The following is a 57,671-nucleotide window of genomic DNA, read 5'->3' on the forward strand; positions in this document are numbered from 1 at the left end:
ATTTATCAGGATGGCGTATGGCATATTCAATCAAGCCAATCCCTCCCAGAAACGTTCTTGCTCTCTCGAAGAATAAAGGAGTGACGATACGAAATCATCTGCAGGATTTTTTACAATATTGCTTGGGGTATCAAATTGACATATTCGACCTTTGTTCATGATCATGACTCTGGTTCCGAGTTTAAATGCTTCGTTGATATCATGCGTGACCAAGAGAAAGGTTTTATTTAACCCGCCATGTATTCTCAAAAGCTCATCCTGCAAATTCAACCGGTTGATCGCATCGATTGCGCCAAAGGGCTCATCCAGCAGCATAATCTTGGGATCCGTCGCCAAAGCTCGAGCCAATCCGATTCTTTGCTGCTGGCCACCTGACAACTCGGACGGATAGCGATTTCTAAATTCCTGCGGCTCTAACCCTACAAGCGATAACAACTCATCTACTCTAGTATGAATTTGAGCTTTATTCCATTTCAAAAGCTTTGGCACTACCGCGATATTCTGAGCTATGGTCATGTGTGGAAATAACCCAACCTGTTGAATGACATAACCAATACGACGTCTAGCCACTACAGGGTCAACCATTGCAATATCTTCGCCAAATAGCTTTATCGTCCCCTCATTCGGTTCATAAAGACGATTTATCATTTTTAATAAGGTTGTTTTGCCAGATCCTGAAGAGCCTAAAATCGTGACAAACTCCCCCTCTTGGATCGACAAACTCACATGATCGACCACGTAATCTCCGGAATGCGAATATTTTTTACTCACCTTATTGAACTCAATTGCTGTAAGAGACATGTTCTCCTCCATGAAACCGCTTATTTAATCGATTCGTAAAAGGCTTTGGCAACGTCTTCATATTCCTCTTTATCCACATCGACTTTGGCGTTGAGCGCTGTAATGGTATTTGTATCTAATGCCGCACTTACCTTATTGATTATTTCTGCAAGGTTAGGATTAGCGGTCAATACCGTGTTCTGAATAACGGGAGCTAAATTATAAGGCGGCCATACACGCTTATCGTCTTCTAATAAGGTAAATTCATCCTTATTCACTAATTGGCCTTCCGTTGTATAAGCTGGCGCAACATCCGCTTCATTATTCCGGAGCACTGTATATTTCAAGCTATTGTCATACACTTTCGATGATTTCCAATTCATTTTTCCATATACTCTTTCTAATGCCGGGATGCCATCCTCTCGTTGGTCCACTTCTCCTTGTGAGGCAAATCGAAGCTCGGCTGCATGCTTTTGCAAATCTGAAATGGTGGTTATACCAAGCTTTTTGGATACATCGGTACGAATAACAAGTCCCGCCCCGTCGCTCGCTTGGGAGTAATTGAGCCAGGTGATTTGAAATTGTTTGTTATATTCTTCCTTCACCGTCTTATAAACTTCATCAGGATCGGTAATGAGATCCATCTTTAGTACAGCCAATAAACCGGTGCCCGTATATTCAGGATACATATCAATTTCATGATTCACGAGCGAGGTATGAATCACGGAACCTGCAATGCTAGGGACTCTTTCCACTTGAAACCCGGCATCTTCCAAAGCTAAGGCGTACAGTTCTCCAACAATTAAATTTTCCGTGAAATCCTTTGTTCCAATGCGAATCGTTGCGCTGTTGCTTGGGTTTGCGCTATTGCCTCCGCACGCCGCTATCATGAGTGCCAATACCAAAAAGGTTAGGATAACAGTGAATGGCTTCATTTTCTTCCTCATTCTCATTCCCTACTTTCTAACAAATTTATATTTGAACAAAAACCTGTCCGTGAGATCAAGGGACAATCCAGCTGCAACCGCCAGCATGGCAACCGAGATGCCGCCAACCAACAGCAAATCCATTCGATTAAGGCCTAAGCCTGTGAAAATAATTCCTCCAAGTCCGCCCGCACCGATTTTGGCAGCCAATGTCGCACTTGCAATGATTTCGATCGTTGCCGTCTTCATTCCGGCAAGAATGATGGGTGCGGCTAGAGGGAATTTGACTTTCCATAATACTTGCCGATCTGACATACCTGCTCCATAAGCTGCTTCCAATAAAAATGGAGGAACTTTCTCTAGTCCTGCAGCAGTGTTCATAAGAATGGGAGGAGTCGCTAATAAAACTAATGCGACCATTGCGGGCCCCGTCCCTGTCCCCATAATCGGGATTAATAGCAGGAGAACGGCCAAACTCGGAATAATTCGCAAAGCTTGAAACAGGGCTACCATCCATCTTTCGTATTGCTTATGCTTCACACAAAGGTGTCCGCAAGTTATCCCAATTAATGCAGACAGCAGTAGTGCCCAAAAACTAAGCTCCAAATGCGATTTTACAGAGAACCAATAGTCCTTAGAGTGATTGAAAAAATAATCAGATAGTTGCATCCATAAATTGACGCCCAATGTGACTCCCCCTCTATCCTCGAAAAGTCATCGTATAATAGCTGCGACGTTTTACGGGGATGCTAAGCGCCCATATTTAACATAAAAGTGCTCATAAACCTATTCACTCAAGCATTTAGTTTTATATAAAACTAAATCATCAAAAAAATTAGAACTCGATCTTTCGAAGAAGTTCTATGATTTGATTTTTTTCCTCAATAGCGAACTTGCTATATATTTTGTCTATTAGGGATTCAGATATTTCTTCAAAAACTTTTCTAAGATCGTATCCTTTCTCTGTAAGAGTAAGCCGATATATACGAGTATCCTTGAGATCCTTCTCTTTGCGGATGTATCCTTTCTTCACCATCTTATCAACCAAAACGGTTACCGTTGACTTGTCTCGGTCAATTAGCTTGGATAGCTCATGCATAGTAAGGCTTTCTTGCTGATACAGTCTAAACAAGATATCACCATGTGATGGCGCAATATCCTTAATATTTCTTTCTCTTAGCTCACTTTCTATAAACCGATTACCCTGACGATGGATGCGGCCAACTAAAGATAAAATGTATGTTTCATTCATGAGCTTCATTTTAGTTTTATATAAAACTTTTGTCAAGCACCGTGCTGTTGCTTAAATCAGTCAAGCTGCAGTCAAACAGCTGTCCTACCGAGTTGTTAGAATAACGCCAGAGCTTCTGTATTCAAAACAACTATCCGTTCCGGCTTATGCTGTGTGGATCGGGTAACCGAGTGCTACTTCCGCTGCTTCAAGCACGATCTCGCCAAGTGTAGGATGCGCATGGATCGTTAGCGCGATATCTTCAAGAGTTGCACCCATTTCGATAGCAAGAGCAAGCTCAGCAATCATATTAGAAGCTTCAAGACCGACGATGTGCGCACCCAATACAAGACCGGAATCCGCATCTGATACGATTTTGACGAAGCCTTCATTAGCATTAAGCGACATTGCCCGTGCGTTAATAGCGAATGGAAATTTGCCGACCTTAACGTTAAGACCTTTGTCCATGGCTTCCTTCTCACTCAAGCCTACGCTCGCGCATTCAGGATCGGAGAAGCAGACTGCTGGCACACATTTGTAGTCAATAACGCTTGGTTGACCGGAAATTGCTTCAGCTACGACACGTCCTTCGTACATGGCTTTGTGCGCAAGCGCAGGTCCAGCAATGATATCGCCAATCGCATAAATATGAGGAATGTTTGTACGGCATTGCTCATCAACTTCAACAAGGCCACGATCGGTCATTTTAACGTTTATAAGGTCAAGACCAAGCTTGTTATCGGTATTTGGACGACGTCCAACCGTTACGAGCAAGTAGTCAGCCGTTACTTTCTCTTCTTTGTCGTCAACTGTATAGGTTACAGTTACGTCTTTATCAGTTTGTTCAGCACCTTTTGCTTGTGCGCCTGTAATGATATCAACGTTCGTGCTTTTCAGTTTCTTAGCGACGATGGATGACATATCCTTGTCAAAACCCGGTAAAATAGCGTCGGAGCCTTCGATTACCGTTATTTTTGTACCGAATTTCGAATACATCTGTCCAAGCTCGATACCTATATAACCGCCGCCTATAACGACGAGGCTCTTCGGTATTTCAGGCAAGGACAAAGCGCCTTTCGACGACACGATACGGCCGCCGAAAGGGAAAGCCTTCAGCTCGATTGGGCGGGAACCTGTAGCAATGATGCAGTTACTGAAACGGTAACGCAGCGATTCCTGATCATTAAATACGCGCGCTTCATTTTCGCTAATGAACGTTACTTCGCCTTGTAAATATTGGACTTTGTTTGCTTTAAATAGAGAAGCAACGCCGCCTGTCAATTTCTTAACGACACTGTTCTTAAATTCTTGTACCTTGCTAAAATCAACCTTGGATTCGCCTACTTCGATTCCAAAAGCAGAAGCGTGGCTGTGCGATTCATATTGATGTGACGCGGAAATAAGCGCCTTCGACGGGATACAGCCTACGTTCAAGCAAACGCCACCTACGTATTCTTTATCTACAACAAGTACATTTTGTCCAAGCTGGGCAGCACGAATAGCTGCTACATAACCGCCGGGGCCTGCGCCAATGTAGAGTGTCAATATCTTGGTAAACATCATCTACGACCATTTCTCATACTCCATAATGAATAATTCCATTTAATAATCAAGTTAGCTACTATAAATAAAAACTAGAACGTTCATTCTATATATTCCGCAAAAATCCCTCTTACATGAAGTTGAATTTGCTATACTCATCACCTCATATTAAGCGTATAATTGGATGTTGAACGCTCATTCATCAACTATTCGTATCCGTTAGTTGAATAGCTGTGGACCAGGGGGAGACTCAAGAATTCAGAAACAAACGTTCTAATAAAATGAAAAAAATACATTACCCTCGTAATCAGAGGTGAATTCACCGTTCTGCTACCCCATAGAATAAAAAGAGTCTCATCGATTTATCCAATAATTGCTCGAAATTCCATCTCCCTGTATTATAAATACATCATATATAGAACTATTGGTAAAGAATTTTTCAATTTTTTTAACTTAAGTCAGATCAGTGACTTTTAAAATCATATTTTTACCCTTTCAACCTAAAATGCTCAGCGAAGTATGAATAATACCCGATAATTTCCCTTTATCAGTTGCTGTTTTTACCATCGTACGTAATCCTAACCAAACATTTATGAAGAAATGAGAAAGGGCTTCCGGGTCAAGATGAGCTTCAATTTCACCTGTTTGTTGACTAATAAGAATGAGATTATATAACAACTTCTCTGTTTTTGAATAGCTATCTTCAACAAGGGAAGAAACTTCTGGATCTAACAAGCCCAGTTCCACACCCGAATTAACGATGAAACACCCTTGGGGTTCTCCTTCTTTCTCTATAGAGGACTCCAAAAATTGTCGAATTAATTCCTTAACCGGTTCTTGCTTTTCAACCAATAATCTCAATTTTTTGTTTTGAATAGCTTCGTATCGTTGGAGTGCCTTCATAAATAAAGCATGCTTATCTCCAAAAGTATCATAAATGCTTCTTCTGTGAATTCCCATAAAATCGACTAATTCTTGCATCGAAGTTTTCTCGTACCCTTGCATCCAAAAGAGTTGTATAGCTTTATCTAATACTTCATTGACTTCAAATTCTTTATGTCTTGCCATTTTCATCACCTCATGCATTCATTATACATTTAAGTGAATGATCAGCAAAATCAAGGGTAAAACTTGAATAAAATCAAGTTAGATTTATCAATTTTATGTTGTTGTTTCTCCCTCTTGTATAGTCATAAGAATCTTTCCTTGAGCTGTCCCTTTTGCGATTTTGGCAATAGCTTCGTTCACTTGCGAAAACGCAAATATCGAATCAATGGTTGGTTTTATGCCCGCTTCATCAATCCACTGGGCGATGTTTTTTAGTTGATTGCCATTTGGCTGAACATATAAGAAATCATAAGTTTTTCGTTGAATATGTGCCGCCATATCAAACGGCATTCCGATTGCACCAAAAAGGACTCTCTGCATCGTTGAAAATCCGCCATGTTGAATTGCAAAACGTGTATTTGGCACAGCATTCAATGATAATAATTTTCCGCCAGGTTTTAAAATACGTAATTCTTTCCTGAACTCACTTACACCACGGGTATCAATCACGTAGTCGAAATCTTCCAGCACCTCAACATAATTTTGCTTCTGATAGTCGATGAATTGGTCAGCACCAATGGATAGCGCTAAATGCCGAGATGATTCACTACCACTGACAGCTACAAAAAGCTTTTTTGATCTCGCAAATGGAATGGCGATCTGTCCGAATCCGCCTGTTCCACCAGAAATGAACAGTTTTGCCCCCGGTTTTACGTTCAGTACATTAAGTGCCTGAACAACGGTCAGAGCCGCTAGTGGAACGGCAGCACCCTCTTCAAAAGTAAGATGTTTGGGCATTTTCGCGACAATACTTGCATCAGCCACAACATATTGTGCAAACGCACCCATTGTACCTAATGGCATCAGCGCATATACTCTATCGCCCTTTTTAAATGCTGTCACCGCTTCGCCAACCGATTCAATTTCACCTGAAAGTTCATTTCCGAGTGTCAAAGGAAAATCATATTTATCAAAAACGCGCACCTTTCCAGTGATCGCTAATATAAGATGCGGGTCAACGCCTGCCACCTTTGTTTTGATTAACACTTGATGTTTGTTTATTTTTGGAATGGGCACATCGTTGATGTGTGCTTCTAGCTTTTTTGTGTAGCCGTATATTTGGACTGCTTTCATCATCTTTTCCTTAAAAATGAATAATCACCTTCCCTTTTGGACGCCCATTTGCGACTAGTTCCAGCGCTTCATTAACGTTGCCTATTGTAAATAGTGTTGGATGAATCGGTGGAACAATATTGTTTTTTTCAATGATTTCGGTAATCTCTTTTAGCTGTGCGCCGTCAGAACGAACGAAGATAAAACGGTATTCCACATCGTGTTTTTTGGCTTTATTGTCATACTTTGCACCAGCAAGAGAAAATAGCTTTTGTTTCCACCATGGCAAGTTATTGTCTTGTGCGAAACGTTTATTGGGTCCTGTACGGAGAGAGAGCAATCTTCCGCCCGGTTTAATGATTTTTAATTCATTGTCAAAATGTTCGGGTCCCAAGGTATCAATCACGTAATCGACATTCGACAACAAGTCTACATAGTTTTCTTTTGTGTAATCCAAATATTGGTCTGCACCAATTTCCAAAGTGCGTTCGCGCGTGTGCGCGTTACCGCTGACAATGACATTTAAACCCATTGCCTTTGCGATTGGGACAGCCATTTGACCAAAGCTGCCCGATCCACCAGGAATGAAAACAGATTGACCAGATTGTGCCTCAAGTTCTTCATGTAGACCTTGATACGCTGTAAGTCCAGTCAGTGCAGCAGCAGCTGCTTCCACGTAAGATAAGTTCTTTGGCATAGGGGAAATTGCGGCAGCATCAATTGCGGCATATTCCGCAAAAGCACCAATTTTTTTGAGTGGGAGACGTGTATAGATATCGTCCCCTACGTAAAAGTTAGTTACATTTTTACCCACTCTTTCTATAACACCTGCCAATTCATTACCAAGCGTTAACGGGAAATCATAATCTTGAATCAGTTTCACGCTACCTGTGATAACCAACATTTCAAGCGGATTGACCGCTGCAGCTTTGACCTTTACCAAAACCTCGTTGTCAGAAATTTTTGGAATTGGAATGTCATTGACTTGGGCATAGATTTTTTTTGAATACTTGGTGATCTGCGCTGCCTTCATGAGTGTGTTCATATTAATCAGCATCCTTCCGTTTAGTTACCTTCATTGGGTTTCTTCACCTTATTATTTTCACTTTCTAAATACCTTAATCGAAATATCGTTTCATGAACGCTATCGCTAGCTTCAGGTGCAGATGGATCAAAACACAAAAACCAGTGCTTGACAAAAGATATGAATTTATACGAAAATCCATCTATTTCCATTGTTGTAAGACCTACCCACGACTCCAGAATCATCTGGACTTGACCGCTGTAGCTGGTGTTCCCACAAGTTTTACATCGGCCTATAACGTCCGAATGCAGTAAAAGCCTAGCAGTACAACGCAATCCATGCATCAAGCACTGATTTTTAGGTTGATCCAAGAAACTATACAAATATAATATTCATTGACCTAAAGCATTTTTCTCACAACATGGATGACTCTCGGATACATTTATGGCGTACAATTTTTTAGTTGTACGCCATGTTTAAACTACTGTCCATATTGTCGTTTACGTTTAAATCTATTTTGTTATTGCCTCTTTTTCGTTATAAAAATAGAGAGTCACTTCCAGCTTCAAACTGTTTGTGAAACCTTGATATTTAGCATATAAGCTATACTATATTTACCCCTTCTGAGATTCTAATTCTTTCATCGTAGGATAATCCGTATACCCCTTGCTTCCACCACCATAAAATGTTGCAGGATCTGCTTCATTTAATGGAGTACCTGCTTTAAGCCGTTCCACAAAATCCGGATTAGCTAATGACCATACCCCAACAGGTGCCAGATCAGCAAGATCACTATCGATATCAACGCTGATATTTTCTAGTGTCCGTCCAGCACGATTCACTAACAACGGATTTGTCCATAAGGAACGAATGTTTTGAAGCAATTCATCATTTCCGAGGTGCATAATATGAAGGTAGGCTAAATTCAATTTTGCTAATTCTTTCGTCAGGTAACGATAAAGATCTGGTCCCTGTTCACCATCTTGAATCCCGCCAAGAGGGGTCCCTGGCGAAATACGGAAGCCTGTTTTCTCGGCCCCAATCTCGTCAACGATCGCTTTTGCTACTTCAATGGCGAAACGAGCACGATTTTCGATAGAGCCGCCATATTCATCCGTCCGCATATTCGAATTTTCTCCGATAAATTGGTTAATCAGATAACCATTTGCTCCATGAATTTCAACACCGTCAGCACCTGCTGCAATAGCTGCAGCCGCAGCTTTACGATAATCTGCAATGGTCGTTTGAATCTCTTCCTTACTCAACTCGCGTGGTACAGGGATATCCTGCATGCCTGTAGCCGTAAACGTTTCTACTCCTGGTGCAATTGCAGATGGTGCAACGGGCTGCCGATGATGTGGTGTATTGTCAGGATGCGACACACGACCGGCATGCATTAATTGGATATAAATATACCCTCCTGCTTCATGCACGGCATCGGTAACCTTTTTCCAGCCTGCAATATGCTTTTCCGTATAGATCCCAGGTGTCATTAAGTAACCTTGACCATCATCTGAAGGTTGTGCACCTTCCGTAATAAGAAGTCCCAGGGATGCACGTTGAGCATAATAAAGTGCAGCCAACTCTCCAGGTGTACCATCTTCTTGCGCTCGACTACGTGTCATTGGTGCCATCGCTAGTCGATGGGGCAATTCCATGTTACCGATTTTCGTTTTGCTCCATAATTTCTCCACTTTTATTCCTCCTATTCAAATGAGTTGCACGGATGTACAACTGGATTTAAAATTCTGAAATGACCGGATAGATTTGCCCTCTCAAATTGAAATCATAGTTCTGATCTACAATTCCTACCACTTCGTTGCTCTCATAAAGATCCACCATGAAGCCCGCCATTTGCTTGGCAGTATGATACTTAGGCATGTTGGCTTTGTAGTCAAAATCTTCAGCATCTATTGATTTTTTCACAAATTCTGTTTCCGTGATGGCTGGTGCTAAAACCTTCGCCTTTAACTTTGCACCTTTCAGTTCCAGTTCTTTGGCAAGCCCTTCAGTGAAGGAACTAACATAATATTTCGATGCAGAATAAGCAACACTGCCTACAGCAATAACATAGCCAAGTGCTGAGGATACGTTAATTAATTGAGTACCTTCTACATCAGCGTAATCTCTCACATATAGCGTTGTAAGGATGGTCAAGGATTCGATGTTAACACGCAGCATAGACTCCACTTTTTCAAGATTCTGTTCAGCAACAAAGGAGCCTTCACCAAGCCCTGCATTATTAATCCATGTCTCGATTTGATATTCCTTTAAATCGTTATACAGAGTATAGGCCTGATCAGTGACCGACAGGTCGCTTGTAACAATAACAACGTCTAAATCAGAACTTATTTCCTTAACTTTTGATTTAAGTTCTTCTAATTTGTCAAGTCTTCTAGCTACAATAATCAAGTTTTTTCCCTTAGCCGCAAACGCCAATGCTGTCTCATAACCTATTCCTGAACTTGCTCCTGTAATAACTGTGTACTTCATACGATTCTCTCCCTTTTATGAATCATTATTTTTAATATTGAAGAATGATCATTCTAATTTGGTAATAAAAGAACGGTTAGATCTAACTTGGACTAAGCATATCATTTTTAGAACGATCAGTAAAGTATTTTTTTATTAAGCGGCACGCATCTCCTGCTTGTTAAACCTGCTGTCAGCAGACGATTTAGCATTGCTTTGCATGTTTATAAAAAATCAGATCAGTGTCCCGTTCTGTTTTGTGTGGATCTAACCATACGAGTCACCCATTTGCGTGGCAGCAACCGCGGAATGAATGCCATTAATCGGTTTCGCGCCCCTGGTATGATGATGGTATCGCCGCGTATGAAGCCTCGATAACCTTCCTCGGCTACTTGACCAGCCTCCATAATAGCGCCGCTCTGGAACATTTTCGACTCCCCCATACCCGAACGAGCTACGAAGCCGGTAGATGTAAGTCCCGGACATAGCGCCGTTACAGTCACGCCCGTGCCACTTAGTTCGTTTTCAAGAGCCTCGGTGAACGATAGCACATATGCCTTCGTCGCGTAATAAATCGACATCATAGGTCCGGGAAAAAAAGACACCAATGAAGCCACGTTCATCACGCCCCCTTGGCCCCGATTGACCATATCTGGCAAGAACAGCTTTGTCATAATCGTCAGAGCCTTTATATTGATATCAATCATATTCATTTCTTGTTCCAAGTTCGTTTCCAAAAACGTCCCGTACAAACCGAAGCCGGCATTATTGACAAGATAGTCAACGACGATCCCCTTCTCCTTGAGCTCCGCGAAAATCCCCTCCGGTACGCCGGGTAACGTGACATCTTTAGCGATGACCGTCGCATAGGTGTCATATTTTTTTTTGTATTCTTTACTAAGTTCCACAAGCTTACTTTCACTACGCGCCACCAGCACCAAATCATATCCACCCTTGGCGAAACGATCCGCCAACTCTTTACCAATTCCACCTGATACTCCCGTGATAAGTACAGTTTTCCCCATCTTATAAGTTCACCTCTTTTTTAGTATTAACCATTCTTCAGCATTTAATAAGATTATTAATTTGAATGTTGCTTCTCCATATAAAAGACCTTTTATGGAGAGACTGCACGTACGAGAACGATCATTCTAGTAGTGGCAACAAACATTCATTTCATCATTCCTCTAAAAGCTGCATTGATATGCTGGCTATACGTTGAAGTTTCTCTCTGGGAATCGAGGTTCTTGCCATACTTCTTAATCCAACTCCAACATTATGCAGATATTCTGACAATGCCCCTGCATCATATTCAGAGCTGAATTCACCGTCTCGCTGCCCCCAAAAAATGATTTCCTTGAGCATTTGCTCTGCTGTTGTAAACGCCTCAGTAGACTTTTTATTAACATCGGCATCACGCGCTGCCAACTCAACCGCCGAATTCACCATTAAGCAGCCGGAAGGCCCGTTCTCTTCCCCATAGATCAAGATGTCAACAGCAAATTGGAGTGCTTCCGTTGCGGTCTTGGAGCTTTTAACTCCTCCTGCAAGAGAGGAGTTTATTTTACTTTCATAATGCTCCATCGCCTTTAGAAAGAGCGTATGCTTATCGCCAAATGTGTCATACAAGCTTCTGCGGTGGATTCCCATATGCTCAACCAAATCGGACATGGATGTTTTCTCGTAGCCCTGTTTCCAAAAAAGCTGCATCGCCTTATCCAATACCTCGATCTCATCAAACTCCTTGTTTCTTGACATGTCAATTCCCTCCTGTTAATAATTTAACATATCGAGAACGATCAGTAAAGAATGAACACATTACATACAGTTTAATCCTCATCAGTAGTACATCATCAGATATGAAGCTGTAGATCAAGTGAACCCATTTAGCAGCTTGATTTTATGTTTTAAAAATTGCTATCTTATTTTTTTCCCCATTGATTCTACGCTTGTCTGCTCCTAACCAATCAGGAACCCAGCCTTTTTCCATCGCATCCAGAGTCACTCCTGGTGGAACAATCGCATCTATCGCATCAAGTACATCATTGCTCAATCGAACGTCACTGCCCTTTAAAGTTTCCCGGAGCTGTTCGATCGTTCTAGCCCCTATGATGGAAGCAGTTATGGAAGGATGAGATTGTGTAAAGGCCATGGCAAGATGCGGTAAAGTTAACCCTGCTTCTTCTGCAAGTATTTGAAGCTTTGCTATGGCTTCAAATTTCGTCCGATTTTCTTCCCGATTAGGGTCGACAACAGATTTTAGGCTTCCCGCAAAGGTGGCCGCTCTTGAATCGGAGGAGGACGCTTCCCCAAATTTATATTTTCCAGTTAATAGACCACCTGAAAGCGGGCTCCAAACCAAAACACCTATTCCATATTTTGCTGTGGCAGCAAGCAAATCGAATTCAATACTTCGGTTTAAAATAGAGTACGGCGATTGCTCAGAAACAAATCGTGCTACATTTTTACGATCGCTAGTCCACTGAGCTTCTGTTACTTGCCATGCTTGAAAGTTGGACGTGCCAACGTAGCGTATCTTCCCTTCTCTGACCAGATCCGTAAGCGCATCAAGAGTTTCATCAATATCAGTGTTAACATCAGGCACGTGTAGTTGATATAAATCGATATAATCGGTTTGAAGTCTTCGCAAACTATCTTCTACAGCTCGTTTGATCCAATATTTTGAACTTCCTGATTGATTGGGCCCACTGCCCATGGGAAAACCACCTTTAGTGGCCAGAAGGATATCCTCCCTGCGGCCTTTTAGGAGTTCACCTAATATTTCTTCTGCTTGACCACTTGAGTAGACATCTGCTGTATCGATCAGATTGACTCCTGCAGCCAGAGCTTCATCCAGAATAGGTTCACATTCTTTCTTTGTGTTGTTTCCCCAAAAACCAAATGTGCCTGTACCTAATACAAAACTGCTTACTTTAAGACCTGTACTGCCTAATACGCGATATTCCATATTCACTCATTCCCTTCTATACGTGCAATAATTTATAAAACGTGCATGATACCCTTAGGAAAAGTTTCTTCCACCGCGCCTCTTTGTTCATACAAGTTGTACCAGGCTTCCGCTACTTGATCTGGATCAAAGCCTGTACCTTTCTTAATCAAAGGACTAATGGATAAATGACCAACAAATACTCCGAGAGGAAGCAAGCGTTCGTGTAAATTAAGGATATAGTTTCGCAAGCCTGACATGGCGATACCTGAACTGCCGAACATGGGGCTTGGACTCATAGCGGAGAGATCGCTTGTAAATAAAAGTGTCCCCTCTCCTCGTTCAATCATATCTGGAATGATTTGTCTTGCCGTATTAATGGCTCCGATGACCACGTTGTTAAAAATGTGAAGAACGCTCTCATCAGTGGTATCAAGAACAGGTGTCACAGGAACATTTCCGCTATGCGGACTAAACTCCACAACATCAATGGTACCGAATGTATTCTTGATTTGTTGAAAAGCCCTGGTAAGCTGCATTTTGTTTGTAACATCAGCAGCAAAACCTTGCGCTTCAATCCCCATTCTATTTAGCTCCGCAGCATAATGATCCAACTTCTCCTGCGTTCTGGAAACCATAGCTATACGGAATCCGCGTCTTCCAAAAGTCTTAGCCAATGAGAAACCAAGACCAGGTCCAGCACCAATTATCGCAATTGTTTTCAACTACTAACCTCCTCCTTGTTTATATTCCTTTAAAAATTCAAGAACGATAATTCTAAAAAAGGTTCAAATAGCTATTCCAAACAGGGATGCAACTGCGTGCTCTTTCTACTATTCACTTCTTGCCGTTGTATTTCCCTTGCTTGCATCATCAGTATAACATATCTAGAACGATCGGTAAAGAATTGATTTTTACAATGTTTTTTCATCAGAAATGCTAACAATTAACGTTTGTCTCTAAGGAGTACTTGAACAAATCTTGTCAAATAACCGATTGAGATACTTTATGACCAAATTATCAACCGTTCAAATTTAGAGACTGGCAGTAGATGCCGTTAAAAGTGAAGCTAATCAACCATCAGTTACTAAAGCTAAAGGCTGCCGATTTTGCTGGCAGCCCTGGTTGAGCATATGAAAATTTAACCTTTAGTATATTTTCCTTGTCACGCTAAGAAATTATGAATTCCACACATTACGAAAGTGGATTTCATGCCTTACATCAAGTATTTTCCCGTAATCGACTGCTCCGCATTGATGATCTGCGGAGGTGTGCCCTCGAACACCACCTGGCCGCCCTTGCTGCCTCCGTCCGGTCCCATATCGATGATCCAATCCGCTTGGCTGATCACATCGAGGTTGTGTTCAATGACGATTACCGTATTGCCGGCATCCACGAGGCGGTTCATAATCTCCAGAAGAAGACCGATATCTGACATATGCAGACCTGTCGTCGGCTCGTCCAGTACGTAGATGCTGCCCTGCTTATGCAGCTCGCTTGCCAGCTTGATGCGCTGGCATTCCCCGCCCGAGAGCGTGCTGAGCGGTTGGCCAAGTGTTATATAGTTCAGCCCCACATCGCTCATCGCCTGCAGCTTGCGTACAACGACTTTTAGCTCGAAAAAATCCAATGCCTGCTCCACAGTCATTTCCAGCACTTCTGCAATGGACTTGCCGTTCAGCTTGTACGCGAGCACCTCTTCCTTGAACCGTCTGCCTCCACATACTTCGCACGGCAGCTTTACGCTGTCGAGAAATGCAAGGTCTGTATATACAACACCGAGCCCTTGGCAGTTCTCGCAGGCCCCCTTGGAGTTGAAGCTGAACAAACCTGGGCTTACCTTGTTCGCGGAAGCAAACGCCTTGCGCACATCATCCATAATACCCGTGTAGGTCGCGGGATTCGAGCGCGTTGACACGCCTACCGCCGATTGATCGATGACGATCGCATCCAGATGCTGGCTGAGGAACACTTCATTAATCAGCGTGCTTTTGCCCGAACCGGCGACACCTGTAACTACCGTCAGTACGCCGGTTGGAATATCTACACTCACGTTTCGCAAGTTGTGCAGTATGGCATTCTTGATAGACAGCTTGCCAGATGGCTGCCTGCAATCATGCTTCAGCTGGAGCGGCCGCTTCATATGGGTGCCTGTCAATGTACCTGCCTCCAGCAGACCTTGGAAGCTTCCTTCATATACGATGTTACCGCCGCGGCTGCCGGCGTGTGGCCCAACGTCGACAATATGATCTGCGAGCTTAATTACATCGGGATCATGCTCGACGACGATGACGCTATTGCCCTTGTCGCGGAGCTTTTGCAATAGCTCATTTAACTGGTGCACATCGCGGGGGTGCAAGCCAACACTCGGCTCATCAAAAATGTAAGTGACGTCCACCAGACTGCCGCTCAGATGCTTAACCATCTTTACGCGCTGCGACTCGCCACCGGACAAAGTATCCGTCTCACGGTCCAATGTCAAGTAGTCAAGTCCGATATCCACCAGATGCTGCAGCCGCTCTGTCAGCGACTTAATGACCGGCGCGGCAACAGGTTCGTCAATCTCCCGTATGACGCGGATGAGCTGTCCGACCTCCATCGAGGACAGTTCTGCAATATTGAGTCCATTGATCCTGCAATTGAGTGCAGCCTGACTAAGCCTCGCGCCGCGGCAGCTGGAGCAGGGGCCCTCGGAGATGTACGGCGCAACAGTCTGTTGTGTACGCTCGGACTTCGTCTTCACATCCTGCTTAATGTACTTGTTGGTGAACTTCTCAATGATGCCTTCCAGTGTAATGTTCATTGCCTTGCCGGCGAACTGCATTTCTACTTTTCCCGCCTTGGCGTACAGCAGCTGCTCCAGTTCCTCATCCGAATAATCGCTCAGCTTCTTGTCGGCATCGAAGAACCCCGTCTGCATGATCAAGTTCCAATCCCAGCCGTTCACCGAATAGCCCGGCAGCAAAATTGCCCCTTCATTCAACGACTTTGACATATCCACCGCCTTGCTCATGTCGACGCCCAGCCTGCGACCGAGCCCATTGCACTCCGGACACATGCCTTGCGGATCGTTAAATGAGAACATATTGGCTTGTCCAATATAAGGCTGACCCACTCGGGAGAAAAGTAGACGAAGAATGGGAGATATATCGGTAATCGTACCCATTGTGGAATGGGAACCGCCGCCAAGCCGCTTCTGATCCACAATTACAGCCATGCTCAGATTCTCGATTCCGTCCGTATCCGGCTGTGGAACACGGGGCAGAAAATTGCGCACGAACATGCTGAAGTTCTCATTCAGCAACCGGGTGGATTCTGCGGCGATTGTATCGAAGACGATCGATGATTTGCCAGATCCGGATACCCCGGTGAAAATCGTGATCTTCCGCTTGGGAATGCGCAAGGAAACGTTCTTGAGATTGTTTTCTCTCGCTCCCGAGATTACGATATACTCCTGATTAGATTCGCTCATGCTTTACATCCTTCCGATCGTGTTAATGGGGTGGGTCCATAATTTAATGTAAAACTCATTCTTCTTCCTCATCAAATAGTTCGTTCAAGCGCAACATATTCGTACTCCAAAACTTGCTGTAGAAACCTACCCAATCTTGAATTTCTCTGAGTGGAGAGGCGTTTAGCCTAAATCGTGTTTCTCTGCCGACTTTTCGATCAAGCACTAGCCCAGCCTCTTTAAGGATTGTCAAATGCTTGGATACGGCTGTTCGCCCCATTTGAAACTTTGCCGTTAACTCATGAAGCGGTACCTCGTCTGTTTCTGCTAACAGCTGAATCAGTCGGCGTCTAGTTGGATCTGCAATCGCGTCAAACACATCCCGCATCGGGTTGTTCTCGCTCACAACACCCTCTCCTAAAAATTATTACCAAGGGACAACCGATAATTTCACAACCTTCTTAAATGATACGGCTCTTCGGATGTAGCGCCCACGAGGCGAGAATTATTAATTCGACACCATTTAGTGTCACTTGGATAATAGGTCACCATTTGGTGTCGTGTTAACAACAATTTTTAACTCCATTTATGTTGAATGTCAGGATAATCCAGTCCCTCGAATAATGCTAAATAGTCAAGGGCAGACTTCTTTTAACTTGCTCTGCAAGATTATTAAACGGAGGCCATCTGCATGCTAATCGGCAGTCATGTATCTATGGGTGGCAAAACGATGCTGCTAAGAGCAAGTGAAGAGGCTGCATCCTATGGTGCTAATACATTTTTGATATATACAGGAGCTCCTCAAAATAGTAAAAGAAAGCCCATAGCAGCCTATAATATTTCAGCGGGCCATGCACATATGAAGGAACATGGCATTAGCCATATCGTTGTTCATGCCCCTTTCCTGGTCAATTTGGCTAATACGATTAACAGTAAAGTATTTGAACACAGCGTATCATTTATGTGTGACGAATTAGAACGGACAGAAGCTCTAGGCTCAGATCAGATTGTTATGCATCCGGGGAGCCATGTCGGGGCAGGAGTGGATTTGGGACTACAGATCAATCGCAAATAACTCATTACTGGACCAGCCCTGACTGCGCAAATAACTCTCAATGTAAGTGAAATTGCTATCCGAACCTCCCAATCCGTGCACGAATACGACAGCGTGCGTGCTGTGGCCGCAGAAGCCTTCGAACTTGGCTCTATACCAGATGGAATATAAATGAATCGTTAGTCTCATTTTTTTAACATCAGAATCGGGATAAATATAGTTAATATGACGTGAAAGGAATGAAATAGATGCAAAATTCATTCTCAGATTAGGGAAATATTTATATCATTGAAATAAAAAAAGCCACCCTTCAGGTGACTTCCTCTGTCCATCCTATTAACCGCTATTCTTATCTCTTCATCTGCTAGGCTTCCGCTTGCAGCCATTCGGATGCCAGACCTGCTGTCTGCTTCGAAGTGGCCGACTTAGTAGCGCCGTTCACAGGCTTCATGATTCTGGCAAGCATTTTCTGCTTAGGCTTATTCCATGTCTGCCAATCGTCTAACAACAGTCCGCCGGTATCTCCACTGTTCGGATTGAGGCTCCAGTAGGTCCAATACAGATCATTCTGCCCGATGTAGTCGACAAGAGCATTTTGCCACTTGCCCTCCTTCGATGTTGAATCGACATTGCGGCCGCCGAACTCCCCGAGCAGTATAGGTGCGATTTTTTCCTTATGAATATAGCCCCAATTAGCATCCCATACGCCAGACAGATTCGCGGGAAATGTCCGATCTGCGAACCACGGCTGCGACGAAACGCCTGGGCCATAATCGTGCGGTGAGTAAACGAGCTGGTTAGGCACTTTCAGCCGGACTGGATATTTGCGAACCCCCAACAGATTGCCGCCCCACCAATAGGAGCCGCTCTGACCTTTTACATTCGCGTCTACCCCTTCCACAATGATCAGCCAGTCCGGATTGACAGCGAGAATCGCATTGCCCGCCCGCTCCGCAGCCAACCGCCAATCGCTGTCTGAATCGCCGCAGCCCCAGCATACGGAACCGTGCGGCTCATTATGCAAATCGGCGCCGATTACCGTGTCGTTGGCCAGGTAACGCTTTGCCAGCATCGTCCAATCTTTTATCCATGTTTTTTCCGGTACCGCTTGTGTATACCATCGCTCCGCTTGCTCCGAGGCCTGTGGGCGGTGACGGTCAAGAATGATTTTCATACCGCGCTTTTCCGCCTTCTGAACAAGCTTATCCAGCAGCTGGAGCGGCGTCAGACCCTTTAGGTCGGGATTTTTCACATAGTCGATCCCGCTTGGTTTTTTACCAGGAAGCAGCATTTCGTTCGTATAAGGAATACGCAGCAAATTGTAGCCTTCTTTTGCAAGCTGGTCCAGCATGCTGTCCAATGATCGCGTCCACAAGCCATGGGGTGAAAAATTGCCTGTCTCGAATCCAAACCAGTTCACCCCGTTGAAACTAGCCGGTTTGCCCTCGGCATCGACGATTTGATTGCCTGACGTGTGGTAATAACTCAAGGACGTTGCGGGCTTGCCAGCAGCAGTAGCCCCGGTGCTCGAGATAAGCACAGCCACCAGCAACAGGCACGTTCCTATCCATTTCATCCAATCCTCCCTTTCTATTATCCAGAATTAACCTTAACGCGCAGCGTGCAGCCTCGCAGGTATATCGCACCTGACATGACCCACTCTTGGAATATATCGGATAAATAGTGTAGTTGCTGCAGCTTAATTGCATTAAACCCTCTTTTTCTTAGCGGTTCTCGGAAATCCCCCTCAATATCACCCTTCTCTACTTTATGTATATGACTTCTTTTAATTGGAACTATATAAAAATTTTGCTATACTAACAGATGCTAGATTTATGCTCTATGAATTGAAATTCTACTTTTTCTACTTTTACTAGTATCCAATGAGAAGGAGGAAAACAAGTTATGTTAATAAAAAAAGCAGGAAAAACAGTTGCCGCCACCCTTCTTGCCTTATCCTTGATCGGTACTGCTCCAAATATCGGTGATGTCTACGCAGCACCTGCAATATCGGTCACGCTGGATAATGTTCTACTGCCATTTGATGCAGCACCGCGGATAGACAAAGGGGTTACTTATGTCCCCTTCCGGACGGTTGGAGAGGCTCTTGGAATCCAAATCACTTGGAACAGCAAGACACAAACGGTCAAAGCGGCAGGCAGTCTTAAAGGGGAAATAACGGAGGTACTTCTTCAAGTGGGGAGCACTACGGCTACCGTCAACGAGAAAAAAGTGAAGCTGGCTGCAGCGCCGATTCAACTAGAAGGCCGTGTGCTTATCCCGCTCAGTTCGTTCAGCAGCCAATTCGGTGTCGCTGTGGCCTGGAATCAAACAACACGCACGGTTTCCCTTCTATCACCACAACGCGAAATGCATTTGAGAGCCTTCTATGCCCTGCAATCTTTTCAGGAAAGAGATCTGGTTTCATCCATGAATTCTGTAGCTTTTGGGTGGAGCCGCATCGATCGCGAAGGCCAGTTTACCCTGCAAGGTGACGAGTACCGACTGCCTGCTGCGGCAGGTGACGTTACGCCTCAATCCATTGTGGCGGATGCAGCGAATCAGGACATCAAACCGTACCTTATGGTTTATGCTTTAGACGGGAACGGTGAACTAACCAAGGTTTTGAGTGACAGCAGCTTGCGCCAGAAGTCTATACAGGGCATAACGGATTCCGTTGCGGAGAACGGTTTTGGCGGGATTGTTCTTGATTTTGAGGGGTTGGGATATAAGCTGGATGCTTTGCAACAGCAGAAGCTGCTAAACGATTACGTTAAGCAGTTGAAAAATTCCTTGCCTAAGGATATCTCCTTATCTTTAGCAGTGCCACCATTGAATAGCGCCTATAAAGGCTACGATTATAAGACTCTCGCTTCCATTGCAGATGATCTTATCATTATGGCTTATCAGTTTAATCCGATTGGGACCAAATCACAGGTACCCGAACCTAATAGTCTTGTAGATGAGGCGATTCAACTTGCACTGGATGCTGGTGCGCCTAAGGAAAAGCTCCTGCTTGGCATCAGCCTAAGCAGTGAAACGCCCTCTTCCATCAAAGATAAGCTAGGTCTTGCCAAGCGTTATGATTTGAAAGGAGCGGCCTTCTGGCGTCTAGGTTTATTCCGTGCCTATAACGACCAGATGGAAAGCGCTGTGAATACTTCGGTTTTAAAAGAGTAAACTTATCAAAATGCCCTAGTTCCTAAATTTCTATTTAATCATCTGCCATTCATTGAACCGAATCTCCTGACACGCTCATTTGCAACATTGGAATCAAATGATTCCCCAAAATGCTTGAGTGAACAAAGGAAATATCGGTTCAATTCCTTTAGGTGGAGACAGGCTAGCACAGCAGCAAGCGGCTGCGTTCCATGCATCAACATAATTTAACCGAATATAGGGGCTATATGAGATTAACCGGCTTGAGCACGAGATCTTTTTGAAACGCGAGTACCTCATCCCAATCCCCATGAAAAACCGGTATCCGGTAGTACCCTACTCTTTCATAAAGCGCCGCCGCTTCAGGCTGCTTGGGACCTGTCTGCAGCTTCAGATTGCTGTAGGCAAATTCGAGCGCAAGACGCTCCGCTTCAGCCATAATTGCCTGAGCAACACCCTTCCGGCGGAAATCTGAACGTGTGTATACGCGCTTGACCTCCACTGATGTTTCATCAAGGGGCCTGATTGCCCCGCAGCCTACAGGATACCCATCCAGACGGGCAACAATAAAGGCTGATCGCGGTGCCTCCACGTCGGATAGCTGGAATCCTGCTGTCCCATCACCGCCATATAACAATCCTAGTTCTTCGCTTAGCTCCTTAATTAATTGCTCGGAATCCTTGCTTCGTACATCTTCAGCAGCAGCAACCACAATCGATGGCATATTAAAAACCCCTTTATCTCATTGGATTTATTGGTTTTAAAGTGTTTTATATAAATTATCATGAACGATCCTAAGCGTCAATTACTCCATCGATTGAATTTTTCGATAAGTATTTCATGAAAAGCTATAATCATCTGCCAAATCAATCCCATTCATTTGAATGATACATTTTTTCAAGTTATAACACGCAACAGATTTGCGGAAAATACGGGAACTGTTTGCGGTGCTATATCCAAATAAAAGAATTATACTAAATAAAAATAGATCGTACTTGAGAGCAGTTCTATATCGAATACAAAAAAACAAAATTGGAATATAACGGAACTTAATTTCCGATTCATAATTGAAAATGATTTGTATGTATGTCATACATATTGCAGGAATATCGTCTATTGGTTTTCGTCAATCTAAGGCTTTTCCTACGCATAAAAATGAGGTGTTTACTTGACAAGCAAGCTATTATTGCTGATTTCTCCCGATTTTAGTAAACTAGGGTCAACGATCCAAGAAGAGGTTTTCAAAGATTTTTATCATTTAACTTACGGTCCAATCATGTATATGGTCAAGGATCACAGCGCGGCGGAGGATATTATTCAGGAGGTCTTTTATAAATCCATCTCCCATACGCCACAAGTTCTGGATGAAAGGCAGTTAGTAGCATGGATCAGAGTTTTAGTGAAAAATAAAACGCTAAATTATTTGCGAAAACACAAAAAAATTCGTAACGAAGTAGAGCTGGAAAGTGTTTTTATTGAGACGGGTGCTATGCAGTCCCCTTATTCTGCGACGGTGGAGTGCGAGGTCGAGGCGAAGCTGCTGGAAGAGGAATTAATAACGTGCATGCTGGAAATGAAACCGGAATACCGTCTCTTAATTGAGCTTAAGTGGAAGCGACAGTTCTCTTACCGGGAAATAGCTGAACATTTAAACTCGACAGAGGATATTATCCGCCAGAAGCTGTACCGGGCTCGTAAAGCACTGAAAGACAAATGGGATAAGAAACGAGGTGATGCTGATGGAGGACGAAGAAAATGATCCGTTATTTGAGAAGGCCTTCGAGAAGGCTATCCAGCAAATGCCGCCAGCCTTTCATTCTACCCATCACAACTCATGGCAAATAACGCAAAAAAAATTAAAAGCACTTAACCGCAGAAAGCGTCGAAATCGAGCTCTATCCTATGTCGCCCTAATAACGGCATCCATTATGATTGGATCCTTCCTGTTCGGGACTCCAGCAAAGACCAAGGCCTTTAGCCCTATATATCAATCGATCGTCGAGCTGCCTGGCCAAATGATTTCGTTCTTCTTCGGAAATCAGGATAAAAGCGATAAAGGAGCGAAGACTATCCCTCCTGAAGAACGGGATACCTCGCATGACGAAAGCAACAATGAATCATCTATACATCCCCTTTCAGGGCAAGAGTCTCATACGATATCGGTTATGGAGGATGAGGTCAATAATAAGCTTACCTTTACACCTCCCTCCTTTCCTCAACTGCCAGAGGGCTATCAATTAAGCCGGATAGATATTTCCGTACAGCCCAACGATGCTAAGTCCAATGAAGTGCTGTATGTATTTAAAAATGAAGAAGCAAAACTGCTTAGAGTCAACTTGCAGCAATTGGAGTCGGGCTCCGTAGTCGGCTCGCTTGCAAGTGCAGCTAGCTCCACCGTAGAGAACATTCCACTTCAGCGCGGTAAAGGTTATTTAACCAGCATGCCGAATGAAACAAAAAAGCTGGAATTCATGTTAGCTAATCTCTATATTCATATCGTTGGCAATCTCTCCAAAGCTGATTTAATCGCATTTGCTGAATCGATGAACCAAAAATAAAACAGGGGCTCCGCACAGCCGGCCCCTGTTTTATTTTTTTATGACACAAGAATATGTTCGCTTGTCACTTGGCCCTGCTCATAGTTGCCGTTTTCAATGACCCAATGGATGGTACGTACACGATAGTAGTAACCGCTATCTGCGCTCATCGTCACAGAACTGCTAAAAGTATCTTTATTCAAATCGCTTCTGTTCACGCCTGTTCCGTGGGTCACCCATTCCATCCCCGTCCATCTCTCCAAATAGAATGTAATTCCGAGGCTATCAAGCTGATAATAGCCATATGTATAACCTGAGAGCGTCACAGCTTGATTATTCACCTTAGTAATGCGGTTTGTTCCATCAAGCAAGTAAATATGACTTGGATTCATAAAACCCTTCAATGATAATGTTGAAGGTGGTGGTGCCGTAAGCGCAATGCCTTTGCTTATGGTCGGTGCCGCATAGGTGGTAGTCGAAAATAATAAACTGGCAATAATCATTATTCCCATAGCAGCTTTCGACAATCTATTTTTGAATAATATCAATTTAAATCACCTTTCTTTTTCTGGATATAGTGAGTTTCTTCTTTATTTGCTGCTTCAATAATGCTTCGGATGCTCGCGGCCACCTTCTCCGGCTCTGACAGCAGAAACATATGTCCTCCTTCAAAGCGATGCAGCCCGACATTATGGCCCCATTTCCTCCATCCGTCAGCTTCCTCCGCGCATTTATAGTCTTCAGCACCGTAAAACACGTGCATAGGCGCCTGAAGCAGCGTGTGATCGTTATGTTGAAAGGTTTCGAGTGCCTGAAAGTCCGCCCGGAAAGAGGGCAGGAAAAAGTCGAGCATTTCCCGCTGCTTTATTAGCTCCTCGGGTATGCCGCCTATGGGAATGACGTGATCGAGAAAGGCGTCATCATCAAGATGCGCTGTTCGCTCACGCTTGCTTTGTGGCGGCTGAATAGCTGAAATAATGACCGCTTTAGCGACTATTCCTTGCTGCTCCAGCTTCTGTGCCAAACGGTATACAACCATTCCACCCATGCTGTGTCCAAACAGGACGAATGGCTGTTGAAAATACGCAGCAAGCTCCCTCGCATACAGCTCCACCAATCCCTCCAAATTTGGAATCAAGGTCATGCTGTTCGTTCCATGTCCAGGAGGTTCAACCGCCAGCAGCTGGCAATCATTTTGAACAAAATGGTGCAACGGCCAGAATGCAGCAGAATATCCTCCTGCGAATGGAAAACAGATAAGTGGAATTTTTCCTGTTCCAGTGCTAAACGTTTTGAGCATTGGATTCATTTGTTCACGGGCCTCCATTCTAATAGAAAGCGGATGGTTTGAGCATTCAGTCTGGCGAAGCCCCCTTGCAGCATTTCCCCATGCTTTCCAAAGCCTTGATGCTCCACATATTCGCCCGTTCCCGCAGCCCTTTTCCAGGAAGAGAGCTCTGACGAATGTGTAAATGCGGTTTCGGATTGAATCAGATGAATAGAAGCATGAACTTGCCCCTCTGCAATCCACTCTACGTAATATTTATAATAGGCCGCTGTTTTACGAACGATTCCTTCACGAACTGCGTCTATTTGCAGCGCAATATTTTGCTTATTGGCTTCCATAAGCTCTGCAACGTCACCTTCCACTGTACGGCCCTTCAAATCACTCACGTTATTTTTCCAATAAGAATCAATCATGATTAGAACTTCTACTTGCCTGCCGCAGCGTTCCAATTGTTTGGCAACTTCAAATGCTAGAGCGCATCCAGCAGAATAACCGATCAAGATGAAGGAGCCATGCGGCTGAATGCTCTGCATTTGGCTGGCATAACGAGTGATGCGATCCTCCTCTTCAATAAAATCAAAAGCGTGAACGCGATAATTAGGCAGCTGGTCTGCAAGCTCCTTGAACACTATGCCATACCCAAGCACCGGAGGGAAAGCAAATAAATGGGGGCCACCCTTAGGGTTAAGCAGCGTCAGATGCGCTGAAGCTCTAGACACCGTTTGCCCACTTTCAGCCCATTCCTGCAAATAAGCTGCAATTTCGGCAATTGTCGGCGCCTCAAACAATAATTTTATGGGGATGTCGATCTGAAATTCCTTTAGCATGATAGAACAAAGCGTCATCGCTTTCAGCGAATGACCCCCTAGAGCAAAAAAATCATCATGAATACCGACTCGTGCTACCCCGAGTACCTGAGACCATACTACAGCGAGCCTGGCCTCCGTATCATTGCGAGGAGGTGCGTAGTGTTCGGATTCATTCATGAACTCCGTCATTGCAGGCAAGCTTCGCCGATCCACTTTTCCATTGACGGTCAACGGCAGTCGCTCAAGAAAAACAATGGTTGGCGGAACCATATAGTTTGGCAACATGCTTAGCAAATAATTGCGAAGCTGATTCTTGCTTAACTCCATTTGAGGCTTCAATACAACATAAGCGCAAAGCGATGCCTCGCCCGAAGCACGCCATGCAACAGACAGGAGCGCTTCTTTAACCTGCTCAAGTTTTACAATCTGTTTCTCGATCTCACCTAGCTCAATACGATGGCCGCGAATTTTCACTTGATCGTCGACGCGCCCTATAAACTCGATATTCCCGTCAGGCAGCCACCTTGCCAAATCACCACTGCGGTAAATACGCTCTCCTTGTACAAACGGATTTGGAGCAAATTTCTCTGCGGTTAAAGCTGTCCGATTCAAATACCCTAGCGCCAGCCCCTCACCGCCCAGGATAAGCTCCCCGACCGCTTCAATCGGCTGAAGCTGATCCGTCTCATTTACAATATAAGCTGAAGTCTGATTAAGCGGCTTGCCAATGGGGATGGAAGCCATATCCTCCGAAAGCGCATGAACCGGATAGAAGGTCGCAAACACCGTACTTTCCGTTGGGCCATATACATGAATGATTTTATCCGGTCCCATGCTATGCAGCGCTTTGCGTACATGATTCACCGATGAGCGTTCTCCGCCGAACAGCACCTTGCGGATGCTCTTCATCCACGAATCCTCCTCATCTACGAGCAGATTGAACAGCGCCGTCGTGACGAACATGACCGTAATTTTCTCTTCTTTAATGAACTGTACAAGCTTGCCAGCATGCATAATCGTATCGCTTGGAGCAAGCACCAGTGCAGCCCCATTTAACAATGCGCCGAATAAGTCAAAGGTGAAGCCGTCAAAAGCATAATTGGATAACGACAGTACTTTGTCATTCTTAGTTATTTCAATATAGTTCGTATTAATCGCAATCCGCGAAATATTGGCATGTGTGATCAGTGCCCCCTTAGGCTGGCCAGTCGTACCAGAGGTGTACATTACATAAGCAAGCCTGTCCAAGCCTCCGGGAGTCGTCGCTAATGTGTTTATTGGCGCATCCTCAGTGTCCAAATTGCTGGCGGCAGCTTCATTATACAGCTCTGGTTCATCGAGGTACAGAAGGGTTCCTTGATACTCTACTTTCTCGATAACGCTTGTCAACGAATACTGCGTGAGCAGCAGCTTCGCTCCGCTATCCTCCAGCATGTAGCTGATTCGCTGCTCTGGGTACGCAGGATCGATCGGGACGTACGCCGCCTCAGCCTTAAGAACGGCTAATATAGCTGCAATCATATCTGATGAGCGGTGAACGAGCAGACCAACGATAGTCCCGTCGTTAACTCCTCTGCCGCGAAGCACGTAAGCGAGCTTATTTGCACGAGCGTTCAGCTCAGCATAAGTAAATAATCCATCTGGAGCAGAAAGGGCAAGATGTTCCGGCGTATTCTCCACCTGCCATTCGAATCGCTGAGCAAGCGTCATATTGCTTGCTGCTGCCATTTCCCCGTCCCGGCCATCCAGACGGTTAAAAGCGAATAAGCGATGTGCTTCTTCCTCAGGCACAATTCCAAGCTCACCAAGCGGCTTATTGGACTCCCTCACGAGCTGGCGAATCATGTGGATGAGCTGCGCCTTCAAGCGATTGATGAAGGAGCTTTCATACACATTGGCATTGTATGCTAGCTTCATCACCATCTCCTTGCCAGGCCCAGCGAGTAAATGAAGATCATAATGGCTTTTTTCGAAAATATGAATGTCATCCATCGCAAATCCCAGATTCTGCTCTTCACTTTGTTTGCCAGCCTCTTGAAGCGGATAATTCTCGAACACAACAATATGATCAATTAACGTCTGCTGGCCTATTCGGCTCTGGATATTATAAAGCGGCACGTACTGATGCGCTTCGGTCTGCACCGAGAGTCTCTGCATTTCCGTTATTAATTGCTTGAAGGTCATATCCGGTACGATCTGAACACGAGTTGGGATTACGTTGATAAACAGGCCCACCATGCTCTCCACACCGCTAATCTCAGCGGGACGACCCGATACAACTGCTCCAAACAACACATCGCTGCTGCGCTGATAACGGCTAAGCAGAATAGCCCAAACGGCTTGAATCGCTGTGCTTAACGTAACCTGATGCTCTCTTGCCAGTCTAGAGAAAGCCTCACTGTCTTCCTCTCCAAGCTTAAAATGAAGCTCGCCTGACGAATAACCTTCCTCCCTGCGTCTGCTGCGCTGCTCGGCGAAAGACTCCTGCCCCTCAAATTCAGCTAAATAGCTCGACCAAAAGACAAGCGAAGCCTCCTTATCCTGCTTGCCAAGCCAGTTGATATATTCCTTATATGGTTTCGAGACGGGCAGCTCGTATGGCTTATGATTCAGCAAGGCGCTGTATATCTGAAACAGCTCCTTTACAATAATGCCAAAGCACCAGCCGTCCAGCATAATGTGGTGATAGCTCCATATCCATTCATACGTGTCCTCACCTGTCTTAAAAACGGTCGTCCGCATTAAAATATCTTTGGACAGATCAAATCCCAGCATTTTATCCTGCTGCTTGAAGGCAGCAAGCTGTCGCTGCTGCTCTTCTTGGGGCTGATCACATAAATCTATTTCCTGAACATGGAACGCTCGCTGCTTGAATACAACCTGAACCGGCCGGTTGATTTTCTCGTGGAGGAATACGGTACGAAAAATATCGTACCGATCCATCAACACGTTCATGCTTTGTTCCAGCAAATCTTTGCGAAATGAGCCTTTCACCGAAATGGCCAGTTGCTCCATATAATAGCTCTGTCCGGGGTGCAGAAGCGTGTGAAACAGCATGCCCTCTTGCATAGGCGATAAAAAATAAATATCTTGTACTTGATCCTTCTGAAAAGTAATCCCGTTCACCTGTGCTAGGCCTCCTTCTATCCATTCCGCAGCAAATTAAGCTGCGCGCAAATTCATTCTCTTAGCCAAACTTCTCTGCCAGCATGTCAAAAATATCTCCGACCTCTTCGAGCTGCAATTCACTCGCCGTAAAGTCGCTTGGTGTGAAATCTCTGTCCGTCTTGGCTGTGCAACACTGAATTAATACAAGCAAATGATGGTGGAAGCGATCCATCAGCTGATCTATCGTAGCTCGCAAATATTGCTTTTTATTGTAGGCGCAAGACACAACGAGGCGTTCGCCTCTTACCATACCGCTTAAGCTGAGCGCATACAGCGCTTCAGATTCCGGGCTTGTTTGCGCGCCCATATCGTATACGGATGGTGAAAACAAGTCTGTTTGCACCTCGCTGTCGAATTGCCCCAAATAGTTGAAGCTGATTTCCGGTTTGAATGAGAAGGTGAGCCCTGCTTTATGCTCATCAGCTGCCAAATATCGCAGCAGGCCATAACCGATTCCCTTATTGGGAATATGGCGCAAATCTTCTTTCACCCGTTTTATTTGATAGGCTAAATCGTCCGTATAGCTCATGTCGAGCACAACCGGATATTGGGAGGTAAACCAGCCTACCGTTCGTGATACGTTAATAGCTACAGCTACCGGCCTAATCACCTCCAGCTTGACTACTAAATCGGCTGGTTTGCCATTTTGCTGGACAACGGTTTTGTTCCCTTCCTGCTGCAATCCATTCCCTCATGCGATCTAAGCTTGAGAAAACCGCTCAAATTGGCAATACTCGTTCCGGGGTAAAACTGCTCGGTATACCAAATTCGTTTTTGCGCATGTGTTAATGGATAATAAAAACGTTTCATCAAATTACCCCCAATAACTTGTTTTGATAAATAAAAAACTGCCCGGATTTTGGACAGTCTGCTCCCATTTTCCAGCAACCTGTCAACCGTAGCATCGTCTGATGCCTTAGGCCATGGCTTTGCGTCCCTATGTTTCCATAGGTATGCCTTTATCCATTTTATGTTTGTTTTATTCCATTCCTAATCTATAAACAATCCGTTCATCAAATAGTTACGTTTTTTACATTTTTTTATATTTTCATTCGACAAAAAGTTTTTGGGAGAGGGGTCCTATTAATATGAAGAGAATGAAAGTCTATGGGAGGAGACGAAACTTGGATAGACTAGAACGAAATAATCCTGCGCAGATTTATCTTCCTTGATACGTAACGCTATGAAAATTTTAAAACAAAAAAGCCGCCATTTAGGCGGCATCAGGCTGTCGAGAAGGTCTCGACAGCCATCTTTATAAGCATTCAGTTTAACGCATCACCGCGTTTCTGTGGTATCGATTTTTCCTTTATTGTCTAAAAGGTTCGGCATATGTATTCACAAGATAATGGGCGTCCAGCCATTGATCCGCTTATTCTTTTCAAGATCATCTTTCTGGGCTATTTCTTCAGGTGTCAGCTTTATGGAAAGAGCAGCTGCAGCATCCTCAATATGCGATATTTTTGTAGCACCAACAATAGGTGAGGTTACAGGTTCTTTCTGAAGAGTTTCAGGCTTTTATCAATCTCGCTCATAATGGCCTTTCGAGAAAGTCCGGCACCGTTTGGACCTGCATGCGCCCATTCACCTTAGTAGCCAGCACGATTTCATCCCGATTTGCATATTCCTTTAAAGCAGGTCCAATAACCGCCTCACTTGATCCGGCTGAATATACATTAGCTGTATCAAAAAAATTGATACCAAGCTCTAGTGCTTTTTTAATAACGGGACGACTGTCTGCTTCATTAATAATCCATTGAAGCCCTCCTTGCACGGCTACTCCGAAGCCCATACAGCCCAGACAAATTCGGGATACATCCAAGCCCGTATTTCCGAGTTTCACATATTCCATTTGATTGTTCCTCCATTTATTCATTATTTTTCAACAAACGTTTCACAAATAAAGTGAACAGCAGCAAGGAAATCGCAACAGACAAAGCGCTGACCGTGAATAACGCCTGATAGCTCATATACTGGGAAACCCAGCCTAGCACGATCGCACCGAGCCCGATGCCAAGATCATTAGCAGTCGATATCGAGGCGTTGGCAACTCCGATTCGCTCTGGATGGGCCAGACGGATCGTTGCCGCTTGAAGGGCCGGCTGCGCGGAGCCAAACCCGATGCCATATAAAATCGCCGCAACAAGCACACCGCCTAAGCCGGTCGACATGCTGAGCACAATCAAGGCGCCAATCGTAATGACAAGGGCTGGTACGATAACAGAAATCTCTCCGTATCGATCCGAAAGTTTTCCCGAAATGGGACGGCTGAGTGCCAGTGATGCAGCAAAGGCCAGAAAGAATGCGCCGGAATTGACCTGAATCGACTTAGCGAACAGCGGAACAAATGTTGTAATGCCCCCATACGCGATAAACAGAAAAAAGACGGATGCCGCAATCGGCAAAACCGATTTTTCGAACAATTCTATTTTTCTTACGCCCGTTTTGGGCTGGAAGGGCATTTTTGCTCCTAACGTCAGGAGCAGCGCTATCGCAGAGAGGACGACGGCGATTAAAAACAAAGCGCTGTACGACTGGTTCTCTGTCACCCAGAGCCCGAACATCGGACCGACTGCCATAGCCAAGGTCATGGATGTGCTGAACCATCCCATTCCTTCGCCGCGGCGGCCCGCTGGAATCATGTCTGTAATCGCTGTCATTGAGGCGGTTGTAGAAACGGCCCAGCTCATACCATGCAAAATTCTGAGCCCCATCAGCACAACAATTCCTCCAACCCAGTTATACATATACATTGCCAGGATGAACAGAATAAGCCCCCAAATGAGAAACGGGCTCCTGCCGAATCGGTCCAGCATCCCGCCGACGATGGGGCGAAAAATAACGGCGGACAGCATAAACGCGCCCATCGCCAGCCCGACCTGCGATTCGCTGCCTCCCATCTGTGTGATGAATAGCGGCATCGTCGGATACAGCATATAAAAGGCATTAAACAAAAATAGGTTTCCTATCGTCATGAGCGTAAACGATTTCGTCCATAGACGTTCCATTGTTCTTTCCCCCCGTTTTTTACGTATAATCCCCGATGCGTTTTTCGGACATCAAAAACATTGAATTTCTACTATTCCTTGATTCATTAATGTACTCACGTCTATAATTATAAACAGACACCGAACATCTGCAATTGCTAAATGAGCTGGATTTGTTAAGTAATGAACAGTTGCATCATCATTGTCAATTATTAAAGAAAGATTGGTGATTCCCAGTTGGCTAAAGTGGATCGGAGAATACTCAAAACCCAGGAAGCGTTAAAAAAAGCGGTTATTGATTTGATGTCGGAGAAAAATTTTGATGATATTACGATCCAGGATCTTTCCGATAGGGCGAATGTGAGCCGCGGAACGATCTATCTTCATTATTTGGATAAATTTGATCTGCTGGACAAGCTTATCGAAGAACACATCAACGTCTTAAGAGAAATGTGTAAATCCGCAGCCGAATTGGAATTTACCGAAGCCACTTTGATGTGGACGGAATACTTTGAGCTTCATTATTCCTTTTTTTCCATGATGCTGGCGAGTAAAGGCGCCCCCTACTTTCGCGGCCGGTTTCTCGACTTGTTTATCGAAGAATTAACGAATGAGGTTGAGGTAACCAAAGGGAAGAATGAGAAGTTAAATGAAGATCTTCTAGTCAGGTTTATTGCCTCTGCTTACGTAGGGGTTGTGGAATGGTGGTTTACGAATGACAAGCCTGTCCCCCATCATGTCTTGGCAGAGCAACTGGGGACGTTGCTTGAGCGAAATGTGTAAGAAAAGGCCCCCATTATGCTGAGGGCCGGAGGCATCCCTTTTTACAGGCAGGCGCAGCTTCAACAAAAGTCCTCGCGTTAGCTGCATGCCTGCACTTCTTATCTAGAGTGCTGTTTGGTCGGACGATACATGTACATTCTCAGTAAAATAGCTAACAAACTAAATACCAAAAATATAATTCCTCCTAACACGATGTATCGTGTACCCATCCCTGATAAAAACAATCCTAATACGATGGGGTAAGTCACGACTGTTCTCATTGGATTTTTAGAGAGCAGCCTCCCTCCGATTAAGTTGCCCAGCAAACTGGCCAAGCCATATAAAAATAACGTCAAGCTTAACATTTTCCCCGAAATATGAGTAATGGTTTCAAGGTACTCTGCAATGTAACTGCTAACACTAGCCCCTGCTGAGCCTAAAAGTACAACAGCAGCACTATTTGGGGCAATATCCCAACGATCCCCATATCAATCGTTAAAATGCCGAAAACCCCGATAATTAAAATATACATAAATAAATGATTTTGCTTGGCCATGCCTAATGACTCCTTCACTTTCTGAAATTCCACAATATCATCTGAACTTATACATTGATGAATTATTGCTCGTAAAAAGCGGTTATTGCGTTGATGTCTGAAAAAAATTTCGATCAAATTACAATACAGGATATTTCCGACAGAGCAAATGTTAGCCGGAGAACGATATATCTTCACTACATGGATAAATGACGGAGGGGAAAAATCGTGGAATCAATGAAGATGTAACGGTACAATTTTTTGCACCAGCTTACGTAGGAATTGTGGAATGGTGGTTTCTAAATGGAATGCCCTATCCCCCACGTGTCATGGAAGAGCAAGTAGAAAAGCTGCTGGATATGAATCTTTCATAGTTCGATTTGCCGCAGGCAGACACCCGTAATGCCTATCTTAAACGCAATAATCCCCCAGACAAAGGCTGGGGGATTATTGCTATGAATGAAAATTAAACGATGAACTATTCATACTTTCCTATCCTTGTTCTCCTTTTGAGAAAGCTTCTTTCAGTTTGTCACTCATCAAGTGCCAGGCATCTTCCGCAACAGCTAGATCACCATAATGGGTGAATCCGTGCGCTGCTCCCTGATACTGTTTATGCAGCACCTTCACACCGTGTTGTTTCAGCTTTTCAGCATAGGCGCTGCCTTCTTCAGCCAACGAATCTTTCCCAGCGGTAATAACCAATGCTTCGGGCAGTTCTTGAAGGGCTTCTGCATAAACAGGCGAAGCTAGCGGACTATGGGCATCGTCTGCGGAAGCCAAATACATGGAGTTAAACATTTTTGCCATTTCCGCCGGGATCGCTTCCTCAAAGCTTGGTTTTAAAGCAGGATCCATTGCCAAATCCAATGGCGCATAATCAATAATTTGCAATACAATCGGAAGCTCTCTCCCACTCTGTTGATTTAACAAGCACACAGCAGCAGCCAAATTGCCACCTGCACTGTGTCCTCCGATCGCCATGAGCGCTGAGTTGATTGAAAATGACTCTGGATGCTCGTGAACCCACTTCGCAACGTCATAACATTCATGAACGGCTGTCGGGAACCTATGTTCAGGAGCGAGCCGATAATCGACATTAATGACGACACAGCCAGCCCGATGGGCAATCAATCGACACCAAGGATCATCCATTTCTGCCTTTCCCAAAATAAAGCCGCCTCCGTGCATATTGATGTATACAGGTAGAGAATCAGACAAAGCAGATTCCGGTGTATACACTAGGACACGGGTATCCCCAGCTCTGGTAGGGATAATGACCTCTTGCCTTTGTACAGCAAAGCTTGCGCTTGGCTGGAGCACAGCTCCCGTACCCACCACATTTTCACGAAATCTTCGCACCATTTCCAGTTGTTGCTTATGATCCATTTGCTGTCCATCCATTGTTAAACACTCCATTCTATTTTTTAAAATTTTATTTAGAGCTTTTCTCAATTAATTCCTGCAGCCGAATGCTGGAGTTGTTAATATTGCCGATAAAATTGTAGATGACATCGATATTTTTCTCCTGCTCTTGTGTCGTGGTCAGTACCCCTTCGGTTGCTGCTGCATGCTTTTGAGAAATACCCGAGATATGATCAACCTGCATCCGCACTTGAGAAAAGATTACACTCATTTGATCCGTCATGTCCAATTCCTGGGCTATGTATTGATCCATCTGTTGAAAAGTAGACCTGATGCTGTCAAAGCTCTCCAGCACTTGACCGGTGAGCGCCTCCCCTTCTTTAGCTGCCACGCTGCCGTTGCTAGCCTTTTCAACCACAAGCTGCGTTTTGCTTTTAATATTATGAATAATCGTGTTGATTTGTTTAACCGAGTTTAAGCATTCCTGAGCAAGCTTCTGAACTTCATTCGCCACGACCGCAAATCCCGCTCCCGCGTCCCCCGCCCTGGCGGCTTCAATATTAGCATTTAAAGCGAGAATGCTGGTCTGATCGGAAATTTGCTTAATGGCTAACAGGAAGGTATTCACATCATCCACGCTTTTGTTTAATTCCTGAACGGTAGTTAATGAATCCGATACGGCCGAGTTGATGATATTCATTTGTTTGCCCATTTGAACGATTCGCTCCGAGCTTTGGCGAACGGCCCTTCCGTTGCTGCCTGAGAGGTCGGCGAGATTGTGAGACAGCTGATTGATTTCCGACATCTTCCCATCCGCATGGTTCATCATTTCGCTTATATGAGCCATGCTTTCAGACTGATCTCGAATTCCCACCGTCACTTCCTGTATGCTGGACGTTATCGTATTGCTCATCTTCTTTAAAACGCCAATATCGTGATTACAGTTGGCAATATCGGCATTTAACGAGGAAGTGTTCTCGTGAACGACACCGACCATATTATCCCGCTCGTCCAACAGCTCCCGGGCTTCGGCTTCTTTATGCCGGCTTACATGAATGAGATCGTTTCCGCGTTTACAGACAAAATATAACGCTACAATCGTCAGTTCGATGAAACCGATCGTCATATAAAAGGTTGTATCGAATTGCTCGTGTTTGGAGTAATAAATGACAATATAGGATATATTGTACAAGCCTCCGAATCCGAATAGCAGCACTCTATTCAAATAAAGCGAAACGACACAAAGCACAACCATAATGAGCATGCCCGCACCAGCCGATTCGATATAGGCGGTTGTGCAGGTTAATATGGCAATCATCAAAGTAACCATCGTCTGAATCGGGTATTTTTTTCTAGACATTAGTACAGTCGCAACGACCAGCTCCAAAAACAGCGAGAAAACCACTTCAACTTTAACTTGGCCGCTAGCAAGAAAGAAACAGAAGGATAACAAAGCAAGCCATAAAATGCAGGCGATAATTGGGTTGACCTTTTCAGTGTTGCTTCTCAAAAAGCTGTTTTTCATTTGTCCTTTTCCCCCGAATGATAGTGTCTGATAATTTTTATAATGATTAAACAAATGTTAAGCACAATCAAACCAATTACATAGATGGGTCCACACCCTCTTCCTCTGTCAAAGACTCCTTCTTTTTTTTGCACAGCATATAAATGCCTATGAGAAAAAATAAAGCACTGCATGCCATCCCAAACAAAGCGCTGACGCTTATGGCATAAGGTGAAGCTTGCATCGTAAGCAAAGTCGTTTGAGTGACAACAATGGACACCATTGCATCAATAAAATTAAACATTTTTAGCGTTGAAATAATGGGATTTTTCAGATGCCGGTAAACGATATTCCCATAGATGGCTACTGCCAGCTTCGTAAAGGCGATGGTCGCTACCAGATAAACAATAAAACCGTCGAAGATAAAGACGTCTCTAGCCAGATACATGCGCAAACAGACCAGCATATAGGAGACACCTAGCAGGCAGAGAAAAACGCCACTGCGTTTATACACGCTGAATTCCAAGTCATGCTTTTGCTCAGGAGATTCGATCTTTTTGGCCACGGCATACATGTGAAGGGCCTGTCCTTTGGCGGCGCAAAGGATCAAATAATACAAGGCATTCGTAATGAACCAGCCGGAAAGGAGATAAAGGCCAAGGACTAGCTTGCCAATGCCAATAAAAATATTAAGGACAAGTGATGCGGTGTTTACGATGGCAGTTCGATCCTGAGCATTTCTGAGATAATGAGCTAGCATCTCCTAAATTTATAGCCTCCCTTCGGATCGTCATTCCTTTACTTTGCCAGCAAGTTATTTCCTTTCTGGCACACCTCATAAATTTCGTCATATTTTTGATCAATGAACGGAGCAACTTTGTCCGTTTTTTTCTTGCGAATGCTGCTGTAGCCATAATACGGAATGATCCACCCTGTGATACCGATGAGGGCCAAAATAACCGTGAGCAGCAGCATGCCTGCAGCATAGGCAAACGCCGAGCCAGCCATGAACCCCGTTCCGGCTACACCGACAACATAAGCAGTTGTAGAAGCAGCCCTCGTTATAGAACGTTCCAGTCTCTCGATATCCTTTACACAGGCTTCAAATTGTCGCTGCAAACGGGTCAGTTCAGCTTTATTGCGAATGTTGCGGTCCCGCTTATACTTCATCGTTACAGCACCGACGCTTTGGATTGGAGTCGCTTTTCCTTCCAGCGTCCAGCCAAAATGGGTATAGCCATCTGCATAAAGGGATTCTTTGCCGCGCTTTACCGTAATATCCTTGTATTCATAGCCTACAAAGTTATTTTCATTTTTAATAATCTCGCTCAAAATCTCTATCACTCCTTGCATAATCACCCTTCATTTGGTGTACCTATCGTATCGAACATTTGTTTATAAGTTGCTTATGAAATGTTTGAGAAATGTTAATACGTCATGATTTGCATAAAAAAAGCCTGAATTCGAGGTTTTCGAATTCAGACTGCTTGTAAGCGATAAAGACAGTTTCTCATTTTTCAACTTTTGTCACTTTGATAAGGCTGGTACAATTTCTTGAATGTCCTCGTTAAATGAAATAATAGTGCCTACTTTTTTTAAAAAATGATCTGGATCGCCTTTTTTCAATAAAACTAAAGGTTCATCCTTTACACCCAAACCTATAAACAGCCGCTCCTTGCCGATGGATTCGAGCACGAAGTTTTTGTATAACGCTTCTAATTCATAAAACTTCTCATCCTGCACAAAACATTTGTTGATTCTGATGTTTGGAGCCATTTCGTCGCCGCAGACAGGGCATTTAGGCACAAGCTCATGAGGGATTTTACACTCCACTGTGTTCTCGACCATATCTCTGATTAGTAATTCATTATTGTAGAGCCGGTCATGGCAGCCGACTGCACATTGCAGGTATCTGTAATTGCCATGAGTTTCAAATACTTTGTCGGGTGAAAAACCTGCGAGCTCAAACTGGCTGTCGAGCGTAGTGGTGAGAACGAAATATTTTTTGTCCTTAACCAAGCGGTATATGTCCTGGTAAAGCTTTGTCGGCCCCGTCTCAAAACGATTAAGGCGAATACGTTTTGCCCAATACCCCCATCTGTCCTCCTGTGTAGGAAACGGGTAAAAACCGGAAGAATACATATCTGTTAAATCGAATTTGCGAATAAATGGGCCGAAATTATCTGTAAATCTTTTTCCGCTGTAGGTTATACCAGCAGCAGCCGAGACGCCCGCTCCACCGCCTAACAAAATATATTCCGCCCCTTCTATTGCCTCTTTTGCCTTCTCGATACGCAATTGATAATCGTCCATAATCCTCATCCAATCCTTCTAAAGTTATATTATTCATTTCGAAAGCGGTTACAATACTAAAGCTGCTAGGTTAAAACTCGATTGCTTGCTTCCCCCTCTGCTATTCGATATTATCGCATTTGGAGTTAACTCCATGTCAAGAGCTTTTCGGAATGCCTTGACCATATTTCATGGAAAAACAAGCAGTGAAAGGGTTGGCAGAAGATGAAAAGTTGTTTGTCTTTCATTAAAATAAAAAAAGTCGCCCTATTGGCGACTTTCTCTGCACAGACGACTCTACTCTATCCTAATTTTCTCCAATCAGCTGCTTCAGCTTCGGAAATACCCGTAGCGCATTGTTATAAAAAACATCCTCCCAGTGAGCCTGTGGAATCAGATGCTTCACAAATCGGATATAAGCATCCAGCTGAACAAGCGGCCAATCGGTACCGAACACAAGCCGGTCATATTTCTCGGCAAACACAAGAGCACGGCGGAAATGATCCGTATACGTTTGCTCCAGCAGCAACCGTTCCACCTTTGCGGCATCGCCTACTATCCAGCCCGACAGATCTGCGTAGAGATTCGGATTTTTTTCCAGCAATGCGGCTGTTTCCATGACCCAAGGATCACCGAGATGACAAAGCATAAAGGTAAGATCACGGTGCTTCAAAAAGGTTTCTTCCATCGACAGCGGATGCGAATATTTCAGTAAGCCTTTATCCGAATAAGTCAGTCCTCCATGAATGACGATGGGCAGCTGGTACGCGGAAGCGAGCCTGTACACCGGGTCATAAATTTCATCACCGACATTGTAGTGGTAATAACCCGCATACAGCTTAATACCAACGACATCCTTCGAGCGCAACGATTGTTCCAGCGCTTCGAGCTGACCATCCAGATGCAGGGTTAATGGATTAATACCGACACAAGTGAATAGATTGTCAGGAAGCTGGCCGCTTAAATCAAGCAGCATGGGATTAAGGGCTGCCGAATCCGGGAAGGCCCCTTCAACCGTTTCCGTAACGCCCATCCCTACACCAGCGATAACACCAGCGTTTCTGAACTCCTCCAGCAAACCGCTTGCTGTGTAATCAATAGCGGCCAACGTTTGTGCCGTCTCTTTAAAAGCTGCAATATTGGAAAAATGGACATGTGCATCTATAATTTTCATCAAAGTATCCTTTCTTAAGTCAGCTGGTCAAAACGAATGTTGAGCAAATCCTGATAAGCTTCCTCTGGGGCAAACAGATCAGAAACGATATAGAACTGGGGCTTGGCGAACTGCTGCTTCCCGTCTTGCAAAAATAGTTTTTCTCTTGCTACGGATGCCGCTACATGGGTATTCATATGCAGCTCGCTTGAATCAAGCTCTGGGTGGGCCATGAAGGTCAGGCGCTGCTTCCGCTCACGGGAACTATACTGGAAAATCCCGTTTGGGCTGCTGGCGCTATACTGAACCCTGCCAGCCTTATAGGTAATATTTTCACCATTGCTATTTTTAACATGCCCCCTGCTATCCTTAATATCGCTGCTGGCCCGGTAGAAGGTCGAACTGGAAAGGGTTAGCGGATGCAAAGGCGCACCTGTATTTTGCTCCACCCGAATGACAGTTGCAAGTACAGGTACCCCTGGCAGCATTAAGAAATAGTGATGGAGCACAAGTCCTCTGAATTTTGCATGGTTGCTGATCGTCACACTCATTCGGATACCCGACCAGCTGTTTCCCAAATTATCTGTAATCGCTGCAAAGGCTGTCTCACGCGGCTCTTCCATGAAGCTCGCTGCGGACATGCCGGATACTTCTGCTGCAATGCCGCCGATCCAAGGATTCCACCAAGACTTAGGCCCTGGATGAGGAAAGGAAGAATCGAGCCATTCCACGCCGTGATGCTTTAATGAAAATAGGGCCGGGGCAAAGCTGCTGCTTGCCTGAATTTGCATAACCCCATTGCCCGCAGTAAGTACCTCGCCATATTCCGTCTGTTCCGTTTGTTGTGTTATTAGGTGATCCGATACTGGAAAAACAAGGCGACTTCTTCCTGTCCTATAGGATTCCATGTCGAGACGCATGGTTAGAATATCCGCCTCAAGGCTGGATTTCCAAGCAAGCGGCGTTACGAGTTCGGTGAGCTTCTGTTCGCTGGATATGAGGTGTTTTGCCGTATCTATGCTGTCTAGTGCAGATGAGATCTCAATTTCACCTTCCAAAAAGGCATTTTTCCGCTCCGCAATCCGGATCTCCAGCGATCCTTGCAAAAAAGGATTTCCCTGATTCACAATCGTCTCCAGCTGCTCGGTAGTCTCCAGCTCCTGTGAAGTTCCCCTGTTCAGGGCAAAAGAACGGAAATCACGCCAATTTCTCCACGTTCCTAAAGCAATGCGGATAGGCTCAGTCTGTGCCATACCTCCCGCGGGAATAACGCCCAAAGCATGCTCAATGCCATAATACCAGCCCTCTGATACGATCTCCAATTGTTCAGGCCAGGTAATTCCCCGTGACGATGCCCCGTTATGAGCAAAAATCCAGTTTTCCGTAAACCGATTTTTCTCCCAATAATCGGAATTGGAGGCGTCTGGCCCTTTGCTTAAATCCACATACCGGCCTTCATATGGAATAACGCTGTCTTCAAGGTTGAAGGTAAAGCCTTCTTTCAAAAATAGGGGTTCCTCCCGAACTGCTGCCGCCTTGTTCCGTACAACATGATGGCGGGTAATTATACCATTGCTGTACAATTTGACGACTAGCGTTAGCAGCAGGTTTGCGGAAGTCAAATCATACTGGGCTTCAAGCACCATAGCTTCGTCATGACGGCAAGTTACTTGAGATACACGATTTTTCTCAAATGCGCTGCTATAAGGCAACCCAAACTTAGGATAATAAAGATTTATGGTGCTATGAGTTCCCTCGTAAATGGAAAGTGTGTTGCTTGATTTGCTTAGGCGAGCGGAGTATTGTCCGTTAAAGATTACCCAATCCTGATCGGTTTCGCCTCCGAAAGCAGCATGTATTCCCGGAAACACAAGACTGACCTCCTGCTGCGATACGAGTAATTCGCCAGTGCCGACCACCTTGTGAATAGCCAGATGATGATGCCAAATGCCATAGGCCAGCAATCTAGCTTCAATGGTAATGGTCCTCCGGCCTTTAGCGGGTACCTTGATACGGACGGAGGGCTGGCTGAAGGAAAGAACAGCATCATCCGCCAGCTCGAAAGCAAACTCAGCCTCTGTCTCGTACTCATTTTCTACCGTCAAATCAAGCGCAATAGGTTTACCCGCATAAATGGGCCCAACTGGTGCTTGAAGCTTTAGCTTCGCTGGAAATTTTGGCTCAATGCCAATTTTGAAGGCAGCTGGCAGATCATTAATGAGCAGCTCGGCTTCAACAACCGGATGGGTCTGAAATAAGTTCTGATCCTCTTGAGTGGCATGGACAAAAAAGCTGCCTTCTATCCGTTCCTGTGACTCAACCACTCTGGATTCATGCAGCTCAAAGCTAATGGCAGCATTGCCGACGCTCTTGATTTCCAAAACTAGAGCCTTCCCGCTTTTATTGACGGCTTCATATACGATAGGATAACTAGCACCGAAAGGCAATTGATGGTGATCAGGAATCGTTGCCTTAATGAGGTAGTCATTCGTTTCAATTAGTCTTAACCCGCGTCCTGTCCGCTCATATTCCATCCTCAGATGTAAATTGCCTTTTCTCCACTCATAAGTAAAATAATCAAAACCTTGTTCCTGACGTCCATCGGGACTGACCGCAATTTCGCGTATGCTATCTGCGTACCAGTTGATTTCTTCAAAATAAGCCTGTACAGCACCGGTCTGCAATACGGATGGAATCAAGTTCATTAGATGTGTGGTGTCATCCCGTTTCTCCCAGAAAAACCCGCTCTTCTTATAGGCAGGGACTGCTTTCGTATTGCCTGGCCATGTATAGAGGTCAAGTCTAGGCCAGCCAAGCTTCAAGGTCTCCTCTATTGCGCGCAAAATAAGTCGCTTGCCGACTTTGTGTCCATGATAATCGGGCCGGACATTTAGTAAAGGGATGTACAGGGCACCAGCATCTTCCTTGTAATGGGAGAAGCTGCAATATCCCACAACCTCCCCACCAGCTATCGCCAAAAATACATGAAGAAAGGTACTGTTATGATGTTCTTTAAGAATGCTTTCCTCCGTCTGGAGCGAGTTGTCTCCACCCCAACTCTCATTGCTTGTATTCCACATTGCGGCGATGGAGGCTGCATATCGGGGTTCATATTCGATGATAGTCATTTCTTGATTTCTATTCATAAGAGCACTCACCTCCTAAATTCGTTACACAGGGCTGAAACAAATTTCGACATTTTACTGACTGAACGTTCAGTATATATTGTATCATGTGCGTTTTTGCTGGTCAATTTTGCTAAATCTCTCTTAATCAATGCAATGAACAAAACCGGTCTCCAAAGGATGGAAACCGGTTATCGACCTGTAAATGAAGCCACTAATCCTGTCAACATTCACTAACATATAGCAAGCACTATTTCATCATATCAGCAATAAGCACTTTCTGCCCTAGCCGTGCGCTCTCCAGCGATGCAAGCACCATGGCCATGCTGTAAATATTGTCGCTGCTGTCGGTTTCCGGCTTGCGCCCTTCATCAAGCGCTGCGAACATTTCGTCCAGACAGCCTTCGTGGAACTCATTATTCATCTGCACAAGTCCGCCATCTACACGCACATAATCGCGAATGAATTTGTCCGATTGATCGCCTGGAGCAACAACCTCGGCATAAGGTTCACCGATTCCATCCCAAATGGCTGTCCCATATTCTCCTGTAATACGCCACTGGGCTTCCCATGAGGTAATAGACCCTTCCGCACACCATGAGCCGCGATAATTAAAAACCGAGCCGTCGGACATTTCAAAAATACAGAGTGCTGCCGCATTCCCTTCATACCAGGAGCCCGGAGGATTAAATTCGTGGCAGTAGACCGATACCGGATTCGCTCCCGATAAATACCGTGCCTGGTCGAACGTATGAATCGCCATATCGAGCAGCAGCGGACTGCTCATCGCATCACGGAATCCGCCAAAGTGTGCGCCAATAAAAAAATCCGCACCGATAAAGCCGGTTCGCCCGATATGGCCCTCCGACATCAGCTTGCGCAAAGCCCGAATGCGCCCATCGTAACGGCGATTTTGCATAACGGCATGCGTACGGCCCGTACGCTGTGCCAGCTTCACAATAGACAAGCATTCTTCCATCGTTTCTGCCAAAGGCTTCTCGCCAAATACGTGACAGCCCTGCTCCAGCGCTGTAGTGCCGATCGAATAGTGGCTGGACGGGATGGTAATATCAAAAACAAGGTTCGCCCCCGTCTCCGCAAGCGCAGTCTGCAAGCTGGTAAAGGTCGGACAGCTCAATCCTTTACGCTCAGCCATCGCTTGGGCAAATTCCTGTTTTATATCGACCAGTCCGACGATTTCCGTATCCTTCCTGCCTTGTGCATAGTCCACCCATTTGTTAGCCATTCCGCCACAGCCCGCGACGACTACCTGATATTTTGCTGTCATTATGCTATTCCTCCCGCTTCTCTTCAGCTAGTATTTATACGCTTGGATTTGGAATAAAATCGCCACCGCGGCAGCGCTTCAAATAATTTAATGCGTGAACCTGACCCGTCATTTCCAGCTCGTCCTTGTACACAGGATCATGCCAGCCCTCGATGTCAATCGTGCCTTTATAGCCATTTTGACGCAAAATCGTTATAATATCGCTCCAGTTGCTGTCACCAAACCCCGGCGTCCGGTGCCACACAAATGGCTGAGGACCATGCACACCGTGCTCCTTCACAATATCCCAAGCGATTGTTGCATCTTTGCCATGAACATGGAATACTTTTCTTGCCCATTTGCGGAGCTGCGGGATCGGATCAATCAGGCTAACCATCTGGTGGCAAGGCTCCCACTCCAGGCCAATATTATCCTCTGGCACCGCGTTGAACATAAGCTCCCACGCTGCCGGGTTATGCGCGATATTCCAGTCTCCCTGCTTCCACGTGCCCCCCATATCGCAGTTTTCGAACGCGATCCGCACGCCTTTGTCCGCCGCACGCCTCGTTAGCTCCCCGAATACTTCCTTAAAACGCGGGATGGATTCATCAATCGGCTGATCCGTCAATCGGCCAGTAAATCCAGATACAATATTAGCGCCAAAAAGTGATGCATGGTCGATTAAGCGCTCCCAACTGGCTAAAGTATCCGCATTGTCGCCCGCTCCCGTAAGCGGATTGCCAAATACGCTAAGCGCCGACACCACAAACCCATGCTCATCGGATAGAGCGCTTACACGTTTGGCCAACTCCGGCAAATTGGTTTGGCCCGTCGTTTGCCAGAACGTTAAATTAAAAGATTCAAAACCATGTCCCACGATTTGCGGTATAATCCTATCGGCATTCCCGCCGCCTACCAACGTACCTATTCGCATTTGTTCACTCATCCTTGAATATCACTCCAATATTGGCTTATAGTATGCTTAGCACCTTCATTATAACGAGAGAATTACGAGATGACTCTACACAATCTTGAGCAAAAGTAGTCTAATCTTGTGGTGGTGAATTTACTATGACATATCCTAAAGAGCTGTGGGAAAATACGCGACTAGAGCATAAGGCGTATCCCATTCAATTATTTCATAACCAGGTGCTTGGAATTAAACCTGGTGACAGCATGCTGTATTTGCACTGGCATGAGCATTTCGAGATTATTCTGATGAGAGAAGGCCATGCGCTGCTGCATATCGACAGCAGACCTTATGAGATATCGCCGGGGGAGCTAATCATTATTCCTGGAGGCGGCCTGCATGTTGGCTATGCGCTGAGTGAAGGCGATATTCGTTACGATTGTATCGTCTTTAATGCCTCATTGTTCAATGAATGGGTTCATGATCCCGTGCATGCGCAGCTTGTTGCCCCTTACCTGGAGGGGACGCTAAGATTTCCCGTCAAACCGCTGGAGCATGAGCAGCATGCCGAAACTATTATAAAGCTTCTGGATGAGCTAGTGGGAGAGTTTGACGGTAAGCAGTCAGGCTATCAACTGCTCGTCAAAGCAAAGCTGTATAGCGCGCTAACGCTGCTTGCCCGCCGTTACGACAGCCAGCCGCCAAGCAATGGCAGAGGCCCAGCCGCCTCCCACCTCGCTAACCGTGACCGCTTCAAGCAGCTGATCAAACGGTTGGAATCCGATTTTCAAACTAAAATAACGGTAGAAGCAGCGGCACGGCAGGTTAATCTGAATCCATTCCATTTCTGCAAGCAGTTCAAAAAGCTGACTGGACGCACCTTCGTCGAGTATGTCAACGTTTGCCGCGTCAACGAGGCGCAGAGGCTGCTGTTGCAAACGACATCCACCATTGCTGAAATTGCAGCAGCGGTAGGCTGCGACAATCCAAATTATTTTACAAAGCTGTACAAACAATACAAGGGCATAACCCCGTCGGAAGCACGCAAACGTCCATTGTAGCGCAGCACAGCGGTTCCATCATCTGATTTATAGGTGGACTCCGCCTCTACCGGAAATTTTCGACATACTCATGCAGAAAAGCTTCTAGCGTGCGTGGCTCTCTGCCGAGCAAGCGCTTCACAGTGTCATTTGGATTTTCTGGCACCACCGTAGACATGGTTTGAATTTCCACAACGTGGTTCGCGAGCCAAGCTGGCATATGCCCGTGCTCAATAAGATTGCGGAGTAGTACTTGGGGTTCCATGTTGATGTAGCTTATCTGCCGATTAAGCAGGGCGGATAGTTGACTCGCGATCTGGGGATAACTGAAAATCTCCGAACCTGTAAGCGTATATACTTGGCCTGATACCTCGCTGTTGGTCAGAACTTCTGCGGCAACATCTGCGATATCGCGGCAGTCAATGAAGTTACAAGGTGAATCGCCCATGGAGCCAAAAAAAACATTTTGGGTTGTGATCGTTGGTGCAAGGCGCATTAAGTTTTGCATGAACGCATAAGGTCGCAACACGGTGTAGGTGAGACCCGATTCTCTCAGCGTTTTCTCGATTTCTTGATGCCAGCCCGCCACTGCCACGGGAGAGCTCTGCTCAAAGGCAGGGCTGGATATTTTTACGATGTGCTTGATTCCAGACTCGGCGGCAATCTGAATGATTGAAGTTTCCAATTCGATTTGTCTTGGACTATTGGACATGGCTAGAAAGAGCTGGCTAGCACCTGTAAACGCGCGGCGCAGCGATTCGGGGTCGGAAGCATCCGCCGATGAGACCTCGATAGTCGATCGGCCTTTTTCACCGATCTGATCACGCAACTTCTCTGGCTCTCTGCTCAGCGCCCTGACGGGTACGCCAAGATCAACCAAACGTTCCAAAAGCGCACTGCCTATCGTACCTGTTGCTCCCATAATAATTATCATTTTTTTGTTCTCCTTTTGGATGGAAAATGAGTTGTGACGGCAATACGCCACCGCCATGTCACTATCGTGCTTGCTATGAATCCAGACAACGGGAAATCGATCCAGACACGATCGACCCAAGCAAAGTGATTGCTTGGAATCATATTTTCTAGTAATACAGATGTCACCCATGCGGCGTATAGGCCAAACGAGGACCCGGCCAATGCGAACACCCCTACCACCACCAAGTGAGGTGCACCGATGACCCATCCTACATGGCCCACTCGGCTCCGCAACAAAAGGCCAATCATCAAGGCCATCAAGGCCGATGCACCACCGATTGTGGTCAATGCCCCGATTTGAAGACCCCTATCGGCAGTAACCAATCCCCCGATACCTGCCATGCTAGCAGGAGCAGCATAGGCCATTACAACTTCACGCCATAGTACAAAAATCTTTTTCTTGGAACCAGCAGCCTTGATGCCGTAAGCAGCATCTGTCTGATTCGGGTATTTCATCTTGTTCACTTAGTTGCTCCCTTCTTCTTTGAAATAGTTCAACGATTGCTTTCAGTGAGATATAATTAGCTTCCTAACTATATAAGAGTAAAAATAGGCTAGCTGCACTAGCCCATTCTACTCATTACTGATATTTACCTTTGGTTTCGGGCTTTGTTCCCCCGTAAGTGCTGAGATACCTTGCGTAACTCGGCCTAGCAGGTCGAGAAATACGCTGCGCTCATCCATATTGAGCAAGCTCACCATTGCTTCCAGCCGAGCGAAATGCTCAGGAGCCATGTCACGGAGCTTCTGCGCTCCTTTTTCCGTCAAAATGACCGATCTCTGACGGCCATCGTCTGAGCTTGAACGCCGAGATACTAGCCCATCTCGTTCAAGAACGTCGATAAGACCTGTCACTGTAGCACGTGTAACGCCTAGATGCTCCGCTAATTGCGAAGGCAACTCTTCTCCCTCGTTATCTTCAAGATCTGCCAATAAACGATATCGACTTGTTGATAAACCGAATCTAGAGAAATGAATCTCCGAGGCATGTCCAAGCTTGGCCCCCGCTGCCATTAGCCTAGACGCGACGAGTACAGCTTGTGCGTCTATGTCTAGGTTATAGCGATCAATCTGACGCTTGGATTGTACAAGCGAAGGAATAGCGTCAATGTCATTTATTATTTTATTATTGTTGTTCATATATATAGTATGGTTCCTAACTACTTTTATGTCAACATATTTTTATAACTCATCAACACCCCGCCTTTCTTCATATTTGGAACTGTTTTTTTACATTCTTAACTCTAGTAACTGCCTAACATTCAGCCGTTAACTCCACTGCATCCGGTTTACAAATTGTGCTAAATTATGTAATGTATATATTGTGAACCTTGCATTATTTTGTTGATTAGTCGCCCTTGAGCATTCGTTTTTATCATCACTTTTGTAATGCCCATTCATTTATCAAAGGAGATGGCAAAGTTGAGTGAACGTTACTTAATTAAAAACGGCTTCGTGTTAACGATGGACAAGTCTTTAGGAGATTTCAAGAAAGCGGATATTCTAATAGAAGATTCGCTCATTGTAGCAATAAAAGAAGAGCTCGATGCAATAGATTGCGAAATTGTCGATGCAACGGATATGATCGTCATGCCCGGCTTCGTCGATACCCATCGTCATGTTTGGGAATCTTTAGTCCGAACCATAGGTACGGATTGGTCGCTGCCTACCTATTTGCAAAATATTTATTACGGAGGGCTTGGCAGCAAATTGCGGCCAGTCGATAGTTATGCGGCTAATTTGCTGGGAGCGTTGGATGCGCTGAATGCCGGTGTAACTACCCTTTTGGATTGGTCGATGATTTATTCCCCTGAGCATGCAGACGGGTTCGTTCAAGGTTTGCAAAATGCCGGAATCCGCGCCGTATTCGCATATGGAGCATCCGGCGAAACCGAATATTGGGACCGTGCTAGCCAAAAAATCGTTTCAGATGACGTGTACCGTATCAAAAAACAGCATTTTTCTTCCGACAATCAATTATTAACGATGGGATTAGCGATTAGAGGACCAGAATTCAGCCACTGGGATGCAACGGTTCAGGAAATAAGGCTTGCAAGAGAACTGGATGCGATCTGTTCCATGCATGTCGGTTTTGGCAGCTGGGGTCCAGATGACCGCTCCATTGAAAAGCTATATAAGGCTGGCCTCCTTGGTCCCGATTTGAATATGGTGCATGCGAATACAATGGGTTATGACGAGTACAAAATGCTTGCAGATTCAGGAGCGTCGATATCGATTACGCCTGAGGTGGAAATGATGATGGGGCATGGGTATCCAGCCACTGGGGTGTTTATGGAGAATGGCGGAACACCTACCCTCGGTGTAGATGTCGTGACTTCAACCAGCGGGGACATGTTTGCGCAAATGAAATTTATGCTGCAGGCGGAGCGGGCAAGAACCAATCAGAATATTTTAGCATCCAAAAACATGCCGGGCGAGTTGAGTTTAAAGGCACAGCAAGTATTAAATTTTGCAACGATTGCTGGAGCTAAAGCTTTGAAATTAGACCATAAAATCGGCAGCTTAACGCCTGGAAAAGAAGCCGATCTCATTATGGTTCGAATGACAGATTTGAATATGTTTCCCGCTTCCGATCCCGTTGGAGCTGTCGTACAATTTGCGAATCCCTCAAACGTTGATTCCGTATTTGTGTCCGGACGTCCAGTAAAACGCCACGGACAGCTGCTTCACGTCGATTTAAACCATGTGCGTAAAATCGCGGGTGAAAGTAAACAATATTTGTTTTCTGCTCTTGCAGATACCGCAAGTGGGGCCGTTTAAAGCAGCTAGATGGCTTGAGAACTTTGCGCGATCCTTCCCATAAGCTTGGAAAAGGCAGCCGTTCCTTAGGGGATGGCTGCTTTCAATTCGATGACAGCCTTAGAAAGGTTCTCACAATATACACACTTCTACATACCTATACCCCGTATAGGTATGTTAAAATCATTTTGTGAAAATAAAATACCAGATTAAAGGAGAGATCATCGATCATCATGAAAATCGCAATTATGCTTTTTGATGGGATCACAGCATTAGATGCAATTGGTCCTTACGATGTGTTCGCCGCTACACTGAAATGTGAAGTGAAGTTTGTCGCTAAGAGAAAAGGTTTAATCAAACTGGACTCGAATATGGGGTATTTGCATGCCGATTACAGCTTTTCTGAAGTTACCTCAGCTGATATTCTTGTTGTTCCAGGCTGTAGTCCGCCAAATTATAAAACGCCAATGAATGATGAAGAAACGTTAAATTGGATTCGCCAAATACATGAAACTACGAAATGGACTACGTCGGTTTGCAACGGCTCATTGATATTGAGTGCAGCAGGCTTGCTAAATGGAATCGTAGCCACCACTCATTGGGGCTCCTTCGATCTGCTCCAATCCCTTGGAGCCATACCTACAGATGAGAGAGTCGTTCGTCAGGGTAAAATGGTTACTGCAGCTGGTGTTTCCTCTGGTATCGATATGGCGCTCCAATTAATAGCATGGGAATTGGGAGAGGATACAGGCAAAGCCGTACAGTTGATCTTAGAATACGATCCTCAACCTCCATTTGACACAGGTTCACCAAAGAAAGCGCCCGCTGTATTAGTCGCACAAATAAAAGGGATGTTACAAGAGTTTGCAGAACGGGAGCCTAATGTGTAAATCACAAACCATTCGACAGCCTTTTTTTAAAAAAGACAAAAGAGACTCAGCCATGTTCCTGGCTGGGTCTCTTTTATCTTTAGAGGATCTTCATCGGCAAATGGGTTAACGACTGTCCTACAGCGGAAGTTGTAAGGTGATGCTCCAGGTCAAAGGATTCAACAGCTTCAATACCAGAAACCTTCTCCACAAATGCCTTCAAGGCAATGTTCAGCTCCATCCTTGCCAAAGGCGCACCTAGACAAAAGTGAGGGCCATTGCCAAAGGTTAAATGCTTTTTGTTATTGGCACGATGAATATTGAGCTCAAACGGATTTTCAAACATGCGCTCGTCCATATTCGCCGCGCTCATCCACGAGATGACAACGTCGCCTTTTTTCAAATCGACCCCTAATAGATTGTTATCCTGCTTAACCGTACGATGTCGTTTGGAGCAGTGGAATCGATAACGCAGCATTTCCTCAACAGCTTGAGGAGCCAGATTCGGATCTTTTCTTAATTGCTCATACAACGGTTTTCCTTCATGCAAAAAAGAATAGAACATGCTGGAAATCGTATGGCTCGTAGTTTCTATCCCTGCTCCGAGCAAAAGCATCGATGTCCGTACCACTTCGTCTTCGGTGAATCTTTCCCCGTCTACCTCTACATTCAATAGATCCGAAATAATATCATCGCCAGGATGTGTCCGCTTATGAACGACCATAGGGTATAAAAATTGATAATATTCCTGTGCGGCTGCCTGTTTTTTCAATTCAATCTCTTCTGCGTTCTCCTCGCCGGCCGGCTGGAACAAAATGTCTACCCATCCTTTAAAAAGGGTGCTGTCCGTAAGAGGAATGCCCAGCAAATCAGCCATAACCATTGCGGGCAGCGGAGTTGCCAGTGCCTGAACGATATCAATCGTCGTATTTGGTTCAATGTCCTCTACCAGCCGCTTTGCGATGTTGTTAATGCGAGGCTCCCAGTTTTTTAAGCTGCGGGGTGTAAAAGCTGCGGATAACAAGGAGCGGCTCTTGAGATGGCGCGGAGGGTCTATGCTTGAAACATTCAGTTTATCCGGAGGCGTCCCCTCCTTGTTCTTCGCTCCAACTAAAACCGTAGTTCTAGACCCTTCGCTTGAGAAATACTCATGCTTGCTCAGTACCATCTTGACATCGTCATACCTGAAGACATTCCAAGTGTCAGTGCCTTCATGATAATATACAGGGTGTTCGGACAGCATTTTCCGATACCATTCGAGTGGAAAAAATTCTTCCGATCTTGACTGAAACCGCGAAATTTCATGAACCGCAATCACTTCTTTGTACATAAAGATGCCACCTCCAGATTAATTACATAAATTCACAAACTAGAGCATACTCATTATTCCATTTTTCAGACGCCTTGTTTAGCACTTCAATACATCACATAATAATTATACCACTCGTTCATTTTATTGGAATAATTCGTAAGAACTATTTGGGAATTCTCTGTATTTAGGCATCTATTTTATACGACTAGTTCAATTTTGTGTTTAATCCGTTTAGCTCATTTCGAATGTGGTCTGTTTTGCTCTATATACCACCAGCATTCATTGGCAATCTTTCTAGCTTCATTCTGATAGACGCTGGACTCAAATTCGATTTGAAAGGCTTTTAATACTACTTCCAACATCGATATATTGAGCTCAGCATCTATAACCAACGACAGAAGTCCTTTTGTAAGTTCTTGAGCTTTGGTGGTTGCTTCCACTTGATGAATGGAATGACTGAACGTTTGAAGTTCAGCCACTAGGCTGGCTTTATCCAGCACGATTGGTTTGGACAAGGGGTTGATCAATGCAAGGTTGTCAGAATCAATCATATGTTCATGCCTCTCTAGCATGGCTCTCAACAAAATTTCGACATAATTCAACAACTTGGGTACGAGATTTTTCCAATCCGGCTGTTCGAGGCGGAAGTTCCGCCATGTATTGGAAATTTGATGGATCATGCCTAAACAAAAAATGGCTCCTTCAAAGGTATAGGCTTTTAATTCTTCTCCATATATTTGGGTCAGCCGTCCCGATAGCCAGTCCAACTGGATTCGAGTCAGATGCTGCAAATCCAACTCCCCTGAATATAAGCCTGTCCAAAATAATTCAAGAACACGCTGCTTTTCCGGGATCGTAATCGGAACCACAAGTTGATCCACGAGCAAGTCGAAATCCGAGGCATAGCTCAAGGATTCCAGATCTTTTCGAAGTATCATATCTTCCTGTGTACGTTGTTCCAAAATCGCCAGGATACAATCGTCCTTGGAACCGAAAAATTTGTAAAAGGTGCCTTTGGATACGCCTGATTGGTCCAAAATCATTTGAATCGAAGTATTTGCTACACCATATTCCTCAAATAGCACAAGTGCTGTATCCAACAATCGTTTTTTACGTTTATTCATAAGCTCCCCCTGGATTCTTTTGCATTCAGATGTATAAAGTGATTGTATCACCCAAGTGGGGAAAGAAAACAGAGTTACAAAAGGCTCATTCGAGTCATTGGAAAACGGAGCCCCAATTACTCCCATCATACGGTTGTTCTTCTACCGTTGCTGCTGCATTATGTGAAATCTGGCTCTTTTATTGATCTTCAATAAAATGACCGCCTTTTAAATGAAATTTTTCCGGACTCACCCGAGCTGATTATTTGTGCTCCGACAACCATTTAGAAATGCTTTGAATTTCCGCTTCGGTTATTTTTGTTCCGAACTTCGGCATACCTTTTCGGCCGTCCGTGACAATCCGAGCAATCTCTTCCTGCGTTAATGTGCTGCCAACGCTTTGCAGGTTCGGACCCGCCCTGCCCTGCAAGTCCGTGCCATGACAAGTCACGCATTTTTTCATGTAGAGGGTCTCTGCATCGCTATTTTGAACCCTTTCTCCTTCAATATTGTTGTTCTTCGTGTTGAATCCAGTGGTTGATTGGCCACATGCCGACACAATCAAAGCTCCTATAATGACGCCTATCACTGCACCGTATCTGAGCCTTCTAATCATTTCACTCCTCCTCCTCATTCCGTTTCAACTGCTATCATAACGAATCATCGAATTTTTAAAATGACTACTTATAGCTATTTCAGCCTCTGAAATATGGAGGTTTCACAACATTTGATCGGTGAAAAATAAAAAGAGTCGAATCTTATCATCAGACAAGATCGGACTCTTTTATTTCCAAATAAGAATGTCTTTTTCGATTTTGATGTAAAAAAACAAGCATCAGCAAGGCAAAGACGAGTACGACTGCAAAAATACCAGACAAACATAGCCCAAGCATTAAAACAATAATAAACGCAAGGATCGTATTTTTGACTAGAGCCATACCAACAAGAAATAAAATGACACCTAAAGTGCTAGTGACCAGAAACCTGTTATAGTTGAACTTCTCGGCAATTGCTCCGGAAAAAATTCGCCCAACAACCATGGCGATCCAAAAAAAGGTAACCGAAAGCGTGGCTGCTGAAGTATCCAAATGATATTGCTGAACGAATATGGACGGCAGAAAATTAACTAAGCTGGTTTCAATGCCGACATACAAAAATACGAAGCAAATTAAAAAGGCATATTTTAAAATAGCAAATCGCTATTTGCCCGTTTGATCGAGTGCTTCAGCATGTAGGGCTGGGGTTTGCTGTGATTTAGGGCTGTCAGGCTTCTTGCTCCAAAGAATGAGGTTTATTATGGCGAACACAATAACGATAGCAAATGACCATATCCAGGAAACGTTGGCTATTAATAAGCCCGACATGACGGGCATAAGCAAAGCTCCGAATCCAAACGCAACCTCTAGCCGACTCATCATCACAGCCCCATTATTAGATGATTCCAACAGAAACGTCCCTATAACCGTTTGAGTCATTCCAAAAGCAAAACCGTTTAATGCAGCAAGCAGCAAAATGTCCGATCTCACGTTTCTCATCCGATTCTCTGACCAGACGCTCTTTATATTCATAAATCGCTTTTTCTTTTGCTGGCAGCATAGCTCCACCATGTGTACGGATGATGAGACCAGACTCCTCCATCTTTAATAAATCTCTGCGAGCGGTATCGCGTGACACATTGAATTGCTGACAAATATCTTTAATATCGATTCGCTGATGCTGATTTAAATGCTCAATAATAGCGTTTAACCGCTCCTCTTGAAACATGCCAATCCCCCCTAAATTCCTGCTGATGAGCGTTCACTCGCAAACAACTATATAAGGCGTTTTACATCATATATTAAGTATTTTCAATCACTTATCTTCTTTTATGCATCATTATTCGATTAAAAAAATGGCTGCACAGGTTTGATTGCCTGTACAGCCATTGATATCACTGGTATCTCGTTATATGGCGGTATGCCGCCACCTACAATGCTTCATGATTTTCAGCTTGCTTCGTATCTCTCATTGAGAAGCCATGGTTTTAAAATGTTGAATGATATATTCACGAAAGTTTATCGCTGCAAGCGATAAGTACCGATCCTTCATCCATGCCAAATAAAAGGTTAATTGGCATGATGGTTTTTCAATTTCAATGTAGGTTAGGTCGGAATACTCTTCACGAGAGCCTGCCGGCTGGAAGGCAATCCCTAATCCTGAACGAATGAGACTGGCAATGGCTGCTGGTTCATCGCCTTCACATATCGTGCGAGGAATGAAACCCGCTTCCTTGCAACAGGCATCCATTAATTCTCTAAAGGAATATCCCTGTTTGAGGGAAATAAAATCTTCCTGGGCTACTTCATGGAGTGAAATCCGTACAGCACCTGCCAATCGATGCGTTTGCGGCACCGCAATCATGATCTTCTCCGTAATTAGCGGAACATGTTTAATATCATCACGGCTAATTAATTCGGTTGTGAGAAAAAAATCAATCTCATTGCGTTCCAGCAGCAGCATTTTATCCTGCTCTGTTGATGCCTGGGTAATTCTAAAATTAGCGTCTGGATATTGAGCTAAATAAGGAGAAAGCACGTTAGATAACCGATTTAGCGTAGTAACAGCAAGGGCAATTCTATTTTGCTCCCGATGAGCTAACGCCGTAACTTCTCTTCTTCCCTCTTCCAAGCTGGCCAAGGCGATGTTGACTCTCTTTAAATAGGCCGTGCCCTGTTCATTGAGGCGAATTTTCCTGCCTACCCGATCAAATAAAGCAACACCTAAATCATCCTCCAATCGTGATATGATCATACTGAGTGCCGGCTGGGCCATATTTAAATGATTAGCCGCTTTTGTCATATGTTCTTTGCGGGCAACGGTTTGAAAATATTTGAGATGCATCAAATCCACACTCATCCCTCCTTTCACTCATATAAAATTAATTATGATTATATAATAATTCATATATTTTTAATAATGAATATATTGATTTATACTGGGAATATTCTAATGCACTTTGGAGGTCGCCCATGGCACAGCAATTAGCTTTTCCCACTTCACGATCAACTGAAAATCCAGATAAGATGCTCCGCAAGGTTGCATGGGTTGTCGCGCTTGGCGTACTTCTCAATCCGCTTAATTCATCGATGATTGCCGTTGCTCTTTTGCAGATTGGCAATGCGTTTCAGGTCAATTTGGCGACGGTCACCTGGCTGCTTTCCAGTTTTTACTTAGCCGGAGCTGTCGGTCCCTCCCTTGCAGGCAAGCTATCCGATCTGTTTGGAGCCAAAAAAATTTTCATGAGTGGACTTATACTCGTTGTAATCAGCAGCCTGCTGGCAATATGGATATCAAATTTCGGCATGCTATTGGCGCTGAGAATGATGCAAGCACTTGGCAGTGCCGTTGCTTTCCCTGCTGGCATGTCCATGCTACGCTCGACCGCAGCAAAGCACAATGAGCAGGATCATCCAGACCGGATTTCCTCGGCGTTAGCCCTTGTCTCCATTATGGCTAACGTCATGGCTGCATTCGGCCCTACACTTGGAGGCATTCTTGTCGGTTCTGTCGGTTGGCCGTCTATTTTCTGGATCAACATTCCCATTGCATTGGCTACATTATTTATTGCTCGACTATGGCTGCCCAAAGACCAAGACCGGCAAGCAGCAAGCAGCGAAGATGCCTTCCCGGCCTCCACACCAAACATTTGGTCACGTATCGATATTCCGGGAATCACTCTCTTTATGATCATGCTTACTACTCTAATGTTGTTTCTGTTGTCCTTGTCAAAAGGAATGTCATGGTGGCTTCTTGGCTGCGCAATCATATCCATGCTTGCACTTGTGATATGGGAGAAGCGGGCAGCCAATCCGTTTCTTAACTTACAGATGCTCACTTCCAACCGCCGATTGCGGTCTGTGTATTTTCAGTATATTGGAGTGAATATTGTATTCTATTCCCTATTCTTCTGTATCCCGCTATGGCTCAGTCAAGTGAAAGGCTTTGATCCGAAAACCACCGGCTTGCTAATGCTGCCATTAGCTGGACTAGGTATAATCATGACTTCCGTGGCAGTCAAGTGCAACAAGCGTTTCGGCTACCGTACAACGATTATCGCTGGCAATGGTCTTCTTGTACTCAGTACGTTGCTTCTGCTGCTTTTGGGCGATAACAGCTCTATCCTTATAATTGTTCTGATTAATGCAATGCTTGGCATTCCTAATGGGTTCAACAATATGGGGCTGCAAACTGCTTTATACGTTGTAACTCCAGCGCAAGAGACCGGAGCTGCTTCCGGCTTATATGTCACATTTCGTTCAATCGGGAGCATCTTATCCACCAGCTTGCTGGGACTTACCTTCGGCGGTGCGATTACATCAAGCGGACTGCACACCATTGGGCTTATAACAGCGGGACTTTCTGTTGTCTTGTTGGTAACCAGCTTATCCCGCAAATTGATATAAACGAGCACTGAAAAAAGCTTGTCCGAATCATCAAAAATGCCCCGGAATCCTTATGGATTTCGGGGCATTTTTCAAGTAAGTACCGCAATTTTATCCCTTTTATTGATGCGTCTTCCACATGCATTCTGTCATTTCAAGCTCGCTAAAAACAGCCTCAAAAGAAGATTGCTCCGGACTGCAGGCATATACGCCAAATTGAATTTCTGCTCCGCCTTCGAACATATGAAAGATACGCATTTGTTTATAAGTGATTCCGTCATAGGAATTTTCAATACAATAATCACTTTCACGACGGCTTAATCGGTAGTACATCGTCTTTACATTTGCCGGGATGTCCGTTGTCGCCCAATCCGAAAACCCATGGTTGGTAACGACACTTCCTAACCGTTGATAGTCATCATTTTCAAATTCAATAGACGCTTTAAACCAGTTTTCGCTGTTCTGATAAAGGATAATGCCGCACTGGTCATAACGATGTTTACTGTTAAACTCCGTCTTCACAACAAATGAAAAGTAAGGCTCGACTGTTTTCAGCAATAAAGCGGGGGCGGAATCATTTTGAAAACCGTAATAGGTTCGCTGCCAAAAATCGGTTCCCGGCTCCGTTGTAATTGTAACCTTATAAGGTTCGACGGCATACTTTTTCGGTTCATTAAGCCAAAATGTATGTTGTAATTCATATTTCATTGTATAGGTCTCCTTATTCATAAAAATCGGTTTGA

The 57,671-nt window shown here is 44.7% G+C and carries 51 protein-coding genes, 6 pseudogenes and 1 riboswitch (1 of these 58 cut by a window edge); of the genes and pseudogenes, 11 read left to right on the forward strand and 46 right to left on the reverse strand.

The features are described from left to right. The 17 genes and pseudogenes from AC50Y5_RS10765 to AC50Y5_RS10845 form a co-directional block, all read right to left on the reverse strand. Positions 1–34 carry the start of an ABC transporter permease gene (locus AC50Y5_RS10765; RefSeq protein WP_056040288.1) on the reverse strand. 584 nt of this gene lie to the left of the window's left edge, so 34 of the gene's 618 nt are visible here — the first part of the coding sequence; its start codon is at positions 32–34; its stop codon lies off the left edge, out of view. Continuing rightward, entirely contained in the window at positions 31–801 is a 771-nt protein-coding gene (locus AC50Y5_RS10770; protein WP_494860441.1) for an ABC transporter ATP-binding protein, read from the reverse strand. The genes AC50Y5_RS10765 and AC50Y5_RS10770 overlap by 4 nt, the downstream gene beginning before the upstream one ends. Positions 802–821: 20 nt before the next feature. Beyond that, the gene (locus AC50Y5_RS10775) at positions 822–1,727 is read right to left on the reverse strand and encodes a glycine betaine ABC transporter substrate-binding protein (RefSeq protein ID WP_494860443.1); all 906 of its coding nucleotides are present in this window, start codon (positions 1,725–1,727) and stop codon (positions 822–824) included. A 9-nt stretch (positions 1,728–1,736) separates the two neighbouring features. Continuing rightward, complete coding sequence (locus AC50Y5_RS10780; protein WP_494860445.1) at positions 1,737–2,393, reverse strand: ABC transporter permease; 657 nt, start codon at positions 2,391–2,393, stop codon at positions 1,737–1,739. A 148-nt stretch (positions 2,394–2,541) separates the two neighbouring features. After that, entirely contained in the window at positions 2,542–2,994 is a 453-nt protein-coding gene (locus AC50Y5_RS10785) for a MarR family winged helix-turn-helix transcriptional regulator (protein ID WP_235533262.1), read from the reverse strand. Between the two features lie 108 nt (positions 2,995–3,102). Beyond that, a pseudogene (gene lpdA, locus AC50Y5_RS10790) lies at positions 3,103–4,510 on the reverse strand (dihydrolipoyl dehydrogenase). 464 nt (positions 4,511–4,974) lie between these two features. Next, positions 4,975–5,547, reverse strand: coding sequence for a TetR/AcrR family transcriptional regulator (locus tag AC50Y5_RS10795; RefSeq protein WP_494860447.1), 573 nt, complete (start codon positions 5,545–5,547; stop codon positions 4,975–4,977). A 93-nt stretch (positions 5,548–5,640) separates the two neighbouring features. Beyond that, the gene (locus tag AC50Y5_RS10800; protein WP_494860449.1) at positions 5,641–6,663 is read right to left on the reverse strand and encodes an NADP-dependent oxidoreductase; all 1,023 of its coding nucleotides are present in this window, start codon (positions 6,661–6,663) and stop codon (positions 5,641–5,643) included. A gap of 7 nt (positions 6,664–6,670) precedes the next feature. Continuing rightward, positions 6,671–7,684, reverse strand: a complete 1,014-nt coding sequence (locus AC50Y5_RS10805; RefSeq protein ID WP_494860451.1) for an NADP-dependent oxidoreductase — start codon at positions 7,682–7,684, stop codon at positions 6,671–6,673. A gap of 593 nt (positions 7,685–8,277) precedes the next feature. Then, positions 8,278–9,357, reverse strand: coding sequence for an alkene reductase (locus AC50Y5_RS10810; RefSeq protein WP_056040279.1), 1,080 nt, complete (start codon positions 9,355–9,357; stop codon positions 8,278–8,280). A 46-nt stretch (positions 9,358–9,403) separates the two neighbouring features. Further along, entirely contained in the window at positions 9,404–10,156 is a 753-nt protein-coding gene (locus AC50Y5_RS10815; RefSeq protein WP_056040277.1) for an SDR family NAD(P)-dependent oxidoreductase, read from the reverse strand. 218 nt (positions 10,157–10,374) lie between these two features. Continuing rightward, on the reverse strand, positions 10,375–11,160 hold the full coding sequence (locus AC50Y5_RS10820) for an SDR family NAD(P)-dependent oxidoreductase (RefSeq protein WP_056040275.1): 786 nt from the start codon (positions 11,158–11,160) through the stop codon (positions 10,375–10,377). A gap of 154 nt (positions 11,161–11,314) precedes the next feature. Then, positions 11,315–11,893, reverse strand: a complete 579-nt coding sequence (locus tag AC50Y5_RS10825) for a TetR/AcrR family transcriptional regulator (RefSeq protein WP_494860454.1) — start codon at positions 11,891–11,893, stop codon at positions 11,315–11,317. 142 nt (positions 11,894–12,035) lie between these two features. Beyond that, positions 12,036–13,103 carry an aldo/keto reductase gene (locus AC50Y5_RS10830; protein ID WP_494860726.1) on the reverse strand — a complete coding sequence of 356 codons (1,068 nt, stop codon included), beginning with the start codon at positions 13,101–13,103 and terminating at the stop codon, positions 12,036–12,038. Positions 13,104–13,135: 32 nt separating this feature from the next. Beyond that, positions 13,136–13,807 carry an SDR family NAD(P)-dependent oxidoreductase gene (locus tag AC50Y5_RS10835; RefSeq protein WP_494860456.1) on the reverse strand — a complete coding sequence of 224 codons (672 nt, stop codon included), beginning with the start codon at positions 13,805–13,807 and terminating at the stop codon, positions 13,136–13,138. Between the two features lie 491 nt (positions 13,808–14,298). Continuing rightward, a complete protein-coding gene (locus AC50Y5_RS10840) occupies positions 14,299–16,554 on the reverse strand; it encodes an ATP-binding cassette domain-containing protein (RefSeq protein ID WP_056040269.1) in 2,256 nt (751 codons plus the stop codon). Positions 16,555–16,609: 55 nt separating this feature from the next. Beyond that, a complete protein-coding gene (locus AC50Y5_RS10845) occupies positions 16,610–16,939 on the reverse strand; it encodes an ArsR/SmtB family transcription factor (RefSeq protein ID WP_056040267.1) in 330 nt (109 codons plus the stop codon). Between the two features lie 285 nt (positions 16,940–17,224). Between AC50Y5_RS10845 and AC50Y5_RS10850 the strand changes: the two are divergent. Continuing rightward, positions 17,225–17,593, forward strand: a pseudogene (locus tag AC50Y5_RS10850) (TIM barrel protein); the annotation flags it as partial. Here AC50Y5_RS10850 and AC50Y5_RS10855 read toward each other — a convergent pair. Then, positions 17,594–17,754 (reverse strand): annotated as a pseudogene (locus AC50Y5_RS10855) (esterase); the annotation flags it as partial. A gap of 197 nt (positions 17,755–17,951) precedes the next feature. After that, positions 17,952–19,163 carry a glycoside hydrolase family 5 protein gene (locus AC50Y5_RS10860; protein WP_494860458.1) on the reverse strand — a complete coding sequence of 404 codons (1,212 nt, stop codon included), beginning with the start codon at positions 19,161–19,163 and terminating at the stop codon, positions 17,952–17,954. Between the two features lie 329 nt (positions 19,164–19,492). Here AC50Y5_RS10860 and AC50Y5_RS10865 point away from each other — a divergent pair, with 329 nt between their 5' ends. Beyond that, positions 19,493–20,767, forward strand: coding sequence for a stalk domain-containing protein (locus AC50Y5_RS10865; RefSeq protein ID WP_494860460.1), 1,275 nt, complete (start codon positions 19,493–19,495; stop codon positions 20,765–20,767). 223 nt (positions 20,768–20,990) lie between these two features. On the opposite strand, the gene AC50Y5_RS10870 is transcribed toward AC50Y5_RS10865, so the two are convergent. Beyond that, a complete protein-coding gene (locus AC50Y5_RS10870; RefSeq protein WP_494860462.1) occupies positions 20,991–21,470 on the reverse strand; it encodes a GNAT family N-acetyltransferase in 480 nt (159 codons plus the stop codon). A 444-nt stretch (positions 21,471–21,914) separates the two neighbouring features. On the opposite strand from AC50Y5_RS10870, the gene AC50Y5_RS10875 reads away from it, so the two are divergent. Together AC50Y5_RS10875 and AC50Y5_RS10880 are read left to right on the forward strand one after the other, a co-directional pair. Continuing rightward, the gene (locus AC50Y5_RS10875) at positions 21,915–22,505 is read left to right on the forward strand and encodes an RNA polymerase sigma factor (protein WP_494860464.1); all 591 of its coding nucleotides are present in this window, start codon (positions 21,915–21,917) and stop codon (positions 22,503–22,505) included. After that, the gene (locus AC50Y5_RS10880) at positions 22,486–23,304 is read left to right on the forward strand and encodes a DUF4367 domain-containing protein (protein ID WP_494860466.1); all 819 of its coding nucleotides are present in this window, start codon (positions 22,486–22,488) and stop codon (positions 23,302–23,304) included. The genes AC50Y5_RS10875 and AC50Y5_RS10880 overlap by 20 nt, the downstream gene beginning before the upstream one ends. Positions 23,305–23,342: 38 nt before the next feature. Here the strand turns inward: AC50Y5_RS10880 and AC50Y5_RS10885 are convergent, their stop codons facing one another. The 4 genes from AC50Y5_RS10885 to AC50Y5_RS10900 form a co-directional block, all read right to left on the reverse strand. After that, the gene (locus AC50Y5_RS10885) at positions 23,343–23,675 is read right to left on the reverse strand and encodes a hypothetical protein (protein WP_494860467.1); all 333 of its coding nucleotides are present in this window, start codon (positions 23,673–23,675) and stop codon (positions 23,343–23,345) included. Positions 23,676–23,827: 152 nt separating this feature from the next. After that, entirely contained in the window at positions 23,828–24,592 is a 765-nt protein-coding gene (locus AC50Y5_RS10890) for a thioesterase II family protein (RefSeq protein ID WP_494860469.1), read from the reverse strand. Further along, a complete protein-coding gene (locus AC50Y5_RS10895; RefSeq protein ID WP_494860471.1) occupies positions 24,589–28,506 on the reverse strand; it encodes a non-ribosomal peptide synthetase in 3,918 nt (1,305 codons plus the stop codon). Before AC50Y5_RS10895 ends, AC50Y5_RS10890 begins: the two co-directional genes overlap by 4 nt. A 61-nt stretch (positions 28,507–28,567) precedes the next feature. Continuing rightward, a complete protein-coding gene (locus AC50Y5_RS10900) occupies positions 28,568–29,230 on the reverse strand; it encodes a condensation domain-containing protein (RefSeq protein ID WP_494860473.1) in 663 nt (220 codons plus the stop codon). Positions 29,231–29,428: 198 nt separating this feature from the next. Then, a riboswitch (cyclic di-GMP riboswitch) is annotated at positions 29,429–29,516 on the reverse strand. A 352-nt stretch (positions 29,517–29,868) separates the two neighbouring features. Here AC50Y5_RS10900 and AC50Y5_RS10905 point away from each other — a divergent pair. Further along, a pseudogene (locus tag AC50Y5_RS10905) lies at positions 29,869–30,006 on the forward strand (transposase); the annotation flags it as partial. Positions 30,007–30,056: 50 nt separating this feature from the next. Here the strand turns inward: AC50Y5_RS10905 and AC50Y5_RS10910 are convergent. Together AC50Y5_RS10910 and AC50Y5_RS10915 are read right to left on the reverse strand one after the other, a co-directional pair. Beyond that, positions 30,057–30,400 (reverse strand): annotated as a pseudogene (locus tag AC50Y5_RS10910) (aldo/keto reductase); the annotation flags it as partial. A 16-nt stretch (positions 30,401–30,416) separates the two neighbouring features. Next, a complete protein-coding gene (locus tag AC50Y5_RS10915; RefSeq protein ID WP_494860475.1) occupies positions 30,417–31,556 on the reverse strand; it encodes an MFS transporter in 1,140 nt (379 codons plus the stop codon). Between the two features lie 216 nt (positions 31,557–31,772). Here AC50Y5_RS10915 and AC50Y5_RS10920 point away from each other — a divergent pair, with 216 nt between their 5' ends. Both AC50Y5_RS10920 and AC50Y5_RS10925 read left to right on the forward strand, forming a co-directional pair. Then, a complete protein-coding gene (locus AC50Y5_RS10920; RefSeq protein ID WP_056040247.1) occupies positions 31,773–32,318 on the forward strand; it encodes a TetR/AcrR family transcriptional regulator in 546 nt (181 codons plus the stop codon). A 619-nt stretch (positions 32,319–32,937) separates the two neighbouring features. Beyond that, positions 32,938–33,206, forward strand: a pseudogene (locus AC50Y5_RS10925) (TetR/AcrR family transcriptional regulator). Between the two features lie 118 nt (positions 33,207–33,324). Here AC50Y5_RS10925 and AC50Y5_RS10930 read toward each other — a convergent pair. The 9 genes from AC50Y5_RS10930 to AC50Y5_RS10970 form a co-directional block, all read right to left on the reverse strand. Then, positions 33,325–34,221: an alpha/beta hydrolase gene (locus tag AC50Y5_RS10930; protein WP_494860728.1), complete on the reverse strand. Its 897-nt coding sequence runs from the start codon at positions 34,219–34,221 to the stop codon at positions 33,325–33,327. Positions 34,222–34,267: 46 nt separating this feature from the next. After that, a complete protein-coding gene (locus AC50Y5_RS10935) occupies positions 34,268–35,722 on the reverse strand; it encodes a methyl-accepting chemotaxis protein (RefSeq protein ID WP_494860477.1) in 1,455 nt (484 codons plus the stop codon). Positions 35,723–35,798: 76 nt separating this feature from the next. Beyond that, entirely contained in the window at positions 35,799–36,461 is a 663-nt protein-coding gene (locus AC50Y5_RS10940; protein WP_494860479.1) for a hypothetical protein, read from the reverse strand. Between the two features lie 38 nt (positions 36,462–36,499). Next, entirely contained in the window at positions 36,500–37,033 is a 534-nt protein-coding gene (locus tag AC50Y5_RS10945; protein WP_494860481.1) for a hypothetical protein, read from the reverse strand. A 195-nt stretch (positions 37,034–37,228) separates the two neighbouring features. Continuing rightward, positions 37,229–38,014, reverse strand: coding sequence for a Sir2 family NAD-dependent protein deacetylase (locus AC50Y5_RS10950; protein WP_494860483.1), 786 nt, complete (start codon positions 38,012–38,014; stop codon positions 37,229–37,231). Between the two features lie 286 nt (positions 38,015–38,300). Next, complete coding sequence (locus AC50Y5_RS10955) at positions 38,301–39,167, reverse strand: amidohydrolase family protein (RefSeq protein ID WP_494860485.1); 867 nt, start codon at positions 39,165–39,167, stop codon at positions 38,301–38,303. A gap of 14 nt (positions 39,168–39,181) precedes the next feature. Then, positions 39,182–42,292, reverse strand: coding sequence for a GNAT family N-acetyltransferase (locus AC50Y5_RS10960; RefSeq protein ID WP_494860487.1), 3,111 nt, complete (start codon positions 42,290–42,292; stop codon positions 39,182–39,184). Between the two features lie 229 nt (positions 42,293–42,521). After that, a complete protein-coding gene (locus tag AC50Y5_RS10965) occupies positions 42,522–43,559 on the reverse strand; it encodes a Gfo/Idh/MocA family protein (RefSeq protein WP_056040231.1) in 1,038 nt (345 codons plus the stop codon). Positions 43,560–43,593: 34 nt separating this feature from the next. Further along, positions 43,594–44,484, reverse strand: coding sequence for a sugar phosphate isomerase/epimerase family protein (locus AC50Y5_RS10970; RefSeq protein ID WP_494860489.1), 891 nt, complete (start codon positions 44,482–44,484; stop codon positions 43,594–43,596). Positions 44,485–44,609: 125 nt separating this feature from the next. Here AC50Y5_RS10970 and AC50Y5_RS10975 point away from each other — a divergent pair, with 125 nt between their 5' ends. Then, a complete protein-coding gene (locus tag AC50Y5_RS10975) occupies positions 44,610–45,509 on the forward strand; it encodes a helix-turn-helix transcriptional regulator (RefSeq protein ID WP_494860491.1) in 900 nt (299 codons plus the stop codon). Positions 45,510–45,555: 46 nt separating this feature from the next. Here the strand turns inward: AC50Y5_RS10975 and AC50Y5_RS10980 are convergent, their stop codons facing one another. The 3 genes from AC50Y5_RS10980 to AC50Y5_RS10990 all read right to left on the reverse strand — a co-directional run bounded on the left by AC50Y5_RS10980 (position 45,556) and on the right by AC50Y5_RS10990 (position 47,603). Then, positions 45,556–46,422, reverse strand: coding sequence for an SDR family oxidoreductase (locus AC50Y5_RS10980; RefSeq protein ID WP_494860493.1), 867 nt, complete (start codon positions 46,420–46,422; stop codon positions 45,556–45,558). Beyond that, positions 46,419–46,919 (reverse strand): hypothetical protein, encoded by a 501-nt coding sequence (locus AC50Y5_RS10985; RefSeq protein WP_494860730.1) that lies wholly within the window; start codon positions 46,917–46,919, stop codon positions 46,419–46,421. Before AC50Y5_RS10985 ends, AC50Y5_RS10980 begins: the two co-directional genes overlap by 4 nt. A 117-nt stretch (positions 46,920–47,036) precedes the next feature. After that, positions 47,037–47,603 carry a MarR family winged helix-turn-helix transcriptional regulator gene (locus tag AC50Y5_RS10990; protein ID WP_494860495.1) on the reverse strand — a complete coding sequence of 189 codons (567 nt, stop codon included), beginning with the start codon at positions 47,601–47,603 and terminating at the stop codon, positions 47,037–47,039. A gap of 282 nt (positions 47,604–47,885) precedes the next feature. On the opposite strand from AC50Y5_RS10990, the gene AC50Y5_RS10995 reads away from it, so the two are divergent. After that, positions 47,886–49,244, forward strand: coding sequence for an amidohydrolase family protein (locus AC50Y5_RS10995; protein WP_155973411.1), 1,359 nt, complete (start codon positions 47,886–47,888; stop codon positions 49,242–49,244). Between the two features lie 212 nt (positions 49,245–49,456). Further along, complete coding sequence (locus AC50Y5_RS11000) at positions 49,457–50,113, forward strand: DJ-1/PfpI family protein (protein WP_056040222.1); 657 nt, start codon at positions 49,457–49,459, stop codon at positions 50,111–50,113. Between the two features lie 79 nt (positions 50,114–50,192). Here the strand turns inward: AC50Y5_RS11000 and AC50Y5_RS11005 are convergent, their stop codons facing one another. The 7 genes from AC50Y5_RS11005 to AC50Y5_RS11035 all read right to left on the reverse strand — a co-directional run bounded on the left by AC50Y5_RS11005 (position 50,193) and on the right by AC50Y5_RS11035 (position 55,402). Next, positions 50,193–51,422 carry a cytochrome P450 gene (locus tag AC50Y5_RS11005; protein ID WP_494860498.1) on the reverse strand — a complete coding sequence of 410 codons (1,230 nt, stop codon included), beginning with the start codon at positions 51,420–51,422 and terminating at the stop codon, positions 50,193–50,195. 218 nt (positions 51,423–51,640) lie between these two features. Next, positions 51,641–52,528 carry a TetR/AcrR family transcriptional regulator gene (locus AC50Y5_RS11010; RefSeq protein WP_056040218.1) on the reverse strand — a complete coding sequence of 296 codons (888 nt, stop codon included), beginning with the start codon at positions 52,526–52,528 and terminating at the stop codon, positions 51,641–51,643. Positions 52,529–52,769: 241 nt separating this feature from the next. Beyond that, positions 52,770–53,123 (reverse strand): c-type cytochrome, encoded by a 354-nt coding sequence (locus AC50Y5_RS11015; protein WP_494860500.1) that lies wholly within the window; start codon positions 53,121–53,123, stop codon positions 52,770–52,772. Positions 53,124–53,271: 148 nt separating this feature from the next. Continuing rightward, complete coding sequence (locus AC50Y5_RS11020; protein ID WP_081419004.1) at positions 53,272–53,697, reverse strand: MFS transporter; 426 nt, start codon at positions 53,695–53,697, stop codon at positions 53,272–53,274. A 9-nt stretch (positions 53,698–53,706) separates the two neighbouring features. Further along, the gene (locus AC50Y5_RS11025; protein ID WP_494860504.1) at positions 53,707–54,042 is read right to left on the reverse strand and encodes an MFS transporter; all 336 of its coding nucleotides are present in this window, start codon (positions 54,040–54,042) and stop codon (positions 53,707–53,709) included. Continuing rightward, entirely contained in the window at positions 53,939–54,271 is a 333-nt protein-coding gene (locus AC50Y5_RS11030) for a DeoR family transcriptional regulator (protein ID WP_081419002.1), read from the reverse strand. The genes AC50Y5_RS11025 and AC50Y5_RS11030 overlap by 104 nt, the downstream gene beginning before the upstream one ends. A gap of 240 nt (positions 54,272–54,511) precedes the next feature. Continuing rightward, complete coding sequence (locus tag AC50Y5_RS11035; RefSeq protein WP_494860507.1) at positions 54,512–55,402, reverse strand: LysR family transcriptional regulator; 891 nt, start codon at positions 55,400–55,402, stop codon at positions 54,512–54,514. A 113-nt stretch (positions 55,403–55,515) separates the two neighbouring features. Here AC50Y5_RS11035 and AC50Y5_RS11040 point away from each other — a divergent pair, with 113 nt between their 5' ends. Next, entirely contained in the window at positions 55,516–56,949 is a 1,434-nt protein-coding gene (locus AC50Y5_RS11040; RefSeq protein WP_494860508.1) for an MFS transporter, read from the forward strand. 99 nt (positions 56,950–57,048) lie between these two features. Here AC50Y5_RS11040 and AC50Y5_RS11045 read toward each other — a convergent pair whose 3' ends face one another. Beyond that, positions 57,049–57,636 (reverse strand): DUF1349 domain-containing protein, encoded by a 588-nt coding sequence (locus AC50Y5_RS11045; protein WP_494860510.1) that lies wholly within the window; start codon positions 57,634–57,636, stop codon positions 57,049–57,051. Positions 57,637–57,671 lie beyond the last annotated feature (35 nt).

The sequence above is a fragment of the Paenibacillus sp. JT22N7 genome, from assembly GCF_059383875.1.

Excerpts from the sequence above, each read along its gene's own strand:
- AC50Y5_RS10770 (WP_494860441.1), bottom strand. The coding sequence starts at position 801 with ATGTCTCTTACAGCAATTGAGTTCAATAAGGTGAGTAAAAAATATTCG.
- AC50Y5_RS10775 (WP_494860443.1), bottom strand. The coding sequence starts at position 1,727 with ATGAGGAAGAAAATGAAGCCATTCACTGTTATCCTAACCTTTTTGGTA.
- AC50Y5_RS10795 (WP_494860447.1), bottom strand. The coding sequence starts at position 5,547 with ATGGCAAGACATAAAGAATTTGAAGTCAATGAAGTATTAGATAAAGCT.
- AC50Y5_RS10800 (WP_494860449.1), bottom strand. The coding sequence starts at position 6,663 with ATGATGAAAGCAGTCCAAATATACGGCTACACAAAAAAGCTAGAAGCA.
- AC50Y5_RS10805 (WP_494860451.1), bottom strand. The coding sequence starts at position 7,684 with ATGAACACACTCATGAAGGCAGCGCAGATCACCAAGTATTCAAAAAAA.
- AC50Y5_RS10815 (WP_056040277.1), bottom strand. The coding sequence starts at position 10,156 with ATGAAGTACACAGTTATTACAGGAGCAAGTTCAGGAATAGGTTATGAG.
- AC50Y5_RS10820 (WP_056040275.1), bottom strand. The coding sequence starts at position 11,160 with ATGGGGAAAACTGTACTTATCACGGGAGTATCAGGTGGAATTGGTAAA.
- AC50Y5_RS10825 (WP_494860454.1), bottom strand. The coding sequence starts at position 11,893 with ATGTCAAGAAACAAGGAGTTTGATGAGATCGAGGTATTGGATAAGGCG.
- AC50Y5_RS10830 (WP_494860726.1), bottom strand. The coding sequence starts at position 13,103 with ATGGAATATCGCGTATTAGGCAGTACAGGTCTTAAAGTAAGCAGTTTT.
- AC50Y5_RS10840 (WP_056040269.1), bottom strand. The coding sequence starts at position 16,554 with ATGAGCGAATCTAATCAGGAGTATATCGTAATCTCGGGAGCGAGAGAA.
- AC50Y5_RS10860 (WP_494860458.1), bottom strand. The coding sequence starts at position 19,163 with ATGAAATGGATAGGAACGTGCCTGTTGCTGGTGGCTGTGCTTATCTCG.
- AC50Y5_RS10865 (WP_494860460.1), top strand. The coding sequence starts at position 19,493 with ATGTTAATAAAAAAAGCAGGAAAAACAGTTGCCGCCACCCTTCTTGCC.
- AC50Y5_RS10870 (WP_494860462.1), bottom strand. The coding sequence starts at position 21,470 with ATGCCATCGATTGTGGTTGCTGCTGCTGAAGATGTACGAAGCAAGGAT.
- AC50Y5_RS10880 (WP_494860466.1), top strand. The coding sequence starts at position 22,486 with ATGGAGGACGAAGAAAATGATCCGTTATTTGAGAAGGCCTTCGAGAAG.
- AC50Y5_RS10885 (WP_494860467.1), bottom strand. The coding sequence starts at position 23,675 with ATGAATCCAAGTCATATTTACTTGCTTGATGGAACAAACCGCATTACT.
- AC50Y5_RS10890 (WP_494860469.1), bottom strand. The coding sequence starts at position 24,592 with ATGAATCCAATGCTCAAAACGTTTAGCACTGGAACAGGAAAAATTCCA.
- AC50Y5_RS10915 (WP_494860475.1), bottom strand. The coding sequence starts at position 31,556 with ATGGAACGTCTATGGACGAAATCGTTTACGCTCATGACGATAGGAAAC.
- AC50Y5_RS10930 (WP_494860728.1), bottom strand. The coding sequence starts at position 34,221 with ATGGATCATAAGCAACAACTGGAAATGGTGCGAAGATTTCGTGAAAAT.
- AC50Y5_RS10935 (WP_494860477.1), bottom strand. The coding sequence starts at position 35,722 with ATGAAAAACAGCTTTTTGAGAAGCAACACTGAAAAGGTCAACCCAATT.
- AC50Y5_RS10940 (WP_494860479.1), bottom strand. The coding sequence starts at position 36,461 with ATGCTAGCTCATTATCTCAGAAATGCTCAGGATCGAACTGCCATCGTA.
- AC50Y5_RS10950 (WP_494860483.1), bottom strand. The coding sequence starts at position 38,014 with ATGGACGATTATCAATTGCGTATCGAGAAGGCAAAAGAGGCAATAGAA.
- AC50Y5_RS10955 (WP_494860485.1), bottom strand. The coding sequence starts at position 39,167 with ATGAAAATTATAGATGCACATGTCCATTTTTCCAATATTGCAGCTTTT.
- AC50Y5_RS10960 (WP_494860487.1), bottom strand. The coding sequence starts at position 42,292 with ATGAATAGAAATCAAGAAATGACTATCATCGAATATGAACCCCGATAT.
- AC50Y5_RS10965 (WP_056040231.1), bottom strand. The coding sequence starts at position 43,559 with ATGACAGCAAAATATCAGGTAGTCGTCGCGGGCTGTGGCGGAATGGCT.
- AC50Y5_RS10970 (WP_494860489.1), bottom strand. The coding sequence starts at position 44,484 with ATGAGTGAACAAATGCGAATAGGTACGTTGGTAGGCGGCGGGAATGCC.
- AC50Y5_RS10975 (WP_494860491.1), top strand. The coding sequence starts at position 44,610 with ATGACATATCCTAAAGAGCTGTGGGAAAATACGCGACTAGAGCATAAG.
- AC50Y5_RS10980 (WP_494860493.1), bottom strand. The coding sequence starts at position 46,422 with ATGATAATTATTATGGGAGCAACAGGTACGATAGGCAGTGCGCTTTTG.
- AC50Y5_RS10985 (WP_494860730.1), bottom strand. The coding sequence starts at position 46,919 with ATGAAATACCCGAATCAGACAGATGCTGCTTACGGCATCAAGGCTGCT.
- AC50Y5_RS10990 (WP_494860495.1), bottom strand. The coding sequence starts at position 47,603 with ATGAACAACAATAATAAAATAATAAATGACATTGACGCTATTCCTTCG.
- AC50Y5_RS11000 (WP_056040222.1), top strand. The coding sequence starts at position 49,457 with ATGAAAATCGCAATTATGCTTTTTGATGGGATCACAGCATTAGATGCA.
- AC50Y5_RS11005 (WP_494860498.1), bottom strand. The coding sequence starts at position 51,422 with ATGTACAAAGAAGTGATTGCGGTTCATGAAATTTCGCGGTTTCAGTCA.
- AC50Y5_RS11010 (WP_056040218.1), bottom strand. The coding sequence starts at position 52,528 with ATGAATAAACGTAAAAAACGATTGTTGGATACAGCACTTGTGCTATTT.
- AC50Y5_RS11015 (WP_494860500.1), bottom strand. The coding sequence starts at position 53,123 with ATGATTAGAAGGCTCAGATACGGTGCAGTGATAGGCGTCATTATAGGA.
- AC50Y5_RS11025 (WP_494860504.1), bottom strand. The coding sequence starts at position 54,042 with ATGAGAAACGTGAGATCGGACATTTTGCTGCTTGCTGCATTAAACGGT.
- AC50Y5_RS11030 (WP_081419002.1), bottom strand. The coding sequence starts at position 54,271 with ATGTTTCAAGAGGAGCGGTTAAACGCTATTATTGAGCATTTAAATCAG.
- AC50Y5_RS11035 (WP_494860507.1), bottom strand. The coding sequence starts at position 55,402 with ATGAGTGTGGATTTGATGCATCTCAAATATTTTCAAACCGTTGCCCGC.
- AC50Y5_RS11040 (WP_494860508.1), top strand. The coding sequence starts at position 55,516 with ATGGCACAGCAATTAGCTTTTCCCACTTCACGATCAACTGAAAATCCA.
- AC50Y5_RS11045 (WP_494860510.1), bottom strand. The coding sequence starts at position 57,636 with ATGAAATATGAATTACAACATACATTTTGGCTTAATGAACCGAAAAAG.